General features: G+C 59.5%; 61 protein-coding genes and 2 pseudogenes (1 of these 63 running past the window's edge). 25 read left to right on the top strand and 38 right to left on the bottom strand.

The window, feature by feature from the left end; genetic code table 11:
- Positions 1–1463, bottom strand: partial view of a hypothetical protein gene (locus tag G463_RS0101140; RefSeq protein ID WP_026973736.1) — the 5' portion only. 4 nt of this gene lie to the left of the window's left edge; 1463 of the gene's 1467 nt are visible here — the first part of the coding sequence; the start codon lies at positions 1461–1463; its stop codon lies off the left edge, out of view.
- Positions 1464–1707: 244 nt separating this feature from the next.
- Between G463_RS0101140 and G463_RS0101135 the strand changes: the two genes are divergently transcribed.
- Positions 1708–1905, top strand: a complete 198-nt coding sequence (locus G463_RS0101135) for a cold shock domain-containing protein (RefSeq protein ID WP_026973735.1) — start codon at positions 1708–1710, stop codon at positions 1903–1905.
- A 197-nt stretch (positions 1906–2102) separates the two neighbouring features.
- Here the strand turns inward: G463_RS0101135 and G463_RS0101130 are convergent, their stop codons facing one another.
- From G463_RS0101130 to G463_RS23770, 3 genes are all read right to left on the bottom strand, one after another.
- On the bottom strand, positions 2103–3839 hold the full coding sequence (locus G463_RS0101130; protein WP_245575646.1) for a phospho-sugar mutase: 1737 nt from the start codon (positions 3837–3839) through the stop codon (positions 2103–2105).
- A gap of 104 nt (positions 3840–3943) precedes the next feature.
- Complete coding sequence (locus G463_RS0101125) at positions 3944–6460, bottom strand: hypothetical protein (protein WP_026973733.1); 2517 nt, start codon at positions 6458–6460, stop codon at positions 3944–3946.
- A gap of 325 nt (positions 6461–6785) precedes the next feature.
- Entirely contained in the window at positions 6786–6920 is a 135-nt protein-coding gene (locus G463_RS23770; protein ID WP_281171043.1) for a hypothetical protein, read from the bottom strand.
- Positions 6921–6964: 44 nt separating this feature from the next.
- On the opposite strand from G463_RS23770, the gene G463_RS0101115 reads away from it, so the two are divergent.
- Both G463_RS0101115 and G463_RS0101110 read left to right on the top strand, forming a co-directional pair.
- Complete coding sequence (locus tag G463_RS0101115) at positions 6965–8278, top strand: helix-turn-helix domain-containing protein (protein ID WP_026973732.1); 1314 nt, start codon at positions 6965–6967, stop codon at positions 8276–8278.
- 44 nt (positions 8279–8322) lie between these two features.
- Positions 8323–8844 (top strand): MogA/MoaB family molybdenum cofactor biosynthesis protein, encoded by a 522-nt coding sequence (locus G463_RS0101110; RefSeq protein WP_051321758.1) that lies wholly within the window; start codon positions 8323–8325, stop codon positions 8842–8844.
- Positions 8845–8895: 51 nt separating this feature from the next.
- Here G463_RS0101110 and G463_RS0101105 read toward each other — a convergent pair whose 3' ends face one another.
- The 4 genes from G463_RS0101105 to G463_RS17990 all read right to left on the bottom strand — a co-directional run bounded on the left by G463_RS0101105 (position 8896) and on the right by G463_RS17990 (position 11503).
- Complete coding sequence (locus tag G463_RS0101105) at positions 8896–9657, bottom strand: alpha/beta hydrolase (protein ID WP_026973730.1); 762 nt, start codon at positions 9655–9657, stop codon at positions 8896–8898.
- A gap of 18 nt (positions 9658–9675) precedes the next feature.
- Positions 9676–10377 (bottom strand): SGNH/GDSL hydrolase family protein, encoded by a 702-nt coding sequence (locus G463_RS0101100; protein ID WP_026973729.1) that lies wholly within the window; start codon positions 10375–10377, stop codon positions 9676–9678.
- Positions 10378–10580: 203 nt separating this feature from the next.
- On the bottom strand, positions 10581–10829 hold the full coding sequence (locus G463_RS0101090) for a YkuS family protein (protein WP_026973728.1): 249 nt from the start codon (positions 10827–10829) through the stop codon (positions 10581–10583).
- Positions 10830–10897: 68 nt separating this feature from the next.
- Positions 10898–11503 (bottom strand): biotin transporter BioY, encoded by a 606-nt coding sequence (locus G463_RS17990; RefSeq protein ID WP_035484861.1) that lies wholly within the window; start codon positions 11501–11503, stop codon positions 10898–10900.
- Between the two features lie 102 nt (positions 11504–11605).
- Between G463_RS17990 and G463_RS17985 the strand changes: the two genes are divergently transcribed.
- Both G463_RS17985 and G463_RS21450 read left to right on the top strand, forming a co-directional pair.
- Positions 11606–12427, top strand: coding sequence for an ATP-binding cassette domain-containing protein (locus G463_RS17985; RefSeq protein WP_051321757.1), 822 nt, complete (start codon positions 11606–11608; stop codon positions 12425–12427).
- Positions 12424–14151 (top strand): ATP-binding cassette domain-containing protein, encoded by a 1728-nt coding sequence (locus G463_RS21450; RefSeq protein ID WP_051321756.1) that lies wholly within the window; start codon positions 12424–12426, stop codon positions 14149–14151. Before G463_RS17985 ends, G463_RS21450 begins: the two co-directional genes overlap by 4 nt.
- 50 nt (positions 14152–14201) lie before the next feature.
- Here G463_RS21450 and G463_RS17975 read toward each other — a convergent pair whose 3' ends face one another.
- From G463_RS17975 to G463_RS0101060, 3 genes are all read right to left on the bottom strand, one after another.
- Entirely contained in the window at positions 14202–14510 is a 309-nt protein-coding gene (locus G463_RS17975) for a 4a-hydroxytetrahydrobiopterin dehydratase (RefSeq protein ID WP_026973727.1), read from the bottom strand.
- Positions 14510–15460 (bottom strand): DMT family transporter, encoded by a 951-nt coding sequence (locus G463_RS17970; RefSeq protein ID WP_051321755.1) that lies wholly within the window; start codon positions 15458–15460, stop codon positions 14510–14512. Before G463_RS17970 ends, G463_RS17975 begins: the two co-directional genes overlap by 1 nt.
- A 176-nt stretch (positions 15461–15636) precedes the next feature.
- A complete protein-coding gene (locus tag G463_RS0101060; protein WP_169725398.1) occupies positions 15637–16473 on the bottom strand; it encodes a ZIP family metal transporter in 837 nt (278 codons plus the stop codon).
- Positions 16474–16771: 298 nt separating this feature from the next.
- Between G463_RS0101060 and G463_RS17965 the strand changes: the two genes are divergently transcribed.
- The gene (locus tag G463_RS17965) at positions 16772–17647 is read left to right on the top strand and encodes an NAD-dependent epimerase/dehydratase family protein (RefSeq protein WP_035484859.1); all 876 of its coding nucleotides are present in this window, start codon (positions 16772–16774) and stop codon (positions 17645–17647) included.
- 96 nt (positions 17648–17743) lie between these two features.
- On the top strand, positions 17744–17953 hold the full coding sequence (locus tag G463_RS22670) for a hypothetical protein (protein ID WP_026973725.1): 210 nt from the start codon (positions 17744–17746) through the stop codon (positions 17951–17953).
- 411 nt (positions 17954–18364) lie between these two features.
- Here the strand turns inward: G463_RS22670 and G463_RS0101045 are convergent, their stop codons facing one another.
- A complete protein-coding gene (locus G463_RS0101045; protein ID WP_026973724.1) occupies positions 18365–19072 on the bottom strand; it encodes a transposase in 708 nt (235 codons plus the stop codon).
- A 119-nt stretch (positions 19073–19191) separates the two neighbouring features.
- Positions 19192–19586, bottom strand: a pseudogene (locus G463_RS0101040) (transposase); the annotation flags it as partial.
- 237 nt (positions 19587–19823) lie between these two features.
- Here G463_RS0101040 and G463_RS22665 point away from each other — a divergent pair.
- The 4 genes and pseudogenes from G463_RS22665 (at position 19824) to G463_RS0101030 (ending at position 23308) form a co-directional block, all read left to right on the top strand.
- The gene (locus tag G463_RS22665) at positions 19824–20315 is read left to right on the top strand and encodes a hypothetical protein (RefSeq protein ID WP_156900035.1); all 492 of its coding nucleotides are present in this window, start codon (positions 19824–19826) and stop codon (positions 20313–20315) included.
- Positions 20316–20645, top strand: a complete 330-nt coding sequence (locus G463_RS23955) for a hypothetical protein (protein WP_084171103.1) — start codon at positions 20316–20318, stop codon at positions 20643–20645.
- Positions 20646–20895: 250 nt separating this feature from the next.
- A pseudogene (locus G463_RS17960) lies at positions 20896–22105 on the top strand (transposase).
- A gap of 204 nt (positions 22106–22309) precedes the next feature.
- Positions 22310–23308: an FTR1 family iron permease gene (locus G463_RS0101030; RefSeq protein WP_051321754.1), complete on the top strand. Its 999-nt coding sequence runs from the start codon at positions 22310–22312 to the stop codon at positions 23306–23308.
- Between the two features lie 152 nt (positions 23309–23460).
- On the opposite strand, the gene G463_RS0101025 is transcribed toward G463_RS0101030, so the two are convergent.
- The 8 genes from G463_RS0101025 to G463_RS17950 form a co-directional block, all read right to left on the bottom strand.
- Positions 23461–23928 carry a DinB family protein gene (locus G463_RS0101025; RefSeq protein WP_051321753.1) on the bottom strand — a complete coding sequence of 156 codons (468 nt, stop codon included), beginning with the start codon at positions 23926–23928 and terminating at the stop codon, positions 23461–23463.
- Positions 23929–23959: 31 nt separating this feature from the next.
- Positions 23960–24976 (bottom strand): LLM class flavin-dependent oxidoreductase, encoded by a 1017-nt coding sequence (locus G463_RS0101020; RefSeq protein ID WP_026973720.1) that lies wholly within the window; start codon positions 24974–24976, stop codon positions 23960–23962.
- Positions 24977–25010: 34 nt separating this feature from the next.
- Positions 25011–26345 carry an LLM class flavin-dependent oxidoreductase gene (locus G463_RS0101015; RefSeq protein WP_026973719.1) on the bottom strand — a complete coding sequence of 445 codons (1335 nt, stop codon included), beginning with the start codon at positions 26343–26345 and terminating at the stop codon, positions 25011–25013.
- Between the two features lie 49 nt (positions 26346–26394).
- Positions 26395–27162, bottom strand: coding sequence for an amino acid ABC transporter ATP-binding protein (locus G463_RS17955; protein ID WP_051321752.1), 768 nt, complete (start codon positions 27160–27162; stop codon positions 26395–26397).
- Positions 27159–27869 carry an amino acid ABC transporter permease gene (locus G463_RS0101005; protein ID WP_026973718.1) on the bottom strand — a complete coding sequence of 237 codons (711 nt, stop codon included), beginning with the start codon at positions 27867–27869 and terminating at the stop codon, positions 27159–27161. The genes G463_RS17955 and G463_RS0101005 overlap by 4 nt, the downstream gene beginning before the upstream one ends.
- Complete coding sequence (locus tag G463_RS0101000; protein WP_026973717.1) at positions 27866–28645, bottom strand: amino acid ABC transporter permease; 780 nt, start codon at positions 28643–28645, stop codon at positions 27866–27868. Before G463_RS0101000 ends, G463_RS0101005 begins: the two co-directional genes overlap by 4 nt.
- A gap of 53 nt (positions 28646–28698) precedes the next feature.
- Positions 28699–29541 (bottom strand): transporter substrate-binding domain-containing protein, encoded by an 843-nt coding sequence (locus G463_RS0100995; protein ID WP_051321751.1) that lies wholly within the window; start codon positions 29539–29541, stop codon positions 28699–28701.
- Positions 29542–29617: 76 nt separating this feature from the next.
- On the bottom strand, positions 29618–30112 hold the full coding sequence (locus G463_RS17950; RefSeq protein ID WP_051321750.1) for a GNAT family N-acetyltransferase: 495 nt from the start codon (positions 30110–30112) through the stop codon (positions 29618–29620).
- A gap of 292 nt (positions 30113–30404) precedes the next feature.
- On the opposite strand from G463_RS17950, the gene G463_RS17945 reads away from it, so the two are divergent.
- Positions 30405–30602 carry a YezD family protein gene (locus G463_RS17945; protein ID WP_035484853.1) on the top strand — a complete coding sequence of 66 codons (198 nt, stop codon included), beginning with the start codon at positions 30405–30407 and terminating at the stop codon, positions 30600–30602.
- 120 nt (positions 30603–30722) lie between these two features.
- Here G463_RS17945 and G463_RS0100980 read toward each other — a convergent pair whose 3' ends face one another.
- The gene (locus tag G463_RS0100980; RefSeq protein WP_051321749.1) at positions 30723–32570 is read right to left on the bottom strand and encodes an ABC transporter ATP-binding protein; all 1848 of its coding nucleotides are present in this window, start codon (positions 32568–32570) and stop codon (positions 30723–30725) included.
- Between the two features lie 122 nt (positions 32571–32692).
- Positions 32693–33565 (bottom strand): LysR family transcriptional regulator, encoded by an 873-nt coding sequence (locus G463_RS0100975; RefSeq protein WP_026973714.1) that lies wholly within the window; start codon positions 33563–33565, stop codon positions 32693–32695.
- Positions 33566–33667: 102 nt separating this feature from the next.
- Between G463_RS0100975 and G463_RS0100970 the strand changes: the two genes are divergently transcribed.
- The 4 genes from G463_RS0100970 to G463_RS0100955 all read left to right on the top strand — a co-directional run bounded on the left by G463_RS0100970 (position 33668) and on the right by G463_RS0100955 (position 36264).
- Positions 33668–34330 carry a type 1 glutamine amidotransferase domain-containing protein gene (locus tag G463_RS0100970; RefSeq protein WP_026973713.1) on the top strand — a complete coding sequence of 221 codons (663 nt, stop codon included), beginning with the start codon at positions 33668–33670 and terminating at the stop codon, positions 34328–34330.
- 346 nt (positions 34331–34676) lie between these two features.
- Entirely contained in the window at positions 34677–35366 is a 690-nt protein-coding gene (locus G463_RS17940; protein ID WP_051321748.1) for a YjbE family putative metal transport protein, read from the top strand.
- 72 nt (positions 35367–35438) lie between these two features.
- A complete protein-coding gene (locus G463_RS0100960) occupies positions 35439–35882 on the top strand; it encodes a hypothetical protein (RefSeq protein WP_026973712.1) in 444 nt (147 codons plus the stop codon).
- A gap of 76 nt (positions 35883–35958) precedes the next feature.
- Complete coding sequence (locus G463_RS0100955) at positions 35959–36264, top strand: DUF2653 family protein (protein WP_026973711.1); 306 nt, start codon at positions 35959–35961, stop codon at positions 36262–36264.
- 77 nt (positions 36265–36341) lie between these two features.
- On the opposite strand, the gene G463_RS17935 is transcribed toward G463_RS0100955, so the two are convergent.
- The 3 genes from G463_RS17935 to G463_RS0100940 all read right to left on the bottom strand — a co-directional run bounded on the left by G463_RS17935 (position 36342) and on the right by G463_RS0100940 (position 38853).
- A complete protein-coding gene (locus G463_RS17935) occupies positions 36342–36842 on the bottom strand; it encodes an NUDIX hydrolase (protein ID WP_051321747.1) in 501 nt (166 codons plus the stop codon).
- A gap of 104 nt (positions 36843–36946) precedes the next feature.
- Positions 36947–37867, bottom strand: a complete 921-nt coding sequence (locus tag G463_RS0100945) for a ketopantoate reductase family protein (protein WP_026973710.1) — start codon at positions 37865–37867, stop codon at positions 36947–36949.
- A 26-nt stretch (positions 37868–37893) separates the two neighbouring features.
- Positions 37894–38853: an MBL fold metallo-hydrolase gene (locus G463_RS0100940; protein WP_035484851.1), complete on the bottom strand. Its 960-nt coding sequence runs from the start codon at positions 38851–38853 to the stop codon at positions 37894–37896.
- 142 nt (positions 38854–38995) lie between these two features.
- On the opposite strand from G463_RS0100940, the gene G463_RS0100935 reads away from it, so the two are divergent.
- Positions 38996–39757 carry a TSUP family transporter gene (locus tag G463_RS0100935; RefSeq protein WP_026973708.1) on the top strand — a complete coding sequence of 254 codons (762 nt, stop codon included), beginning with the start codon at positions 38996–38998 and terminating at the stop codon, positions 39755–39757.
- Positions 39758–40076: 319 nt separating this feature from the next.
- Here the strand turns inward: G463_RS0100935 and cheB are convergent, their stop codons facing one another.
- Entirely contained in the window at positions 40077–41150 is a 1074-nt protein-coding gene (gene cheB / locus G463_RS0100925; protein ID WP_026973707.1) for a chemotaxis-specific protein-glutamate methyltransferase CheB, read from the bottom strand.
- Between the two features lie 104 nt (positions 41151–41254).
- Between cheB and G463_RS0100920 the strand changes: the two genes are divergently transcribed.
- On the top strand, positions 41255–42106 hold the full coding sequence (locus tag G463_RS0100920) for an SDR family oxidoreductase (protein WP_026973706.1): 852 nt from the start codon (positions 41255–41257) through the stop codon (positions 42104–42106).
- A gap of 7 nt (positions 42107–42113) precedes the next feature.
- Entirely contained in the window at positions 42114–42659 is a 546-nt protein-coding gene (locus tag G463_RS0100915; protein WP_026973705.1) for a mismatch-specific DNA-glycosylase, read from the top strand.
- Positions 42660–42703: 44 nt separating this feature from the next.
- Here the strand turns inward: G463_RS0100915 and G463_RS0100910 are convergent, their stop codons facing one another.
- Together G463_RS0100910 and G463_RS0100905 are read right to left on the bottom strand one after the other, a co-directional pair.
- The gene (locus tag G463_RS0100910; RefSeq protein WP_051321746.1) at positions 42704–43480 is read right to left on the bottom strand and encodes a Cof-type HAD-IIB family hydrolase; all 777 of its coding nucleotides are present in this window, start codon (positions 43478–43480) and stop codon (positions 42704–42706) included.
- 207 nt (positions 43481–43687) lie between these two features.
- Entirely contained in the window at positions 43688–44143 is a 456-nt protein-coding gene (locus tag G463_RS0100905; protein WP_026973703.1) for a chemotaxis protein CheX, read from the bottom strand.
- A 286-nt stretch (positions 44144–44429) separates the two neighbouring features.
- On the opposite strand from G463_RS0100905, the gene G463_RS22660 reads away from it, so the two are divergent.
- The gene (locus G463_RS22660) at positions 44430–44753 is read left to right on the top strand and encodes a hypothetical protein (protein ID WP_026973702.1); all 324 of its coding nucleotides are present in this window, start codon (positions 44430–44432) and stop codon (positions 44751–44753) included.
- A gap of 51 nt (positions 44754–44804) precedes the next feature.
- On the opposite strand, the gene G463_RS0100895 is transcribed toward G463_RS22660, so the two are convergent.
- Complete coding sequence (locus G463_RS0100895) at positions 44805–45050, bottom strand: multicopper oxidase domain-containing protein (RefSeq protein ID WP_169725396.1); 246 nt, start codon at positions 45048–45050, stop codon at positions 44805–44807.
- A gap of 79 nt (positions 45051–45129) precedes the next feature.
- On the opposite strand from G463_RS0100895, the gene G463_RS0100890 reads away from it, so the two are divergent.
- The gene (locus tag G463_RS0100890; protein WP_026973700.1) at positions 45130–45987 is read left to right on the top strand and encodes an SDR family oxidoreductase; all 858 of its coding nucleotides are present in this window, start codon (positions 45130–45132) and stop codon (positions 45985–45987) included.
- A 7-nt stretch (positions 45988–45994) separates the two neighbouring features.
- On the opposite strand, the gene G463_RS0100885 is transcribed toward G463_RS0100890, so the two are convergent.
- The 3 genes from G463_RS0100885 to G463_RS17920 are packed head-to-tail and all read right to left on the bottom strand — an operon-like array spanning position 45995 to position 48281.
- Entirely contained in the window at positions 45995–46750 is a 756-nt protein-coding gene (locus tag G463_RS0100885) for an ABC transporter permease (protein ID WP_026973699.1), read from the bottom strand.
- Positions 46747–47544, bottom strand: coding sequence for an ABC transporter ATP-binding protein (locus G463_RS17925; protein ID WP_051321745.1), 798 nt, complete (start codon positions 47542–47544; stop codon positions 46747–46749). The genes G463_RS0100885 and G463_RS17925 overlap by 4 nt, the downstream gene beginning before the upstream one ends.
- A complete protein-coding gene (locus G463_RS17920; protein WP_035484844.1) occupies positions 47541–48281 on the bottom strand; it encodes an MBL fold metallo-hydrolase in 741 nt (246 codons plus the stop codon). Before G463_RS17920 ends, G463_RS17925 begins: the two co-directional genes overlap by 4 nt.
- Before the next feature lie 133 nt (positions 48282–48414).
- Between G463_RS17920 and G463_RS0100870 the strand changes: the two genes are divergently transcribed.
- On the top strand, positions 48415–48957 hold the full coding sequence (locus G463_RS0100870; RefSeq protein ID WP_026973698.1) for a hypothetical protein: 543 nt from the start codon (positions 48415–48417) through the stop codon (positions 48955–48957).
- 200 nt (positions 48958–49157) lie between these two features.
- Here G463_RS0100870 and G463_RS0100865 read toward each other — a convergent pair whose 3' ends face one another.
- From G463_RS0100865 to G463_RS0100850, 4 genes are all read right to left on the bottom strand, one after another.
- Positions 49158–50234, bottom strand: coding sequence for a two-component system sensor histidine kinase NtrB (locus tag G463_RS0100865; RefSeq protein ID WP_026973697.1), 1077 nt, complete (start codon positions 50232–50234; stop codon positions 49158–49160).
- A gap of 193 nt (positions 50235–50427) precedes the next feature.
- Positions 50428–51927, bottom strand: coding sequence for an MDR family MFS transporter (locus tag G463_RS0100860; protein WP_026973696.1), 1500 nt, complete (start codon positions 51925–51927; stop codon positions 50428–50430).
- A gap of 180 nt (positions 51928–52107) precedes the next feature.
- Positions 52108–53061: an ATP-dependent DNA ligase gene (locus G463_RS0100855; protein ID WP_026973695.1), complete on the bottom strand. Its 954-nt coding sequence runs from the start codon at positions 53059–53061 to the stop codon at positions 52108–52110.
- A 62-nt stretch (positions 53062–53123) separates the two neighbouring features.
- Entirely contained in the window at positions 53124–53744 is a 621-nt protein-coding gene (locus G463_RS0100850; protein WP_026973694.1) for an SCO family protein, read from the bottom strand.
- 254 nt (positions 53745–53998) lie between these two features.
- On the opposite strand from G463_RS0100850, the gene G463_RS17915 reads away from it, so the two are divergent.
- Positions 53999–54724 carry a TVP38/TMEM64 family protein gene (locus G463_RS17915; protein WP_169725395.1) on the top strand — a complete coding sequence of 242 codons (726 nt, stop codon included), beginning with the start codon at positions 53999–54001 and terminating at the stop codon, positions 54722–54724.
- Positions 54725–54860: 136 nt separating this feature from the next.
- On the opposite strand, the gene G463_RS17910 is transcribed toward G463_RS17915, so the two are convergent.
- Complete coding sequence (locus G463_RS17910) at positions 54861–55145, bottom strand: hypothetical protein (RefSeq protein WP_051321743.1); 285 nt, start codon at positions 55143–55145, stop codon at positions 54861–54863.
- Positions 55146–55342: 197 nt separating this feature from the next.
- Between G463_RS17910 and G463_RS17905 the strand changes: the two genes are divergently transcribed.
- Positions 55343–56812: an MFS transporter gene (locus G463_RS17905; protein WP_051321742.1), complete on the top strand. Its 1470-nt coding sequence runs from the start codon at positions 55343–55345 to the stop codon at positions 56810–56812.
- Positions 56813–56865: 53 nt separating this feature from the next.
- Positions 56866–57522, top strand: a complete 657-nt coding sequence (locus G463_RS0100830; RefSeq protein ID WP_026973693.1) for a TVP38/TMEM64 family protein — start codon at positions 56866–56868, stop codon at positions 57520–57522.
- Positions 57523–57671 lie beyond the last annotated feature (149 nt).

Here is a 57671-nt window from a genome sequence, read left to right as displayed (position 1 = left end):
TCGCCCGCCAATCCCAGCAGCGCGAGCACCGGATTGTTCGTGGCCCGTTCGGTCACCTGATTCACCGTGACGCCAAACAGCGAGGGTGTATCGATGTACTCCGACTTTCCGTTGTCGTACGTCACCCACGCGTTCACAAATCCGTACATCCCGTAGTGGTAATCGATGGCAAATCCGCAGTAGTTCACGTTTTGTTGATGGTACACAAGCGGTGTGTCTGAATTCAGATCAATGTACAGCGTGATATCGTCCGCCGGATTTTTGTCCTGCACCGCTTGATCCACACCCGTGGTCCCAGTCAACTGACCGTCGGCCAGCACGGAAAAACGGTTCAATCCGGGTTTCAGGTCGGTTCCGTGCCAAATGTTTGTGCCGTGTTGCAACACACGGATATCTCCGTGGAACTGTTTGTCAACGGTCAGTTGTACATTGACCCCGTCGTCCGGCTGCCGAGCCGCGTCTTTCAGCAGGTTGGCAAGCGTGCTGTTGAGGGTTTCCTCAGAGATATGAAAGACGTTCTGAAACGCCGCCGCTTCCGAACGACCATTTTTTACTTCACCAAGAAATACGGCAATGGAAGACAGCCCGTCCGTATGGACCAGCCAACTGACAGCCAGCCAATCCTGGAGTTCCAAATCGTACGACGTATTGCCGGACAGAACCTTCGACTCGTCATCCGCCAAGGGCAGCAAGTTCCCTGAATCGGCGGCCTGGATGACACTTTCCGCCATTTGCCGGGCGTATCCGCCGTAAGCCACCGCATCCTGATGCTGCTTTTGCACCAGCATTCCGTTGTACACCGCCAAACCCTCGTTCATCCAACTGGACAGATGATCCACGTTGGCGTTCAGCACGGCATGGGTCAATTCGTGGGCCAGAGTATTGACGAGATCCGGCGTGCCGGTGTTTTGATACATGGGAATGACGATGTCTCTATCCATCGTGAAGCCGCCGGTATCCTGTGAATAGCGCTGGGCATCGGTTACGGAGACGCCGAGGGATTTCAACAGGTTCTTATAATCCGTTGCAGTTTGCGCAAGATAAATATGCACGGTGCCGTTGGTCCCCATCTTCAGGGTTCGGGTGACCGTGTCCACCACGTGTCCCTGATTCAGCAGCTGCTTTACCAATGCCGTGGTCGCGGTGGGGACATCGTGTCCGTAGGCGGTGACCTGCACATCCGTGCTCGCGTTCACAGGACCGCTCGGCTTGGCCGGTTTGTCAGCTGCCGGATTTGTTGGAAGTTCAGTGGTGTGATTGGAAACAGGTGGTGCCGGTGTGCCAGACACGCGATTTTCCGTCGGCTGGACAGGATTCCGCGAGAGTTGCATGAGGGCCCGCAAGACCCGGTGCATCTGCTGCGGATTGTGTTCATACCAGAGCGTGGCCGACGCAAGGAGTGTGAGTGTAAGGCCAATGACGGAAATATTTAAATGAAACCATTTATCCGCCCGGCGGGCCACGGTGAATTCCCCCCATCCGACGCCTCGTCGTGATACAAGTAGTGTAGCCGGATTTGCATACGATTGAAACGCACCACCGGTCAACGTGTAAATTTTTCAAAATGGTATTGACTTTGCAATGGCGAAGATGTTACAGTAACATCGTAGTAAAAAAATTTTCTACGAGTACAATGAACTTGGCAAGAGTACGGAATGGTACAATGGTAGTGCCGGTACATGGTACTTGCAGTAGGAGGCAATTTTAATGCAAGGTACAGTTAAGTGGTTCAACGCGGAGAAGGGCTATGGGTTCATTCAGGTTGAAGGTGGTAACGACGTGTTTGTCCACTACACCGCCATCAACGGCGAAGGTTTCCGTACTCTGGAAGAAGGTCAACGTGTTGAATTCGACATTGTCGAAGGTCAACGCGGTCCGCAGGCGGCAAACGTTACCCGTCTGTAACGCATCCGACGAACAATACAAGCAACACCCCGGTTTTCCGGGGTGTTTTTGTGTTATCCATGCACAGTACGATTTCAGCATGCCCGGCGGCTCTCACAGGGCAAAGCTCCATCCCGGATTATCACAAGTCATCACCGCCGACCATTCGGCGTCAAGGAGAGAGCCTCCCCCTGACGCCTGCGTGCGCAACCCTGATGCTAGCTGCTCAAAATGGCGTTTGCGGCGGTGCTCAGGCGATGCAGCACATCGTCACAGTCCGCGCGGGTTTCTCCGCGCGCGCCCACGTACACTTTCATTTTCGGCTCGGTGCCCGAGGGGCGCACGGCCAACCAACTGCCGTTGGTGAAGATGAACTTGAGAACATCGGCTTTCGGCAGGGACAGCGGTTCCGATGAGGACGCCGCCACGTTCACCCACCGCTTTTCCCGCAGCCAATAATCCTCCACGGCGGCGAGCTGCAGTCCATCCACCCGAATTCCGTCGGCGCGAAGTTGTTGCATCAGCGCGGCCATGCGCGACATACCGTCCGCTCCGGGCAGCGTCTTGCTGAACAGACGCTCTGCGAAGAACCCGACGGTTTTGTAGCGTTGTTCCAACACGTCCAACAGATTTTGTCCCCGTTCCTTGTAGAACGCGGCCATTTCCGCCAACAGAAGGCAGATCTGCACGGCGTCCTTGTCGCGGACGAGAGGCGCCGCCAAATATCCATAACTCTCTTCGTACCCGAACAGAAACGTTTTTTCCCCGGTCCGCTCATATTCGGACGCCTTCGCGCCAATGTATTTGAATCCAGTCAGGGTATCTTCCACGTCCACCCTGTGGCGACGCGCCAACTGCGCTCCGAATTCGGACGTAACAATCGTTTTGAAGACGACGCCTCGATGCGGAAGACGCCTCTCCGCCGCCAGCTGTTCCAGCCAGAAATCGACCAACAGGGCTCCCGTCTGGTTGCCGGTGAGCAGCGTGTACTCGCCGTCGGCCTTGCGAACGGCCACTCCGACCCTGTCCGCGTCCGGATCCGTCGCAAACACCACATCCGCCGCCCATTGCTGCGCAACCGTGAGGGATTGGCTGAACGCTTCCGGTTCTTCCGGATTGGGACTGGCCACCGTGGGAAACTCCGGATGCGGCTCCGCCTGACTCTGCACCGTGTGCACCTGCGTGTAGCCGGCCGCTTCGAGCACGGCCAGAACGGGGCGATTGCCCGTACCGTGCAGCGCGGAATAGACAATGCGGAGGTTGCGACGGGCATCCGCCGACACGGTTGGGCGTTGCAACGCCTGCACCACGCGCTCAACGTACCGATGCTCCAACGACTCCGAAACCCAGCGGAGCAGGCCGGCGGCTTCCGCCTCTTCACGGTGCATGCGAGGAATGGAGAACCAGTCCTCCACCTGCTCAATCTGCGCCGTGATGGCCGAGGCCTCGTCGTCCAGAATCTGTCCCCCCGTCTTGTTGTACACCTTATACCCGTTGTACTCCGGTGGGTTGTGGCTGGCGGTGATCATAATCCCGCCGCTGGCACCGAATTCCCGAACGGCGAAGGACAATTCCGGCGTTGGACAGAGTTCCTGAAACACAAACGCCGTCACCCCCGCCGCTGCCATCACCAATCCGGCTTCCAGCGCAAACTCCGCCGATTGCCGTCGCCCGTCGTAGCCAATGACCACCGATGGCTCGCCTTCGCTCGTGGCGCGGAGGTATTGCGCGAACCCGTAGGTGGCCCGACGCACGGTGTAAATGTTCATGCGGTTGGTCCCCGGTCCGAGCACCCCTCGCATCCCACCTGTTCCAAAGCTGAGACTGCGGTAAAAGCTGTCGAACAGGGTATCCGGCTGCTCTCGAAGCCCTTCCAACTGTTCTTTCAGCGACGCCGGATGATCCGGCCACGCCAGCCACTGTTGGTATTGTTCTTCCGCGTTGTACGTTCGCACCATGCCATCCCCCCAAATGGAAACGCCTGCCGACGAACAGACGTGCAAAGCTTAGGATCCTATACAATCCCACACTGAATACTTGCCAACCATCTGGCCCTGCGTCAGCCGGTGAGCCCGGTCAGCTGCACCCCGTCCGGCACGGCCGTGGCCGGATACGCGTGTTCCAAACTCCCGTCAGATCCGTACAACAGTGCCTGTACCAAAAACGGCCGACCGTATTCATACGCCACTTCAAACTCCTGGCGCGGCAGGGAGCCACCCATGCCGGCCCCCACGTACCAATCGCCACCGTAGACAATGGGCAGACTCGTTCCCGGAGCCACGGACAATCCGGTCGGAGCGGTGACAGTGCCATCGCTGTGGCATTGGAGCGTATACGACTGACCCGGCTTCAATCCCGTGATGGTCACCGTTTTGCCGAACGGATTGATCACGTAAATCTGACTGGGCCCATTCGGCAGCACCCGAATCCGCATGGAGAATGTGGTGTTGGCTTGACTCGCCAACGCCTGCAGTTTGGCCGTCACCGACTGAGAGAATTGATCAAACGTTTCCCCAAAGGTCTGGGCAAACGCGTTGGGATTCGTGTCGATGGCCTTCACGTACTGCATGAACTTGTCCATGCCAAACTGATCAATCAGCTGCTGCACAGCGAAATAGTCTTGGTCTTCCACATTGTAGTCGCCACTGAGCGGATCGGCCCCGCCGAGCGGCAGCAAATCCCCCTGCTGCTGGTGGGCCACGATGTCCACCCACTCGTACCATTGCAAACCTTGTTGGAGCACCTCGTCGGGACTGCCATCCAACTCGCCGGCGATCCCGTCGGTCCACGCAACGCCTTCGTTCGCCCAGCTTTGAATCTGGTTGGACACTGTCGCAATGAGGGCGTGCGTGAACTCGTGCGCGAGGATGTTGAGCCCATCCGTCAAATCGTACGACGGCAGGAGCACGCTGATGGTGTTGGTGCCTTCCTCTGTCGCGATGGATTGATCGGCGATTTGTTGCGCTTCGTCGGACGAGTAACCTTCCTGAATAAAGTGCTGCTTATAGTCGTCCGCCGTCCCGTACAGGACGATGTTCATCTTTTGGCTGGGTGCCAATCCGGTCCGGTTTACATCCAACGGATAGATGTGCTCGAACAGGTTGGCGACGGATTGCAGATCTCCTGCCGTCACCTCACTATCCGCTGCGGACACCACAGCGTGCGCGGTCTGCACGGACTTGGCCTTCGGCAGTGCCGGAACGGACACGCTGAGCTGCGTTATGTCGCCCGTGGTCACGAACGGCTGCAGCAAGTACAGAACGTCCTGACTGCCGCTCGGCACGACCGCATAGACTTCGTACGCCCCCGCAGGCACCGTCAGTTGAAACGTATGATTGGCGGTCGGCGTGGCGTAATAGTGGGCGTGGGTGATCACGTTGCGCACCGACACCTGGGAAATGCCGTACGGCGTTCCCGAGAACTGGAGCGTCCCCTGAATTTGACTCATCCGCTGCACGGTGGTGGCGGTCAGCGGACTCCCACCGGCGAGCGCCAGCGCCTGACTGACCCAGCCATCGTTGGCTGTTTCAGCGCCAATCAGATACCCTCCACCCGACAGTTGGGTCACAAACTGGCCGCTGGCGTCCGTATCCACCACGTGCACCAGGCCCAGGGCGTCCTCGATGGCGACCTTCCCCGCGACGGGCTGATTGTTCGCATCCAAAATCTCCCCTTGAACGGTGGATGCGGTGGGCGTGGGCAGCGTCGCCGTCACACTCTGGGTGCCGTTGGTGACAACGGTCATCCCCGCCGCCTGCAACGCGGACACCGGCGCATACCATGCGTTCGCCCACTGAATCAGCGACGTGCTTGCCGCGCGACCGGCCAGCGTCAGTTTCGCGCCGCTCACAATCTGGGGGAATTGTTGAATGCTCAAGGAGACTCCGTTCCACGAAGCTTGAATGCCGTGCTGCGATAAAAATTGCTGGAGATACCAGACACCGAAAAACGTGGTGCCGTCTCGGCGCAGAATCGGCACCGACTTCCAGAGGGTGCCGGCCTCCCGAACATAGCCTGTTGACATCGATACGGCGCTGGATGCCGGACGCGTCGTGCTGAGTCGAGGCGCCGACGCACTCGACGCGTTCCCTGATGGAGAAATGCGCACCACGGGTGCAACGTCGTTCTGCGAAGTCGGCCAATTCACGGCCAGCGTGTTTGTGCTCGAGCTGTACTGCAGCTGGCCGCTGCCCGCTGCGGCCAGGGTCGAGACGTCGACATAGGTCGCCCCATTCCAGGTCAAGATGGAACTGCTCTTTTGCTGTCCCCCAACGGTATACGTTGCGGTGCCTTGAATGCGAGGCACCCCTTGGATAGACAGGGTTCGGCCATCCCATTGAGACGCAATGCCATAGGATGAAAGAAGCTGCTGAAGATACCAAATGCCAAAGAAGGTGGTGTTGTTCGCCACCACGTAAGGAACATTTTTCCACATATGTCCGTTGATATAAACCGGGCCCGACCTCATGGTCGACGTGGCGGCCAGGGCGGACGTTGCCATCCCGAACTCGCCCGCCACACTCCATGCGCCAACCAGCCCCACGGCCAATGCCACTCGCGTCGTCCAATGCTTCATCTGCTTCCTCCAGGTGATGTCCACATGCGCGGATGATGTCGAATCGGATACAAACAAATTCCACGCTGGACAACCAAAGTCCTACGGCGGCAGATGAGAATATGATGAAAAAATCGGGCCATCGGCCTGTCGAAGCAACGATCCTTCTGTCGATTGACGGCGGTCGGCAGGAACCGATGCATGCACCGAGAATGGATCCCCAAACGTGGACGACTCACCGGCTGCAGGGTCTACCCTTTGCACGGGTTCCCCCACAGCCCCGGACGCCCGTACAAATCAACTGCACCCCCAGCGGCGCGGAGGTGCAGTCAGCGCGATGGCTTGCTCACACCGTTTGATGGACCGTCATCGGAGTTGGCGGAAGCGGCCCGAAAGAAAAGTTCCCCGTTATCACCAGCGGAGTGGACAACAGAGCGAGACACGCGCAGACGCCGACGATGTGTTTGATCCGTTGCAGCATGACGACCATCCTTTCAACATCGTGAACTGGAGGCGACACCATCCATGGCGTTTGAGACGGAGCGCGAGTTGTTTGCACTCATCATCGGCTACCGCGTTCGCGCGGCCCGCATGCGGAAGCACCTGTCCCAGAGCGAAGTGGGTCACGGACTCGGCAGCCAATCCATGATCAGCCTGATAGAAAGCGGCAAACAACTTCCTCCGGCCGACGTGCTGGCGAAGTTGGCAGAGCGTCTCGATGAACCCGTGCTGGCGGAATATGTCCCGTTACTGGAGTCAGGCCAACCCACGGTGGCCGATCTATCCGCCAGCAACCACGCGATTCTGCTCGAAATGCTGCGGACGCGCCGCGCACGGTGGCAGAAGATTCACGGCCAGGTGGCAATTCACCTCTGTTACCACTACTATATGAATCATCAATTCGAAATAGTCTTGGAGTTGGCGGGCCTCATTCACGCCCACCTCGCGAACATCCCCGCCCTCCACGCGGAAGCCTGCTACCTCCTCGGCAGCTGCCATCTGCATCTGGGAGCGTACGCGGAGGCGGAAACCTTTCTGCGCAGCGCAGAACGTCAGTCGGACGCGTTGTCCGACGAGGTTCGCGGACGATTGATGTACAACCTGGGCTATCTGTATACCGAAACGCACGAGCAGGGACTGGCGATGTACTACGCGAAGATGGCCATGGACATCTTCCATCGCATTCTCGATTTTCCGCGCTACGCAAAGGCGTTGGGGCTGCTCGGCACCATTCAAGTCCGGGTCGACCAGTTGTCCGATGCGCGGGACACATTGCTTCGGTGCTATGAGATGGCGGAAAAGTGGGGAATGTCGGATGTGGACAAAGGACGCATCGAGGCGACATTGGCCATCCTCCACGCACGACTGAAGGATCACGACGAGGCGCAGATTTGGGTCCAGCGCACCGAGCAATCCCTGGAACTCGCGTACGACGAGCGCAACGACTGCGCGCTCAACATCGCGCGGCACGAACTGCACATTCAGGATGGAAACATGGCATTGGCCCGGCAGGACGCGCACCGCGCCATGACCGCAGCGGAGCGCACCAACGACGCCCAGGTGGTCGCGCAGACGCGCCTGATGGTGGCCGTGCACGAGGAGGACCCGGAGGTGCAGTTGCAGTACGCGCAGAAGGCGTATGAAGGCACCTTGAACACATCAAGAAACCTGGAGCGGGCCATCGCGGCCGAGTTGCTCGCCATTTTATATCGCCGCATGCAATACACAGGAGAAGCGGCGCACTACCAACGGGCGGCGCTTCAAGCATATCGCGAAGTCATGACCACCAAGTCGGTGTACAGGAAATTCCTGCAGGTCCTCGCCCAATTGGAGGAGTGAGCGTGCGCGGCCCTCACCGACGAATGAGAAGGAGAGAGACAGACATGACATCCAGCGCATCCACCCATCGCCCCGGCGCAGTCACAGTCATCACCATCAGCGACAGTGCACACCTCGGCACCCGACGCGTGGACGAAAGCGGAGACGTCCTCGAAGCCAGGCTCCGCGAAGCCGGCTTTGAGGTGGCGCCGCGGCTCGTGGTCCCCGACGAACGGCTGGTCATCGCTGCAGCGCTGCGGCGGCTGTGCACCAACCCGAACGTCGCCGCCGTCTTCACCACCGGGGGCACCGGCATCGGTCCGCGAGACGTCACGCCGGAAGCCACCCTCGATGTTGTGGAACAGGTGCTGCCCGGAATGGCCGAAGCGATGCGCTCGGCCAGCCTTCAACACACCCCGCACGCGATGCTGTCGAGACAGGTGGCCGGTATCCGAAATCACACGCTGATTGTCAATCTGCCCGGCAGTCCGAAGGCAGTCAAGGAATGCCTTGAGGTGGTGCTGCCCGTGCTGCCGCACACACTACAGCTTTTGTCCGGGCGCGCGGTGCACCAAGACGTACCCTGACCACCAACCGAGCAACCAGATGGTGTGGCCGGTGCCATACGGGTGCCGGCCTCACGCCCGCGCCAGAAATGACGTCACCGCCTGAATCAGTTCCTGCTCCCACTCGTACCGGTTGAACGTGTGATCCGCCCCGTCAATGAGGTGCAGTTCCGCCTGATCCCCGTACACCTCCGCGCGGTATCGCCCGGAGACCGTACAGGGAATCGTTTCATCGGCGGTGCCGTGCACCAACAGCACCGGCCCCGGGTAGCCTTTGGCCTGCTCAAACGGTTCCACCGTCATGATGTCCTCGGCAAACGCGAGACCCACGAGGTTCCCGCCGTGATCAAATACACCGCGCGAGACATCCACCCCCGGAGAAGCAGCCATTTGGCGGACGAACTCCGGCATGCTGCCAGCGGGTGCCAACAACACCAAGCGGGCGATGTCCTGCGGACGGCGGGCGGAGACGAGGGTGGCGACCAGCCCACCCATGCTGAGGCCAATCAGGCTGACCGAGCGCGGGTTGACCTGCGGATGGGCGAGCACGTAATCCAGAATGGCGTTCGCTTCGGCGACTTCGCCCGAGAGCGTCATCTGCTCGAAGTCGCCATCGCTCTCCCCGCTCCCTGAGAAATCAAAGCGAAAACTCGCAATGCCCCGCTGCTCCAGAGCCCGCGAAATCTTCAGAAACATACGGTGCGGTTCCAGTTTGGTGCCGGTGAACCCGTGAAACAGAATGGCCGCCGGGACCGGTGTTGACGCGCCGTCCGGAATGTGTTCCATTCCACGCAGGGTGAGTCCCTGATGGACCAGGGCGATGGCCTGCTGCATGCAAGTCACTCCTTTGCTTCAGTGTGCCCTAGACAGTGCGCCGGGCGCTTGGGACAACTGTTGCAGCGCGGCGTGCACTGCGCGACTGAGCACGGTGTAGCCGATCTCGGTGGGATGAATACCGTCGTCACTGAGCAGTTCGTCCAGCGGCCCGCTGCGCTTGAACGCGGATCGGACATTGACCCAGCGAACCTCCAGTGCTTCAGCCAGTTCCTGCAGTGCTCGGTTGTATTGACTGTGCCAATAGTGAATTCCGCCGCACCGCGCAATCCAATGCGCGATGGCAGTCCCGTGCTTCTCGGAGATGGTGTGGTAGTAACGAACGGGTTGCAGGGGAATGAGGTTGAGCAACAGCGGGACGATTCCGCGAGTGCGCAAGGTGGTGAGCATGTTCGTCAGGTGTTTCAGGTATTCGGCCAACGGCACGACGGGTTCATGGTCGGCGTCGGGGCGTTCGGCGACTTCCGCCCAGCGAAAATCACAGTCGTTGCCGCCCACGCCGATGACCACGCAGTCGGGCTGATGCGACAGCACATCCGCCTCCATGCGCGCCGCCATCTTGCGGGAATTGTCATTGAACACTCCCGCGTTGACGACGGTTGCCCGCTCACCGAGCAGAGCCTGCAATTGCGCCGGATAGTGGTTGCGCAGGATGCGCAGCCGTCCGTTGGCACAGGATACCCCACGAGTCACGCTATCGCCGAAGCAGACAATTTTCACGGCTCGGACTCCTTCCGTGATGGCTCTGCCCTCAGTGTACCACGACCGGTTGCGGAATGACGTCATTTCCCTTTCGTCCGGTCGCCGAATTGCACCGCATCGTCCCGTCGTGGCCGGCCGCGCTCTCACGAAAAGAACCGGTGGATCCGCTCGTCCACCGGCTCATGTCGGGACCGCCAGGTGGTGCCGACGTCCGCCTGCGGTCACTGAATGTAGTTCTTCACCCGTTGATACACTTGCTCCGGAGACAGGCCGTCGCAGTTCACCACGGGGATGTCGGCGATGACGTCCTCCATGCCCATGACGTCTTTGTCTCCCCCCGTTATGCACATGCAAGCGGCCTGTTGCGCGACGGCGCTGCCGTCGTTGACCACATCCACCACATGGCATCCCTGCTGTTGCAGGTATTGTCTCACCGGTTCCAGTCCGCGCTCCACAGCGACAGGTTTCACGTTGTCGACCTCCCTGGAAAAATCCGAGTTCGACAATCAATGTCTCCGAAACCCGGCGCGCTTATGCGTCAGGACGTGGCCTCGGACCCCTTGTCCAGCGCGACAATACGCTGGCGGGCCGGCGCTACGACGCCTTCCGGATAGACCCGACGCACGGCCACGGTGATGATGGTGGCGACCAACGCCTTCAGGGTATCGCCAAACAGGTAGGGATAGCAGCCCAGCACCATGGCTTTGCCAAGGCTCATATGCGTCTTCGCTGCCAACCAGGGAACGCCGAGGAGATAACAGGCGAGCCCGCCAAACACCTCAATCACCACGAAGGTGAGTACCGAGCGCAGCACCATCCGCTCCGTCTTCACCGCCTTGAGCACCCACCCCGTCAACAACGCATTGAACGGCCAGGCCCAGATGTAGCCGCCGGTCGGCCCGAACAAGTGACCGACGCCGCCTTGCCCGTCAATCATGGGAACGCCGAGCAGGGTCAGAACGATGACCAGGACGATGCTGAGAAAGCCATAGCCGGGGCCGAGCAGGGCGCCGGCCAACATGGGTACAATGTTCTCGAGCACCACGGGCACCGGACTGCCGGGAACGGGAATTTGAATGAGACTAAAGACCGCCAACAGGGCGGCAAAGAGTGCACTGAACACGATGCCTCGCGTGAATTTCATTGCGTATTCGCCTCTCTTTTTGTTAACTTGTAATTGAATTCTGGTTAACAATTTCGAAGATAGCATACCGTGACGCGTTTGCAAAGATGGCCGGGAGGATGCATGGATATTCATATGGAGGGAAAACAACTGACGGTCGCGTATCGTCAGGGCGAACAACTGGTGTACGCACTGCGCGATGTGGACCTCACCGTGCCGCGCGGTCAATGGCTGGCCGTGGTGGGACAGAACGGCAGCGGCAAGTCGACCCTGGCGCGGGTGCTGGCGGGGCTCTGCCCGCTCTCGCGCGGCCAGTTGCGGATTGCCCCTCGCCGCGTGGGCATGGTCTTTCAAGATCCCAATGCCCAGTTGGTGGGCCAGACGGTCTGCGAAGACATCGCGTTTGGTCTGGAAAACATCGGCGTACCGTGGTCGGACTTCCCGCGCCGCGCACAGGCGGCGCTGCGGCGCGTGGGCCTGGACGTACCGCTGCATACCCCGGTGGAGGTGTTGTCAGGCGGCCAGAAACAGCTCTTGTGCGTGGCTTCGACGCTCGCCATGGAGCCCGCTGCCGTGGTGTTCGATGAAGTGACGGCGATGCAGAGCCCGCGCCTGCGCGAACACCTGTTGCAGTTGGCGGACGCCCTTCGCCGAAGCGGCGTCACCATTATCTGGGTCACGCAGTTTCTCGAAGAGCTGATTCCCGCCGATGCGGTGCTCGCCCTGGCCACGGGACGGGTGGCGTACCACGGCGAGGTGCGGGCATTTTTCCGCCGGCAGACGGAAGTCCCCGAAGACTCAAAAGCCCAAAGTCCCTGTGAACGGTTGGGCCTCATCCCGCCGTTCATCGTTCAGACCGCCCATCATCTGCAGGATGCCGGACTGCCGTTGGACCCCCTCCCCCTGACTGCGGAAGAACTGGCGGAGGCGGTGGCCAACGCATGAGTATTTCCCTGGTGAACCTGTGCGTCGATGCGGATGGGGGGCAGCGTATCCTCACCGATATCACCGTCGATTTTCCGACAGGAGCCATCACTCTCGTCATCGGCGCGCCGGGCAGCGGAAAATCCACTCTTCTTCAGACGCTGGCCGGTCTGCTGCCCGTCGCGTCGGGACGCATCGAGGTCGATGGAACGCCGCTCTGGAATGGACGATCCCCGAACAAAGCCGCGCTGCTGCAGCTCGGCATGGTCTTTCAGCATCCGGAGGATCAGCTGTTCTGCGCCACGGTTGAAAAGGAGCTGCGGTACTCGCTCCGCCCGTACCACCTGCCCGACACAGCCGCGAGCGCTGCCATCCGGAACAGCCTGGCGGCGGTCGACCTGCCGGACGAGATGCTCCATCGCTTCCCGCTCACCCTCAGTGGTGGACAGAAGCGGAGGGTGGCCCTGGCTTGCACGTGGGCGCCAGAGCCCCGATGGCTGCTTTTGGATGAGCCGACCGCCGGGATCGATCCGCGCGCGTCCGCCCACCTGCTGCAGGTTCTCGCAGAACGACGCCGAGGCCGCGCCGATGGGGGCGCTGTGATTGCCACACACGACCTGAATCCGCTGCTGCCGTTGGCAGATTGGGTGTTGGTGCTGTATGAAGGACGCCTCATCTTCGCCGGAACGCCGGAAACACTGGTGGAACGGCCGGAGGTACTCGAGTTGGCCGAGGTCGGATTGCCGACGGCGTTGACGGTGGCGCAGGCCCTGCAGGCACGGGGTATCACCCTGGGTAGCACGCCCTTGACCCCCAGGGCCGTTGCGGCAGAATTGATGCGCGCGCGAAACCAGGCGCGCTCCCCCGCCACGCAGCCGCCGGCCGCTGCAAGCCGTCCCACGGCTGACGTCGCCACTCACCTTCCGGCGCCCATCCCGCCGGCCGCCGAAAATATTCCCTCGCAGGAATCTCGGGCGGCGGCGTGGTTGACAGCGTTGGACATGCGGGCCAAGTGGTTGAGCTACCTGGTGCTGTCGATGACCCTTCTGACACTGCACACCGTTGCCGGCCTGGTGGCGGGTTATGTGATCACGCTCGGGATTTTGTGGCGAGCGCGGGTTCCAGGGCGACACTTCGGGATTCTGCGGCCGGTTCTGGTGCTGCTCGGTTTGACCGTCATCCTGAGTGGTTTGCGCTGGACCGGCGGCAACGCACTCCACCTCGGTTATTCCGCTGCCAACGGATGGCGCACGGCGCTGTCTTTGGCACCGGTGTTGCCGGTGGTCGCACTCGGCATCCCGCTCGCCCAAACCTCATCCGCACTGGATGTAAAGCGCGGATTGGAGCGGCTGTGGATTTGGAAGCGGCGGCCGCCGCTGGTGGAATCACTGCTGCTCGGTGCTGCACTGACGCTGCGGTTCATTCCGTTGATGTGGGAGCAGTGGCGAAGATTTGCGAAGATGGTGCAGGCCCGCGGAAAGTCTGCGACACGTCCGGGACGGATGCGGATGCGGGATGTTCCGGCGGTGGCGATTCCGCTGATTTTGTCCATCCTGCATCTGGGAGATACGCTGGCGACCGCGCTGGAGGCGCGGGGATACCGGGATGACAACCCCATTCGGACGAGACCTCCGAAGGCCCGCTGGACTCGGCGGGAATGGTCGGTGGTGGGCGGATGTCTGGCGGTTTGTTGCGCGCTTTGGTGGTTCGGCCATGCGGAGGCCTTCTCCTCCGCTGTGGGATGATTGCGCGACCGCGGGCGGTACGGAGCCGCCCGGCGTGCCGTCCTCGCCGCTCAGAGCGTTTCGTCCGCGGCGCTCAGTTGGTTGAATAGGGCGTCGCACCGGTTTGCCGCCGTAAAGTCGGCCGCGGTCAGTCCCCCGGCGTGCCAACTGGTGTAGCGAAGCGTGACCACTTTGTAATCGATGGCGATGAACGGATGGTGCTGCATGGCTTCGGCCATCTCCGCAACCCCGTTGGCGAAGGCCATTGCCTGACGGAAAGAGGGAAAGCGAAATCGCCGCACAATCATTTTCTCCTCCAGTTTCCAGTCCGGTACGGTGGACAACGCCTCTCTCACCTGCTCGGACGTGTACTTCTCCATCACAAATCCTCCCTCGCCTCTGGACACCGTTCCGTCCCCGCCGATGCCGCGTTCGACGGCAATCGGGCGCCCGCAGCCTCTGCGGCAGACGGTTTACCGCGCACATTGACCAACACAACGCCCGCGATGGCCACCGCGCCGCCAACGAGCGACATCCAGGTGGGCACTTCGCCGAGCCACAACCAACTGATAAAGATGGCGAGAATCGGATTGATGTACAGGGCACTGGCGACCCCCGCAGCGCGTCCGCCGGACAACGCCACCGCCCAGGCCACGTAGGCAACCGCAGCCGGGAACACCCCTATGTAAACGCCCGACCAGGTGGCGGTCGCCGTGGCGTGAATGAGATCATGCCAGAACCCGGGGAGAAACACGAGCATTGGAACAGTCCCCACCCAGGTGAAGTAGGCCGTGAGGTCGATGGCGGAATAGCGCGCGAACAGCGGCTTCTGAAATACGAAAAAAATCGATGTGAACAGCGCGGACAGCAAAATCAGTAGCGCGCCGCGCGTGAATCCTTGCTCTCCCCCCTGCCCGAAGGTGATGAGCGCAATCCCCGCAAATCCGAGCAGCATGCCGAGCCAGCCCAGTCTTGACAGCCGTTCGCCCAACACCACGCTGGCAATCAACGCAGTGATGGCCGGCGCCGCGGCAATCAACAGGCTGGCTGTCCCCGCGGGAACCGTCAATTCACCAAACGTGAGGGCGATGTGGTACACCGTGATACCGCACAACCCCATCGCGATGATTCTCGGCCAATCGCGCAGCGTCGGCCACCGCATGCGACGCACGAGCGCGTACAGCACAAACACCATCGACGCGCTCAGAAATCTCAGCAACACCAGATGTCCCGGCGAATACCCGCCCATCAAGCCGGCTCGAATTCCGGCAAAAGCGGACGACCAAAAGAGCAAGGTCACCGCCACCGCTACCCACGTTTTCCACTGCACGTTTCAGCACCCCCAAGAAGCTGACTCTATCATAGCGCGAGTGAGCGGCGTTGTGGGAATATTTTGTCGCCGGCCATCGGTGGGGGCTCCGCCTGCCCGGACATTCTTGTGGCACGACGGCAACGTCAGGCGTCTCCGCGCTCTGACCTCGATGATATGCGCGGCGATGCGGCGAATTACTGCAATCCCAGGTGATGAACGAGTTGCAGCGACAGAAAGAACAGGAGGACACCAACGATGAGCACGTAGAGGAGCCGCGGATGCTCGCGCAGATGAAGCGACGGAATCAGGCCCGTTGTCGATATGAAGATGAACGTGCCGGTGGCGAGCGCGGTAATGATATGCACCAACGGCAGGTCGAATTGCCCGGCCCAGAGCGTGAGCACCGCGCCCACCAGGGTCGACAACGCCAACCCAGACGCACTCGCAAACGCCGTTCTACGCGATTCTCCCGCCGCCAAACTCAACGTGGCCATCGTGAACCCCTCGGGAATTTTGTGCAGCGTGATGGCGATGAACATCAGGACGCCCGCGCCCGTATTGGTGGCAAACGCGCCCGCGATAATCACCCCGTCCATGAACGTGTGCACCACCATGCCGAAAAACGTGACCAAAGCCGACTGGCGCGTGAGCACGGACGCCCCGGATGTTGGTTGGTCTGGGGCCGGTGCGGCGCCCAACCCGCTGGAATTCGCCATCGCGCCGCCCTCGGCCGCCAGAACCGGTTCCGCATGACCGTGTGGGTGCGGATGATGTCCGCCCATCTGCTGCAACAGGAGCATACCCAAGTAGCCCAGCACCACCAATGCCGGTGCCAGGTTTGGCAATCCCGACAACGCATCGGGCAATCTATCCATGAATGTGGCGCCAATCAGGAACCCCGCCCCAAGCGCCGTCAGCCAGGCAATCTGGCGAGCGGAGAACCGCCGCACGACGGTGATGACACCACCCAGCACATCGGCAAACGCTGCCGCTACACACAACAACACAGCTAATAATCCAGATGAAACCACGCACAGGTCCTCCTCGGACGTTCCGCCACAAGCCATCGACAGGATAGGGATTGGCCAGGGCATATCTTTGTAGAAAATAATTTTCTACAAAGAATCTACTGGGCGGGAGCCGGACTGTCAACCCCCCCTCCCGCACCGGTGTCCATCCGGACTTGTGTTCCACACCGGCGTGGAGACGTGTGAGATCTTGCGAAACACCGACTGGTTCGCCGAGAGGAATTGCCCCGTCGTTCGCGAACTACACCTGCAATGTCGGTCGTGAAACGGCATACGTCGTCGCGATGGGGGTTTAGTGAGAATGAACGTGTTTGTCACAGGGGGAACCGGTTACATCGGGCAGCCCCTGGTCCGTGCACTGATTCGCAGAGGACACCACGTGGTCGCGTGGCAGCGCACAGGCAGTCCGCGCCCGCTTGCGATACCGGGGGTGCGAGTGGTCGAAGGAGATCTGTTCAACGTCTCCGCGCTCACACAGGGCATGCGCGACTGTGAGGCGGTGGTGCACTTGGTCGGCATTCTGCGCGAAATGCCTCGCAAAGGCGCAACGATGCAGCGAATCCACGTGGACGCCACCGAGGCGGTGCTGACAGCGGCCGCGGCGTCCGGGATCACCGCATTCAGTCATATGAGCGCACTCGGCGCTCGCCCGACGGCAGTATCCACGTACCACCGGAGCAAATGGGCCGCAGAGGAATTGGTTCGGCAAAGCGGGATCCCCTACACCATATTTCGCCCGTCCGTGGTGTTTGGCAACGGCGGACCCGGTCCCAACTTCGTGAACCAACTCGCTCAACTAATTCGAACATTTCCGTGGGTTCCCGTGATTGGCGACGGCCGATACATGCTGCAGCCGGTGGCCATGGACACCGTGGTCGACGCGTTCCTTCAATCCGTACAGACCCCGCGCCTTCGAACCTATGACCTCGGAGGCCTGGAGGTGTTGAGCTACCTGGACATTCTTCATCGAATTGCGGATCACCTCGGCAAGCGCTTGCGGACCATGACCGTTCCGACGCGGCTGATGACGGCACTCATCCCGATGCTGCAACACATCCCCGGCTTTCCGCTGACAGAAGATCAGTTGATCATGCTTCTCGAAGGCAACATCTGCGCCGATGCCACAGCGGTGTACCGCGACTTTCGCCTCGAGGCACGTCCATTCCGCGTGGAATGATGAAGGAAGCGAGACGGTCAGGCGCAACACTGCGATATCATGTATCAATATTCACCGCATTTCATGTTTTGAAATATCCAAATTGGGGGTCAGATCATGCGCACAGGGAATTTTCTGTTTGTCACCGGTGTTTTGATCATCATTGTTGAAGTCATTGGCGCTTTCGTCAATCTAATTTATGCCAGTTCAACTCACCAAGTAGCGATTGCAGGTAGTGCATGGATATCCAATTTAGCGAGCCCTTTCTTTCAGGGAGGTACTTTAATGGGGCTGGGTAAAATCATTGAATTGCTTTGTAGACGATAAGTCTTTGATGAGTGTTTGATATACATGTTCCATCTTTACTCTCCCTCGCTGCAGGACGCTGCAGCGATTATCGCACCATCCACGATGACAAATCGCGATACCATGGCGATGGCTACCACAGCAGTGTCAAGAATGACCGTGAACAAGAGGTAGCGTGTCAACTGATACCCCGATGCACGAATTTATCCCGTGCCCGGTGGACAGTCCGCGATCATGGCCAGGCTGCCCCCCGCGTAGTGATAGGTTGTGAGGTAGTGATGCACTGTCGGTTCATTCCTTTACAAACCGATTGAACGCCCTTCGTGTCTTTTCAATTGGCTCTTTTCGCAAAGATTGCTGCTTTAAAGTGCGTGTCCGAAAAGCCTTCCGAATGAGTTATGAGGGCGTAAAACACAGCAATTCACTTTCCTCTTATGGGTATTCATTCCTTGGAAACCAGGTGGAGTGGTCGGTATCCACAAGCGGTAACGATAGACAGCTTAGGATAGACATTAGTGCAATAGGTCCCTGCGAGGTGGAGACTGCCACCGAGTGCTTGCGGTAGCCGACGAAAAAACGATTCTGGTTCACCTTGTTTCGCTGAGCTGCATAGGCGGCATCTGGGTCGGAAAAGGTCTTCTCACAACTACAGGTGGATTTGTCTTCACAATGGCAGCGTTTCTTCTTGTAGCCGTTCACATTGGCGTAGATGGGGCGTGAATCCATGGCGGCCAAGGCATCCTGAATAAATCCCTCAATTTGCACGGACTGGCGGACGAACTCGTCCCGGATTTTCTCAAAGAGCTCCGGTCCGACCTTATTACGAAAGTCGCTCAGGCTTTGGTGAGATGGTACTTTGGCCGGATTGTGTACACCAATGAAGTTGCGCCAGGCTTGGTTCTTCGGGTCCCGCAATTGTTTACACAACTGGCGGAACGACGTGATCTCGGGTCTGGTGAAGTACAGGTAGTGCATCCGGAAATAGGCCACTGGGGATGTGGGCTTGCGGCCGGTCTTCTCATACAGAGGACCCATCAGATGCTCCAGGAACGAATCATCCATGTGGACCACGTAATCAATCCGTGCAGGATCGAAGCCGAGCATGTTATACTCGGCATATGGAAGCAGGTCCAACTGCAATTCTATGGAAAACGCACCTTCAGAACCGGTAAATTATTTGTTTTGGTCAACTACAATTTTACCAATTCTACGGTTAGGTGCGTTTTGCTATTCACCCCAAATCAACGGCTTTTCGGACACGCTCTGAAAAGCTCCTCCCCGTACAGCTCCTCCGTGATGGTGGCGATTTTCCTTGTAGATACGCCGTTGATAACCATCTCTACCGGCGCCAGCAACAGGGCTTGCTCACTGCGTTGATACGAGCAAGCAGCTCTGTAGAGAACTTCCCGTTGCGCAGCCGTGGGTCCCGCAATACCAGGGGACCGACACGGGGCGTAATGCGGTGGGGGCGAGTACCGTTCCGATAGCCCTGACGATCCTCGGAGCGCTCGTAAGGCTCCGCATTCAACTGTTCTGTGACCTGGGCCTGGAGGACCTGGTTCAGCACCTGCTCCAATAACCCAGCCGCCCCCTGATCCCGAGAAAATAGGCCTTTCAGAACCTCATCGGACAGGGTAATGTTATATTGTGCCATCTCGCCTACCTCACAGTAGATTGGTTATCTGCAAACGCATTCTACCAGAGAGGGGGTGGCACTTCGCATTATATCACCCAGCCTGCCGGATGATTTTACACCAAATTATATGGGCTCAACTCATGACACACGCTGAGCAGAGGCACGTCGAATCTAACAGTTGTCGTTGATTAAAACTGAGCATAAGTTTAAAATGATTGAAAGGTTTGGAAATCAACACAAGGGAGGGTTAATCCTGTGAAGAAAAATGCCTTACTGGCAACAGCATTTGTTGCAGGTGCGTTGTTTGTCTCACCGGTGACGTCAGCCTATGCTGCAAGCGCGCCGAGTGCCCCGATTAGTTCGTTAAACACCCCTGTTCCAGTACACTCTCAAACTAACGTATCTGGCATGAATCCAAATGCAACAACACCACCCACACAATGGTGGAATCTGAATGCAAGTCCAGGTGTCCGAACAGGAATATATACCAATTATTTCTTTACCCCTCCTTCGTCTGGAACATTGTATCTTAATCAAACGGTTAATGGTACTGCAGGACAGGAGTTTGTCGTAGAACTTCTGGACTATACAGAAGGTGGAGCTATCGTATACTCAAACGTAGTTGCAGACAATACATCAACTACGATCACCTGGCCATACCTAAACACTGCACATCATTACGAGGTTTGGTGGGCTCCGGAGAATAGTAATTACCCCATTTCTGGTAGTTTCGAGGTTTATGAGTAAATGAAAACGGAAATGGCAAATAACATGACAGTGCGACACAACAAATCGAGACTAGTGTGGTTGGCAATTGGTGCATGCTGTCTATTGGTTATGTGCATCCTGCTAGTTTCAAAGGTGCTTTCTGGATATCAGTATACAAACCTCATAAGTACCAACAGTGTTGAAGAGCGTTCCGAAATCGAGAAGGCCTTAAAAGATGCACATATACCTTGGAAAGTAAATGGGTCATTCATAGAAGTACCCTCACACTATAAGGATAAGGCAAATCTTGTTGTAGCAATGTCAGGACATACAAAACAGGGTCAAATACAAACAAACACAAAACGTTGAAATCCATGTGACAACGGACGCCCGACGGACTCACCCCCGAAGGGCGTTCTTCGTACGAAGTTGCACCGTAGAACAGTGCGATAGTCAGCGTCTATCAAACTTGGTATAAATCATGCGAGATTCCAATTAGGGACTGCTGAACGATTGAAAATCCCTTGTAGGACAAGGGTTCTGCGCGTCTGATGTCGAAATCAGGTGCATGGATTTTCGGTGATACCCCTCAAAAATCGTGCACATGAGGTGGAAGGTTTTGTATCGTTCGTCTGAGCGTCAAATCCTGTTGCCGGATGATTTCTTCTTGCCGTTTGGTGGGAAGTTGAATAAAGAGAATCGTTGGGTCAAGCTTGCGCAGATGATTCCATGGTAATTAATGGATCATCGCCAAACAGGATCAACAAGGCGATTCAAATGATACAGACGACGATCAGAACTCTCCTTCAGAGAAAGAAGCTTCACCCAGTACGCCAGAATCTGCAGAGCGTCCGACCAACCATGGCAAGCTTCTGTTGGATGCTACATGTGCACCGGCGGACATTGCCTATCCAACGGATCTCTCCTTGCTTAACGAGGCACGCGAGAAGCTCGAACAGATGATCGATGTGATGCATTCCGTGCGGGAATCTGACAAACAAAAACCGCGCACATACCGAGAGAAGGCACGCAAGGCATACCTGACGGTGGCGAAGCAGCGACGTGTGAGCCCACGTGTACTTCGCAAGGCCATTGGCAAGCAGCTACGCTTTGTGGCACGAGACCTTCGCATCATCGCCATGCTGCGTGACGAGGTTGGTTTGCAAGCGTTGAATCGCCGACAACATCGTGACTTGTTGGTGATTCACGAGCTGTATCGTCAGCAGGAAGAAATGTACCGCAAACGAACACACCGCATCGAAGATCGAATCGTGAGTATCTCGCAGCCCCACGTGCGACCCATGGTGCGTGGCAGGGCACGGGCGAATGTCGAGTTTGGCGCGAAAGCGGCCATCAGCCTCGTGGGCGGATACGCACGGATTGAGCATGTGAGTTGGGATGGGTTCCATGAGGGCCTCACATTGAAAGATGCGGTGGAGGCCTACTATGAACGCCACGGCTGCTATCCAGAGGCCGTGCTAGCGGATAAGGCGTATCGAAACCGAGAGAACTTGCGTTACTGCAAGGAACGCGGGATTCGCTTGAGCGGTCCACCACTGGGTCGTCCCTCGAAGGCAGAACGCGCGGAACAAGTCAAACTGGAAAGACAGGACGCGGCGGAACGCAATGCAATTGAAGGAAAGTTCGGCGAAGGCAAGCGCCTGTATGGGCTTGGCTTGATTCGAACACGTCTTAAATCAACAAGCGAAACGATCATCGCGATGCCGTTGCTGGTGATGAACCTGGAGCGGCGGCTCCGCTTCCTTATGTGCGTGTTTCTTGGATGGCTGTTGCAAAACGATTCGGCTGTCGCTTTGGACGGTGTGTGAACCGTTCAGCAGTCCCTCATTATGGATATTTATTTAGACGGCTCAAGAGCAACAAGCTATACGAAAAGAACCTTTCAATTAGACCCCACTAACTATTGACCAACACTTTAACTAACTGCTAAGATGGTATCGCATTGAAAGTTGACTTTAGAAGTCAACTTTTAGTTCGTGACCAACCGTGGTCGGTAACAAGGAGGTCCCCTCGTGAAACATCGCGCGCTGAAGACCGGTCTCGTGTGTTTGGGCGGCGCACTGCTCATTGCCGTATTGGTCTGGCAGGCCATCACCGCCGCTGGTAGCCCCGACCCCACCGCCAGTGGCGTATCGCCAGTGGCAGGCATGATTGATACTGCCGTCCTCGTGTACCGCGAAGGACTGGAGTGCATTCTGGTGCTGTCGGCGATTGTGGCGGGTCTCGTGCGTACGCAGCAGGCGTATTGGCGCCCCATCTCCCAAGGTGCCGGTATCGGTTTTGGTGCGACGCTTGTCACCTGGTTCATCCTGGTCGGCATTCTGAACCTGGCGGCGAGCACCACGTCCGAGGCCAACATCCAGGCTGCGACGGGCTTGCTGGCAATTATCGTATTGCTGATTGTGATGAATTGGTTTTTCCACCGTATTTATTGGACAGGATGGATCTCGTTTCACAATCGCAAAAAGAAGGAACTCATCCAGTCTGTGGAATCGGCTGACGACGGTCAGTTGGAGACGGTCAAGTCCATGGCCTACAAGGGCCTCATCCTGCTTGGCTTCGCCTCCGTGTATCGGGAAGGGTTTGAGGTGGATCTGTTTCTGCAGAGCATTCGGCTGCAGGTCGGTACCTGGGTTGTGGTCCTGGGCACTGCATTCGCACTGATTTTGGTGGCCATCACCGGTTATTTCACATTCATCGCGCATCAAAAATTGCCGTATAAGAGAATGCTGGTCTTCACCGGCATCATGCTCGGCGTGGTCTTCGAGATCATGGTGGGCGAACAGGTCAACGAAATGCAGGCAGCGGGATGGATTCCCACCCACACGTTCCCGGTCAACATCCCGGCCTGGGCGGGGACCTGGTTCTCCGTATTCAACAACTGGGAGACTGTGATTGCGCAGATTGCCGCCGCCGTCTTTGTGATTGGGTCGTTCTACGCGGCGCAAATGGAGCGATTCAAGCCGCGGCGGAAAGCCGTTCGGCCGAACAGCGCGCGGGTGACCGAATAGTCCTGCGCATCCTCGTGAGACCATCCACCTCGCACCCGAGTCCGGGGCAGGTTCGATGGTCCTTCTTTTAGTCTGTGGCGGTGTCCCACCGAAACCGGGGCGTTGACGGCTTGCCCGTGCCACGCCCCGGTTTCCAAGGTTGGGTCGCTTGCTTACGGCGCCTTGCTTGCCAATTCCCGGATTTGCTGCAGGTGATGGTGCACGTGGTTGACGAACCCCTGCACCACATCCGTCAGCGTCACCGGATTGCCATTCGGATGGATGCCCGTCTTCTGCCAGTCCGCTGCATCCACTCGCCTGAGCACCACCGCGTTGCTGTACAAAACGGCCCGAATGGTGCTGAGAATATCGGCCACCTGGCCTTGGTTGGCCTTCAGGCACTCCACCCAGGCATCCTGATTCACGGAGGGAAGCTCTGCCCCTGGTTCTGAGATCAACTTGCGAATGCGGAATGCCTGCGCCAATGTGTGATCTTCCAAGTGCGACAAGATTTCCAGTATGCTCCATTTGCCAGGCGCCGGCTTCCAGCGCAATTGGGTGTCCGCCAACCCTGCCACCGCTGCGGACGCCTCGTCCGCCAGGCGCTCATACGCCCGCGTATCCACGTACTGCTGCGTCATCCAACTCATCCTTTCAATATCTGACCATCCGTCAAGAGATGTGGGCGAAGTCCAGGGCTTCGCGCAACAATTCATAAGAATGAACCCGCTGCCGGAAATTCTGAATCACATTCACCACAATGAACTCTTCAATCTGGGTGCGCCGCTGAATGTCCAACAATCGCTGCTGAACAGTGGCCTTCGAACCATGGATGATGTGGGCGTCCCTGACTTCAATCGTGTAATCCTCCTCTGCTTGACGCCCAAACTCGTTCGCCTGTTCGATGGATCCCACCGTCACCGACCGCCCACTGGCCAACCGCACCTTGATGTTCTTGACATCTCCGGCCAGGGCCGCCGCCTCCGCGTCCGTGTCCGCGACGATGGCGGAGAGCGCCAGCAGGAAGGACGGGGGCTGTGGCGATATCGCCTCCAGCGCGGAGCGGTACGCGGCCAACGCCGCCTCCAGTTCGCGTTCGTCACCATTGATGAACAGCGCGAACACGTAGGGAAGGCCGAGATTCGCCGCGAGCTTGGCGCTGCCGGCGCTGGCGCCGAGCAGGTACATCTCCGGAGGGGTGGGGGGCTGTGGCGTCACTTTTACACCGTGCCAGGGATGGTGCGGATCTAGTTCTGCGTACAGGAACTGCTGGAGTTGCACCAGCTTGTCTTCCAGCGGTGTGGCCTCATCCACCACGTCCTGCTGCAGGGCTCTGGTGGATTTCGGCAACCCGCCCGGCGCCCGGCCAATGCCAAGATCCACCCGCCCCGGCGCCAGCGCGGCCAGCACGCTGAACGTTTCCGCCACCTTGTACGGGCTGTAGTGCTGTAGCATCACCCCGCCGGAACCCACGCGAATGGTCTCTGTTTTTGCCAACAGATGGGCAATGAGCACCTCCGGCGCGGAACCGGCCAGTCTGTCCGAATCGTGGTGCTCCGCCACCCAAAATCGGTGATACCCGAGCGCCTCCGCCACCTGAGCCAGTTCAATGGTGTGCTGAAACGCTGTGACAGCGTCTTCGCCCTCGAATATGGGACTTTGGTCAAGAATGCTCAATCGCAGTGTCACACAGTTCCCTCCCCGAGTGTGGTCTCTCCCTTGGTTAGACACGGGCTTGCGCGGTGGCGCGCGTGTATCGGTTCTCTGGAAACGGCAGCCCCAAATTCCCTCGCAGGGTGTCGCTGTCGTATTCCGTGCGGAACAGGCCGCGGGCCTGGAGGATGGGGATGACCTCGTCCACGAATTGTTCCAATCCATTGGGCACGGCCGCGCTCACCATGAACCCGTCCGCCGCTCCTGCCTCGAACCACAACTGCATCCGATCCGCAATCTGCACGGGCGTCCCAATGAACGCGGTCCGGGGCGTCGCCACCTGCAGCGCCACCTGGCGCAGCGTCAGCCCCTTTTCCCGAGCCTGCTGCTTGATCCAGTCGGTCGTCCCCTGGAAGCTGTTGCGTCCCAGTTCGCCGATATCAGGGAAGGGTTCGTCCAGGGCATACTGGGAGAAATCGTGATGCTCGAAAAAGCGCCCCAGGTAATCCAGCGCGTTCTCAATGGTCACGAGATTGGCCACCTGCTCGTACTTCTGCTCCGCCTCCTCCACCGTTTTCCCCAAAATCGGCGCGATGCCCGGAAAAATCAGCACGTTATCTGGATTTCTCCCGAATTCGGATGCCCGCCGCTTCACGTCCCGGTAAAACGCCATCGCGTCTTCCAGACGCTCGTGCCCCGTGAACACCGCGTCCGCTTGTTGTGCCGCAAAGTTTCTGCCGACCTCTGACGAACCTGCCTGGAAAATGACGGGCTGGCCCTGCTTGGAGCGCGCGATGTTGAGCGGCCCCTTGACTGAGAAGAAACGTCCCTCGTGATTCAGGGGATGCATCTTGGCCGGATGGAAGAACACCCCGGACGCCTTGTCGCGCACGAAGGCGTCGTCCTCCCAGGAATCCCAGAGCCCGCGCGTCACCTCCAAGAACTCTTCAGCAATCTCATAGCGCAGGTCGTGGTCCGGATGCGCCTTTCGGCCATAGTTCAGAGCGGAGCCCTCGAGTGGGGAGGTCACCACGTTCCATCCCGCCCGTCCGCCGCTGATCATGTCCAGAGAACCAAACTGCCGGGCCACCGTGAACGGTTCGCTGTAGGTGGTGGATACCGTCCCGACCAAGCCAATGTGCTGGCTGACGGCTGCCAAAGCGCTGAGAATGGTGATGGGTTCAAAGCGGTTGAGGAAATGCGGGAGGGATTTCTCGGTGATGTACAGCCCGTCCGCGATAAAGACGAGATCCATCTTGCCCGCTTCCGCTTTGCGAACCCACTTCTTATAAAGTTCAAAGTTCACGCTGGCGTCGGGAATGGCGTCCGGGTGCCGCCACAAAGACGTGCTGCTGCCGACGCCGTGCAGCATGGCGCCAAGTTTCAACTGTCTGCCGTTGGTCATCTTGAATCGCTCCTTTTGCGCTGGTTTCCTCCGTCGGGCCTGCGCCTGCTCAGCGCCCGGCACCGGTCCATGCGTCCGCCATCCCGTAGGTGAGGCGTTGGAGAAATTGCCGCGTCCGCTCTTCCCGCGGATTGGTAAACAACTGACCGGGCGCTCCCTCCTCCACAATGACCCCTTCATCCATGAACACCACGCGCTGGGCCACCTCGCGGGCAAAGCCCATTTCATGGGTCACAATGAGCATGGTGATGCCCTGCTCGGCGATGGCGCGAATCACCGCCAACACCTCGCCCACCAACTCCGGGTCCAGCGCGGACGTCGGCTCGTCAAACAGGATGATCTCGGGGTTCAGCGCCAGCGCCCGGGCGATGCCCACCCGCTGCTGCTGTCCCCCCGACAGCCGGCTCGGATAGGCGTCCAGCTTGTCGCCCAGCCCCACCAGCTCAAGCAGTTCCACGCTGCGCTGGCGCGCCTCCGCCTTCGGCCACTTCTTGACCACAACGAGACCCTCCATGACGTTTTCCAGCGCGGTTTTGTGCCGGAACAGGTTGTAGTGTTGAAACACCATCGCCGTCTTTTGCCGCAGTTGGTGAATCTCGCGCTTGCTCGCGCGCCGGCAGTCCACCGTGTCCGCGCCGATGGTGATGCTGCCCGCGTCCGGATGTTCCAAATAGTTGATGCAGCGCAGCAGCGTAGTCTTGCCCGATCCGCTCGGGCCGAGAATGACAACCACCTCGCCGGAGTGCACCATCAGGTCAATGCCCTTGAGCACCGCATGCCGGCCGAATGACTTTGTAATCCCAGACAACTGAATCACGCGACCCCACCTCGGTTGTACAGATTCACCCGCCGTTCGAGCAGCCCGGCGGATGTTTCAATGAGCACGGTGATCCCCCAGAAGATCACTGCCGCCGCAAGATATGACTCTAGAAATTTCCAATTGGTGGAGGCCACGATTTGGGCCTTTGCCATGACTTCCACCACGGGCACCGTGAACGCCAAGGTCGATCCGTGGAGCATGCCAATCACTGTATTCGAGAAATTCGGAATACTGGCCGCGAGCGCTTGGGGAAGCACCACCCGGCGCAACGCCTGCGGTTTGGTCATGCCAATGGACAATGCGGCCTCCATCTGCCCCCGGTCAATGGCCAACAGGCCAGAACGGATGACTTCGGACAGATATGCGCTCGCCGTGATGGAAAACGACAGGCATACGAAATCAATCACCGGAATGGCAGCCGACTTGAATCCCCACCCCAGCCGGTGGGACAGCCCGTCTATCAACAAGGGCAGACCGTTGTAAATCAGCAGCAGATGCACCAGCATGGGCGTGCCGCGAATGAACGTGACGTACCAGATGGCGATGGAACTGAGCACAGGCACGGAGAAAATCCGCACCAGCGCGATGGCCATCCCAATCACAAAACCGCAGAGGACGGAGACGCCGGTGATGAGCAACGTTGTCGGAACGGAGAACAGCAGTTGGACGAACGCATTCAGAATGAAGGACACGTCGATGCTCATACGCCCGTACCTGCTTTCTCCAGTCCCAAGCCAGCGCGCAGTTTGCGGTAGGCCGCCTTTCGCCCGAGGAAGCCCACCGGCAGTGGCGCGTCCGACCGCTCGTCATGCGAGAGCCGACGTTCCCAGAGGGTGAACAGTTTCTCCAGCGTCAAACTGATGGCCAGATAAATGAACGCGAGAGAGATGTACGCCTCAGTGAAATGTTGCGTAATCGTCCCCAGGGATTGCGCCTTGCCCGTCAGTTCCATCACGCCCAGAGAAAAAGCGAGGGAGGTGTCCTTCAACAGAGCAATCACCAGATTCGCGAAAACAGGCACAGCAATGGTCAAAGCCTGTGGCAGGACAATGCGCGAAAACGCCTGGTATCCCGTCATGCCAATGGCGTGCGCCGCCTCCACCTGGCCCCTGTCCACCGCCGTCACCGAGGCCCGGATGGCCTCGGAAAAGAAGGCGCCGCTGTTGAGGCCGTACGTGACAATGACAAAATCGAGCACCGGGTACCTGGAGATGTCCACCCCAAATGAACGCACCAGTTCAGGCAAACCGTAGTAGAACAAGAATAGTTGAATCAGAATCGGCGTGCCCCGGACAAAGGAGATGTACAGTTGCGAGAGCCGCTGCAGCACGGGCACTTGGTACAAGCGGGGCAAAGCAACCACCAGCCCCACCACCAGTCCCAGGCCGATGGAGCCAGCCACAATCAGCAAAGTCACGCCGAGCGTGGACAACAATTTCGGAAAGAACGAGAACACGTAGGTGATATCAAACGGCGCCATGGGACAATCTCACCTTTCTGATGAACTCCGCTCAACCTCGACCGCGTTCCCCATCAACTGTGCTGCGGAATATTTTTTGTGAAGTCGGATCCCAGCCACTGAATGCTCAGCTTGGACAGGGTGCCGTTGGCGATGAGCTTCTGCAGGGCCTGATCCACTTCATTCGCCAACTTCTGTTCAGCGGGGTCATTCTTGCGAAACACGAAATCTACTGGAGACACCGCCAACGCAGCCCCCGTGCTCGTGAGTTTGTGCTCTGGGTCTATCAACGGCAGAGAAAAGTCGGCCCCGAGCGAGGCGACCACCCGCCCCGACGTGATTTCGCTGACCGTATCGTTGGCATTGCCGTTCTCGTACACAATGTCAATCTTCTTGCTGTGGGTTTGATTGTAGTTCTGCAGGATGTCGGCCTCCGCCGTGGTGGCGGTGGTCAGAACCTTCTTGCCCACGAGGTCGTCGAGCGAATGGATGCTGTTGTTTCCCTTGGCGACAATGATTTTCGTCTGCCAGTAGGCGTACGGCACTTTGTTGAAGAGGTACTTCTGCTGCCGCTCCGGATTGATCTCCATCTCGTTGGCAATCATGTCAATCTTGTGCGTCTGCAGACTCAGCAGCAGGTTTGCGAAATCCATCGTCTGAAACTTGAATTGATAATCGGGCAACAGCTGGTCGATGTCGCGCACCAACTCAATGTCAAAGCCCGTCAGCTTTCCGTTTTCGTCATAGTACGTGACTTTCGGGAAATTCGGACTCGTGCCCACAACCACCGTCTGCACGGCGGCGGCTTTGCCCTCCTGTCCACCGGACTGGGACGCCGTGTTTCCAGCGGCCGTTCCGCAACCGGCCACGGTCAGGGCCAACAGGCCCGCGGCCATCCATGTGTGCATCGTTTTCATCGAATTCACTCTCCACAGCGTTGATATGGGCGGGAAATGGAGCCACAGACCGCGCGCAGTGCGCTGTGTATTGCCTCTATCTGTCCTGACCTGGTGCCGCCGGCAGATCTTTTTGATACGCCAACACCTCGTCCCAGTCTCCGCTGAACCGTTCCGTCCGCCGGTAACCCACGCGCTCGTACAGCGCCGCCGCCTCCGGCTGCTTCGGACCGGTTTGCAGTTTGATCCGGGTGTACCGAAACGCAAGCGCCAGCCGATCCATCTCCGCCAAGATGGCCTTGGCCACCCCTTTGCGACGAAACGCTGGCCGCGTGTACATCCGCTTCACTTCGACGGTGGTTTCATCCAGCGGTCGCAGCGCACCGCAGCCGACCGGATATCCGTCAATCCTTGCAACAATGAACGCGGAACGCGGCACTTCGACATCCTCCGGTCGAAATCCGGCTGAACCGTCCGTCTCCTCGTACAACGCGGCCAATTCCAGAGTGAGTTCGCGGATCAATTGCTGTGCGTCCTCCGTGCGCACATCTTCCACCGCCGCAATCACCGTTCCATCCATCGTCTTTGCCATACTCGCTTCCCCCCGGCCTGTTTTATAAAAAAAAGACACAAACGTGAGCGCTAGTACGCGACTCAGGCTTGTGTCTCCGGTTTTCCGGTCGACGACTATTTATATAGGATTTATAGGGATTGAGCAAAGGTTACTACGGAATGTTGTCTGTGTCAACTGGATCCAGCCCCGACATGACATCATGATAAATGCAAATTAAATATATCTATTTACTCTGATTAGAAGCGGTTTTCACACTGGACGGAGTACACTATGCCTATCGAACCACCGGCATGAGATAGGAGGTTGACCCATGACGTCCCATCGAGATTCCCGGGAATTTGTGATTGAGCAGATTCTGCACGCACTGAACGGTTTGGAGTACGGCTCGGTCAACATTGTGGTGCACGACGGGCAGATTGTGCAGATAGACCGCCTGGAGAAGCGCAGATTCGGCGCCGCCACAACTGCAAAACCGGTGCGGCCAGCCCAAAAGGCGCTGGGCAAGTAATCGCCCGACAGGGGACAACGCCGCGCGCCCATCCGTCGGAGCACTGCGGAAAGGTCAACACCACCCCTTTTCCCGCGCAATGCGGATGGCGTCCGCGCGGCCTCATCACCACTGCGTGCGCTAGGTTGCCTGTCCAGCGAACTGGGCTTCGTACAACTCGCGGTACAGCGGACTGGTTTCCAGCAGTTCCCCGTGCCGTCCCTGGGCCACCACGCGGCCCTGATGGAGCAGTACAATGTTGTCGGCCGTGAGAATGGTGGACAGCCGGTGGGCGATGACAATGGCCGTGCGCCCCTCCATCAACACTTGCAGAGCCTCCTGAATCTGTCGCTCAACGAGTGTATCCAGCGCACTGGTGGCCTCGTCCAGCAGCACGATGCGCGGTGCACGCAGCAACACGCGCGCGATGGCCAACCGCTGCCGTTCGCCGCCGGATAGTCGATAACCGCGTTCTCCCACCACGGTGTCGTAGCCATCGGGCAGTCCAACAATCATGTCATGGATCTGCGCCGCCCGGCAGGCCGCCTCCATCTCTTCGCGGGTTGCGTCCGGCTTGGCGAAGCGCAGGTTGTTTGAAATGGTGTCGTGAAAGAAAAACGGATCCTGCGGCACGAGCCCCATCTGACTGCGCAGCGAAGCCAGCGTCAGCGATTTGCTGTCATGGCCGTCAACGAGGATGCGGCCAGCGAGCGGATCGGAAAAGCGCGGAATTAAGTGAAGCAGCGTGGTTTTGCCCGCACCGCTCGGCCCAACCAAGGCCACCATCTGACCGGGTTCAATGCGCAGATTGACGTCGCAAAGCACGAGACGAGGATCCGCGGGCGAAGTGGACGGATAGGCGAAGGACACGTCCTCCAACTGAATCCGCCCAGAGACGCTGCCCGCCGCGAGGACGACGGGGCCGTCCTGAACTTCCGGCTCGATGTCGAGCAGCGCGAAGATGCGGCGAAACAGGGCGATGGAGGAAAGCAGGTTCACCTGTAGCTGCGCCAATTGGCTGAGCGGTCCGTAGAGCCGGCCGAGCAGGCCGGTGAAAGCCACAATGGTGCCCAGGTGCATCTCGCGGTGGATGACCAACCAGCCACCGTAGCCCCAGAGCAGCGCGGGACCGATGGACGAGAACATGCCCAGCCACATGAACAGCCAGCGCCCCACCAACGACTGCCTCACCTGCAGGTTGCGCAGTTCCCGGTTGACCTCGGAAAACTTCTCAATTTCTGTTCGTTCGCGGTTGAAGATGCGCGTCAACAGCGCACCGCTTACACCAAACTGTTCACTTAAGTGAACCGTCAAGGTCGATAATTTCTGTTGAATCTGGCTCTGCAGCCGCTGCCGAATGCCGCCGGCGCGCTGCGTCGGCAACACGAAGGCTGGAACCACCAGCAGCGAGAGAATCGCCATCTTCCAATTCATTTCAAACATCAGAGCGAGGGTTGTGAGAATCACCAAGACATTGCTGGCAAACCCCATCAGGGTGGACGTGATCACGTTCTGGATGGCTGACACATCGTTCATGACGCGTGAGACGAGATCCCCCGCCTGCCTCGTGGTGAAAAAACTCACGGTCTGACGTTGAATATGACGGAACAAGGCCAGTCGAAAATCGGCCATCACGTCCTGGGCCACGGAGTTGCTGAGCCAGGTCTGAACCACGCCGAGCAGGCCGGTCACCAGCGCCACCGCGATGAGCGTGGCCGTCAGCCAGACCACGATGTCAGCACGCCCTTTCAGGATGCCGTCGTCAATGATGTGCTGCGTCAACCAGGCGGGCAGCGTCCCTCCGGCGGATGTGGCCAACAGCAGCACGGAGACCATCAACGCCCTCCGCCAATAGGGGATGAACGCGGTGGATGCCCGCCGGATAATGGCCCAATCCAGATGCTCCTGTTTGGCCAGCTCGCGCAGCTCCCAGCGGCTGACGCCGCGGTGTCCGCCACCATGGCCACCGCCAAAACCCATTCCCGTCATCATTGTCTCCTCACCACCGCCTCCAAGTATACCGCACCGCCCGCGAACGCAGGTGAAGGTGAGGAGCAACGACGCGCAACGCGCGGACGGCATGGAGACGGATGGTCAGCCCGCCGATACGGTCATTCATGGGCAGTGGCCAGCAATACATCGACCGCCGAGCGGATGAACTCGTCATGGACTTCCTTCCTCCGGCAAACGACCCACAATTGGTTGCTCACAATCCGGTCGGAGATCTGAAGGGCTTGAATTCTCTTCGCGTCCTCTGCGGATCTGCACAGGTAGGTGGGGAGAACGCTGACCCCAGCGCCTTGTTCAACCAACTGCAGAATGCATCGCAAGTCGGGAACAATGGCTTTCGGCCGTATCCCCGGACGTTTCCCAAAGATGCATTGCCAATAGCGGCGGATGATGGGCAATTCCGAGCCGTATGCAATCCAGGGTAATGTCACGAGCCAGTCGTGGATGCGACGCAAATCTGATGTCTGTGGAATCGTCCACGTCGGACTCAGATACAAAGCAAACTGTTCTTCGTACAACGGAATATACTGAACGCCTTCATCGCTCAGCCGCTGTGTGGCAATGACGATATCCAATTCGCCGTTTTTCAAACTGGCCAGCAGATCTTTTGTCAACCCAAAGTCGATCCGCACCCTCCAGGGCGCTCCGGCAACCCCGCGAATGCACCGTTCATGAAAATACGTGTACGGCGCGCCGAGCCGCAACGTGGGCCCATGCTCTGGATGATGGCGCTTGCTCGTGCGCTCCAGCCTGTCCACAGCTTCCGCGATGGACACGTACAATTCCTTACCGGCTTCGGTCGGAACCACTTTTCTCGGACTGCGGATGAACAAAGATGCCCCCAGTTCCCTTTCGAGTGCCTGCATCTGCTGAGAGACTGCAGGTTGGGTCAACTGCCGTTCTTGGGCAGCGGCCGACATGGATTCCGTGCGATACACCGCCACGAAGGTTCGATACCATTCAAAGTTTATCATAAATGAATTTATGACACCTCTTCGATTATATAATTTGAATGATAAACAGGAGCGTGATAAAGTGTCAACCGTAGACCACCCACAAGGAAAGGGGAAGTTGGCATGACGCAAAAGGCTGTTCTCATGGTTGTGACGAGCGCAGACAAAATAGATGACACACTCCGGACAGGGCTGTGGCTGTCTGAATTTGCTGAGCCGTACACGGAGTTCGTGGCCCAGGGTTACCGGGTCACAGTGGCAAGCATCAAGGGCGGTTCGGCCCCTATTGATCCCCGGAGCCTCGACAATGAAACCGAAAAACGGTGGCCAGACGCCATTGCTGTGTTGAAGGACACGGTCCCCATCACCCAAGTCCGGGCTGAAGATTTCGACGCCATCTTCCTCCCGGGCGGGCATGGTACGATGTTTGATCTGCCCACGAATCCCGAACTTCAAAGCCTCATTCGCCAATTCGCGGAAACCGGCAAAGTCATCGCCGCTGTCTGCCATGGCCCGGCCGGCCTGGTCGGGGTCACGTTGACCAACGGAGAGCCGCTGGTGAAGGGAAAGCGGGTAACGAGCTTCACGAACGACGAGGAGCGGGCCGTCCAGCTCGATGACAAAGTGCCATTTCTATTGGAAGATCGTTTGAGAGAACTGGGCGCAGCGTTCATCGGGCAACCGCTTTGGTCCGATCACGTAGTGCAAGATGGAAACCTGATCACAGGTCAAAACCCGCAATCCGGAATCAGCACGGCCAAAGCGGTCATCAAAGCCCTGTCGTAACGTTCACGCAATGTGGATGAGCACAAAATCCGGTGGGTCAGAGATACTCCGACATGGACCATCGCAACCGCAAACCGTACGGCGCGGGAATCCACGGTCTTGTGGACCCTCTTGCAAAAATCTCCCCTATGAAGTATAGTGATAGCAACGTAAGGGAGTAGCTGCCGTGAAGGGGTTTCCCGACACGGATGAAGTACGCCGTCAGTACGGCAGGTGTGCCCGGCGTCTTACATGGTACCGACAGTGCGTCGGTTCTGTGAGCGAGACTTACAGTCCTATTTCCATTGGGCTGGGGTCTCGCTTTTTGTGTTGCTCCCCTTGCCCGAATCCGTCGGAGGTGCACAGATTGCATTGGTTTCTGCTGCTATGCAACATCACACTGGTTAACCTGATCCTGTCGGGCGACAATGCCCTCGCCATCTCGATGGCGGCGAGCCAAGTGCCCGAGGCCCACCGAAGGACCGCCATTGTCGTGGGCAGCGCTGTCGCGATTCTGCTGTTGATTGGGTTTCTCGCGGCGGGATCGTACCTGATTGACCTGCCGCTGCTCAAGAGTGTGGCCGGGCTGGCGCTGCTCTGGATTGCGGTGCGGTTGGCGATGGATAGAATCCGCCCGTCGACCGTGGCGGCTGCCGCCGAATCGCAGCGATGGACGTCGTTGCGGCGCGCGATTGGCGTGATTGTGGCGGCCGATTTGACCATGGAATTGGACAACGCCATGGCGATGCTCGGCGTGGCCGGGGGGCGCATCGGATTGCTGATGGCGAGCCTGCTCATCACCATCCCGTTCCTCATCTTTGGCAGCCACGTCATCGCGGCGGTTCTGCATCGGGTGGGCTGGTTGGTGTTCATCGCGGCGGCGTATATCACGTGGATTGCGGGAAATCTGATTGCGGACGATCCGCTCTATCACTCAACACCCTGGGCGGATACGCTTCAGTGGCTCGCTCCCGCCCTGTGCCTCGCCGCGTACGCGCTGATGCTGATGACGGCGCTGCGGAAAATGCGGACGGCCTCCCACTCGCCGGGTCGTTGAACCGCGCGCAGCGTATGAATGGGCGAGGAGAAATACGACGAATTGCGAAAAAACCATTGGAGGGAATGAACCATGAAGAAACTGTTGGCCATGATGACGGCGTTGATTCTCTGGCTGACACCGGCGGCGGCGCTGGCCGCCCCCACCACCGCTGCTTCGTCGTCCACGACGGTGGCGACACAGCACACGAATGCGGCGACGCAGGTCGTGTACGCGCGGTCGTACTCGTCCGGATTGCGCGCGCCGTCCTCGCGCGTGAGTGGGTATCGCTCACAGTACAGCGGCAGCACCAGCTCGTTTTCGAGCACCGCGCGCAGCGGGTTCGGCAGCTTCGGAAGCCACCTGTTCTCGTTCGGATCGGGCATGCTGTTGGGAGGCATGCTGAGCAGCATGTTCCATCCGTTCGGCGGCTATTACGGGTACGGCTACCACGGGTTTTCCCTGTTCGGGTTCATTGTGGACCTGATCCTGTTGTACATCGCGTACCGCATCGTTCGACGCTTGTTCTTCCGGTGATGAAGTGAACCATACGGGGTGGGTGGGCCACCGCCCGCCCCACATCAGGATGATTCATGGGGAAGGATGAATTGATTTGCAACTGCACTTTTCGGAACAGGATGTCATTGACGCATGCTGTGTCTATGTGGCAAACCATCACGGCGGTCGTCCGGAGGACGCGCGCGTGGAACTCTGGTACGATGACGGCCGCGGCTTTGGCGCCTACGCGCAAGCCGGGTGGCGCCGGGTTCAACTCACGGAACAGCAAATTGTCGACGCCGTCGCCGAGTACCTGGCTCAGTACCACAACTTCAATCCGTATGAATTGGACATTCACCTGCAATTCCCGGATGAATCGCGCATTGAGGCGTACATCGTCCGGCGCGATCCGGTCGTATAAATTTTGGGGGAGGGCGCGGGTGCACCCTCCCCTGTTCCCGACGTTCGAGCGGGGCCGACCCAGCGCCCCGCTGTACTTCAGATGCCCGATATCGGCCGGTCGTACACGGCCCATTCGGGGCGCAGGGGTTTCATTTCGTAGTCCACCACGTCACCGTACTCTTCGCCGGCGCGTGTAAACGTGAACGCGTGTTCGACCGGCGGATTGCTGCCGAGCGCCTCCGGCAGGAAATAGGGCAGCGTGCTGGTGGCTTCCGGGGAGGTGAGGATCCACAACAGCGGCTTCCAATCCAGTTCTCCCTCTGCGGATGCGACCACATCCCCCGACCATCGCTCCGCGGTGAAGACGTACATGCCGCTCTCGCCATTGAACGTGACCACGCCGCGAAACTCCGGTTGGCGCAAGCGTAAGCCGGTTTCCTCGCGAACCTCCCGAATGCAGGCGGCCAACGGCGACTCTCCCGCTTCAATCTTGCCGCCCACGCCGTTCCACTTCCCTTGATTCGGCTGCTTTCTCCGATGAATCAATAAAATTTCGTGATGCTGTTGTATGAAGCAGATGGTGTATGGCAGTCTCATGTTCTCCTCCGCTCGTCCGCAGACCCACCACAATACTAGCAAATCCATCAAAGGAATTGCGATGTTGACAGCGCGAGCGCGCGCAGACCAGCGCCAGGGGGACGTTAGTTCCGGGCGCCCTCCGCGTGCGGCAGGAGAACGCCGTACAGCGCCTCCACCGTGGGAACCCGGATGCCCGCCTGCCTGGCCAGTCGAACGGCCGCGCCCTGCAGGCTGTCGACTTCGAGCGGCAGCCGCTTGCGGAAGTCCTGGTGCATGGAGGAGGTTGAATCTGGCTGCATGGCCCGCACCACCTGCTCCTGCTGACGCACGAACGTCTCCGGCAGGGGACAGCCGTGGGCTTTCGCCAATTGCGCCATTTCCTCCAACGCCGCCGTGAAGACTGCCGCCGTCGGCGGGCTCGCCAGAATCTCGCCGATGGTGCAGCGGCTGGCCGTGGTCACTCCCGAAAAGGCCGTGATGAACGCGTACTTCTTCCACATATCCACGCGCACGTCATCGCTCAGAATCAATTGCAAATTGGCCGATCCGGCCTCCTTCAAAAACTGCTCACAGAACGGCTTCTGTTCCTCGGACAGTGGTCCAAATGTGATGTGATGGACGCGGTTGGTGTGCAACACCTGGCCGTCGGCGTCCAGTGTGCTGACGATGTGGACCAGTCCTCCGAGCACCCTGTCAGCACCGCACGCGTCAGCCAGCACGTCGAGATGCTCCATGCCGTTCAACAGAGGCAACACGTATGCCCCGCGCTGCGCGAGCGTCGCAATGGTCGGCAGGATGTCGGGCAAATGGTAGTTCTTCACGGCCAACAACACCACGTCGCATGCGCCCACCTCGTCCGCGCCGAGGGCGAGCTTCGGCACCACGTGTGCATCCCCCAACGGACTTTGCACGCGAAGCCCGCGCTGTTCCAACTGTGCTTTGCGCCTCGGCCGCACCAGGAAGGTGACATCGTGCCCCGCCTCCTGCCAACGCGCACCAAAATAACCTCCGACCGCCCCCGCGCCCGCAATCACCATCCGCATCCTTCATCTTCCCCTTTCCTAAATCCTTACGTCGTGGGTACCGGTACGTACGATGGCTGCACCGTGAACACATCGCCGTGCGCACGCACCACAACTTTGTCCACCTGTTCCCCCGCAGCCGCCAACAGGCGACGAAGCGGTTCATCCACCGGTTCCTGGGACAGCACGAACGTATCCCAATGCATGGGCACCAAAAACGTGCCTCCCGTATCGACGAACATTTGCCAAGCCTGTTCCGGCGTACAGTGAGCCGACTGGAACGACGCCGGCGCATACGCGCCGATGGGCATGCACACCACGTCGATGGCGCCGTGCGCGCGCAAGTGGGTGAAGCTTGGGACATGCGCGGTATCTCCGGCAAAAAACAGCCGCTGACCTGCGTGTTCCAACAGATACCCCGTCCAGCCGTACCGCTTGTTCCAGGGATAGCGGGCCCCCCAGTGGCGCACGGGCACCGCTGTCACGCGGATCCCGCACTCCGTCGTCACCGACGCCTCCCCGTGCAGTTCCCGCACGCGTCTGAACCGCAGGTGCCGCAGCAGACGAGACGTCCCCGCAGCGGTGATCACCTCAATGCGTGCATTGGCCAATGCGCGCAAGGTCGGCATGTCGAAATGATCCATGTGCGCGTGGGAGAGGAGAATCAGGTCGACATGCGGCGCCACGTCGGCCAAGGTCATGGCGGGCGCGGTGTGCCGGCGCGGACCAACGGCCACGGGCCCCAGGTGCAGGCCAACCCGTTCGGAGAAGACCGGATCGGTCAAAATCCCCAGGCCATTCCAGCGAATGAACAACGTGGAGTGGCCGATCCAGCAGACGGTCAATCCGTCCTCCGGCAGATCCGCCACGCGGACCCGGCGCGCCGGCTGTTTGTACGGAGGGCGCGGCGCGGATTGCCGATAGCGGCGGTACTGCAGGACCATGCCGCCCGCCAGCGCCACCACAATAACGGCCAACACGCCAATGCCCCAGAGAAACACATGCACGGTGGTTTCGGCTCCTTTCCGGTTTCCTACATCCATTGTAGCAGACGGCACGTATTGATCCCGCCCATACCCTGCCGTAGGATGAGGTCATCGAGACGTCGGCGAACCATGCCGTCACATCTTTGGTAGAGGAGTCCTGCACATGCATCATCTGACTGTCGGCATGTTGTCGTTTCTCTTCATCTCCGGATTTATCGCATCGTTTGTCGACTCGACCGTCGGTGGCGGCGGCCTCATCTCGTTGCCGGCGCTGTTGTTCAGCGGGCTGCCGCCGGCGTTAGCGCTGGGTACGAACAAACTGGCGAGTACCTGCTCATCGCTGACCAGTACGCTGTCCTACTTCAGGTCGGGCAAGGTGGACATGCGGCTCGTCCGTTACCTGTTGCCCATGTCCCTGCTGGGCTCCATCGGCGGAGCGGAACTGGTTCGCCATATTCCGAGCGGATTTCTGCGGCCGATGGTGGTGGTGATGCTGATGGTCGTCACCGTGTACACGGTGGTCAAACGGGACATCGGCAAGACGTCCACCTATCGAGGGCTGACACGCGGCATGGTGGCCGCCGCGGCAGGGGTGGCGTTCGCCATCGGCTTTTATGATGGTTTTTTCGGTCCGGGAACGGGGAGTTTCCTCATTTTCGCATTCGTGCTGATTGGTTTTGACTATGTTCAGGCCTCCGGCAACGCGAAGGCGCTCAACTTCGCCAGCAACGTGGGGGGACTGGCGACCTTTGCGGTGTTGCACGCGATTCAGTGGGAATACGGGGTGCTGATGGGCGCGGGCATGGTGGCGGGAGCCATTGCAGGCAGCGCCGTCGCAATTCGCAACGGCGCCGCGTACGTGAAGCCGATTTTCATTTGCGTCACCCTGCTGCTGATTGGCAAACAGTTGTGGACGATGCTCTGATTCAACCGGCCTTCTCTGCATGGACCTGTTGCAACCGACAGTTGGCGCACACGCCGAGGGGAACATCGTAGCCGCCAATGCGGCGAAATCCAGTCGCAAAAATGCGATGCATGGCATGATGATCCTGCATGGTCTCGCAGCGTACGCAGAAGCACTGCATCCACTTCACCCCCGGCTGGGTCAGTTCGCGCGGCCTGCCTCATCAGGTCGTTCCGATGCCGCTGACAGACCACAGCGGCCATAGGTTCTCCTTTAGAATCATTCGACAGGGATGACGCCCATCTGGGGGTGCTCATTGAAAAAATTTTCGGGAACGGATTCACCGCCCAGCGGAGACGAAGTTCAAAATGCCATCGGCAATCCGGGGCAGCGGCAGCTGCGCGTCCGCCAAACCAGCCTCCACCACGGCTCTCGGCATGCCGTACACGGCGCACGTCTCCGGCGCCTCGGCCATCACCCGTCCGCCGACCGCTTTCAACTGTTGGCACCCGCGCAGGCCATCGTTGCCCATTCCGGTCATGATGACGGCCAGCACATGCGGACGAATGGTCGGTGGGAGAGACAGCAGCGTCACGTCCACCGACGGCCGATAGCGCGTCTCCACGGAGGCCTCGGCGCGCACCGCCAGGCGCAGGCTGTCCGTGTCCGCCTCCACATACGTTTGCTGCCCGGCCTGGGCGATATAAATATGCCCGTCTCTCAACCGCTCTCCGCCCTCCACGTGATGCACCGGGAGTCTGCATTGCTTGCCCAACCGTTCCGCCAGGGGCTTCGTAAACCCGGCCGGCATGTGCTGCAGCACCAGAATGGGCGCGGAGAAATCCGCCGGCAGCTGCGGCAGCACCGCGCTCAGTGCGGGAGGGCCCCCGGTTGAACAACCGATGACCACCAACCGGATGGGCCCGCCAGTTTCCGCCTGCCCACCGCCGGTGGGCTCCATGCCGATAGGCCCCGCCTGCAACGTGCGGCCGCGAGGGTGGGACGGCTGATCCCGCCTCGCCACCGAAAGCAGGGTCTGGTGGAAGTGGCTCACCAGTTCCTCTGGTGCATCCTGACGCAGCAATTCAGTCTTCAAGAAACACTCCACCGCGCCGGCGGTCAGCGCTTCCAACGTGACCGCCGTCCCCGCCTCGGTGCGCGCGCTGAGCATGACAATCGGCCGCCAGCGTTGCGCCAGCAGCGCACGAACGGCCGCGATGCCGTCCAGCTTCGGCATGTCGACATCCATCGTGATGACATCCGGATTGAGCCGCTTCGCCTTCTCTACGGCATCCACGCCATCCCGCGCGGTGCCCACGACCTTCAGGTTCGGACAGCGCTCTATCAAATGTGTGATGGTCAGACGCATGAATGCGGAATCGTCCACCACCAACACGTTCACCGGCTGTTCCATTGATGATCCATCCTCCAAGCTGTGAATCTGCCCAGTTAAAAAGTCATCACATGATAAGATAGAACTACGTTCTCGTCAATTCCAAATGAAGGGGTGTCGCCCGCGTGTTTCAACCCAATCTCCTCAAAGACAAAATCGTGCTCGTCACCGGCGGCGGAACCGGCCTCGGCCGGGCCATGTGTGAACGATTTTTGAGTCTTGGCGCAAAGGTCGCCATCGCCAGCCGTCGTCAGGAAGTCCTGGAAGCCGCAGCAAACGAGATGTCCGCTGCAAGCGCTTACCCCGTCCTCCCAGTGGCCTGTGATGTACGCCATCCGGAACAGGTATCGACCATGCTGGATACGGTCATGCAGCACTTCGGGCGCATTGACGTGCTCGTCAACAATGCGGCGGGAAACTTCATCAGTCCCACCGAGCGGCTGTCGCATCGAGCGTTTGACGCAGTGCTCGGCATTGTCCTGCACGGAACGGTCTATTGCACGTTGGAGCTCGGCAAGCGGTGGATTGCCGCCGGTCAACCCGGAACCGTGCTGAACATCGTGACCACCTACGCGTGGACCGGATCGGGCTATGTGGTCCCATCCGCCGCGGCAAAAGCGGGTGTTCTGGCACTGACGCGTTCACTCGCCGTGGAATGGGCAAAATACGGTATCCGACACGTGGCCATCGCACCGGGGCCGTTTCCGACGGAAGGTGCCTGGTCTCGCCTCGCGCCGACGCCAGACCTCCATGAAAAGCTGGTGGCCCGCGTGCCGATGGGGCGGGTTGGAGACAAGTCGGAACTGGCGAATCTCGCATCCTACCTGATTTCCGACTACGCCGCCTACATCAACGGAGAAGTCATCACCATAGACGGCGGAGAGTGGTTGAAAGGCGCGGGCGAATTCAACGAGTTGGAAGCCGTCCCGACGGAGGCGTGGGACCGGCTTGCAGAGATGACGAAAAAGGGGAAGTGATGCTGCGTTGCCCATCACCGAACGGTTGCAGCGCGGATTGACGGTGCTGTTCATCGGGTTCAACCCTTCGCCCGCCTCGTACCAACGCGGATTCAATTATGCAGGCCGCAACAACCGGTTCTACCGCGTCCTGTACGGCAGCGGCCTGACGCCGCGGCTGTACGCACCGGAGGAAAGTCCACAATTGCTGGACGAATTCGGGTACGGCTTCACCAATCTGGTCGACCGACCGACGCGGACGGCGGCGGAGATCACAAGCGCCGAATACGCGGAAGGGCGCGCACGACTGCTTGAGAAGATGCGGCTGTACCAGCCAAAGTTCGCATGTTACGTCGGCAAAGGGGTCTACGAACACACGGCGCAACCGAAGCGAAGCGTCCCTTGGGGAATTCAGGAGGTTGGGCTGATTCCGGGGATCACGGACTTTGTGGCGCCGTCCACGAGCGGATTGGTGCGGATGACGCTGGACGAGCAGATTCACATTTACCGCGAGCTGGCCGTGGCCGCCCGCGCCGCAGTGGAGGCGTGGATGAAACGGGTGTGCCGACGGTGACGCATGCGGTTCTTCCGCTGTGTCACCGCCCGCGCGAGGAGACCTTAGGGTTGGTGCAACAAACGTTCAATCGCCCGTGCGACGCCCTCTTCGTCGCACCGGGCGGTGACCCAGTCCGCCTCGGCCTTCACCGCCTCCTGCGCATTTCCCATGGCAATGCCGAGACCAGCCCAGCGCAGCATCGGGATGTCATTGTAGCTGTCGCCAATGGCCGCGACCTCCTCCGCCGACCAGCCGAGGAAGTCCACCACCGTCTGCAGTCCGCTGGCCTTGGTCACGCCCTTGGGATTCACCTCAATGTTGAGGGGATGGGAGTTGGTCAACTCAAATCCTCCGTGCGCGCCCAACACCTGCCACAGCTCCGCGACAACGGCTTCGTCCTCCGCGAAGAATCCGACTTTCAGCCACGCCCGCTCCGCGTACGTCTTCGCGAATTCATCCCAATCGGCCAGGCCGCCCGTGTACGCGGACCAGAACCCAATCCGCTCACCATAGGTCCGCGCCAATTCGTGCAACCAGGCGACATCCTCCGTCGGCAGCGTGTGCCGTTCAATCAGTTGACCGTCCGGAGTCCACACCTCACCGCCGTTCATGGTGACGATGGGCACCCGTACACCGAGTGCCGCAGCGTACGTTGACGGGAGTCCGCGGATGTGTCGACCCGTTGCAAAGGTGAACTCAATGCCGCATTCCCGCGCCCGGAACAACCACCAGCGCGTTTCATCCGAGATTTCTTCGTGATTTTGCAACGTGGTTCCATCCATGTCGAGCGCCAACAGACGCACACGATGCTGAGCCAGTTTTGATTCCCCGCTTTCCATTCTCTCGTTTCACCATATCCGAATCCCCCATGCGCCGCAAGACCGCGTGGAGTCCTCCGGGGTATGCCCGTCATCACGACATGCCTGGATGCCATCCGGTGAACACACCAAATGGCGTGCCCATGGATCACGGCATCGGCACGCCATTCTTGGTCCGTCGCTTATCCTCGTTCATCCGCATATTGCATCCACGGACGTACGTCCGCATCAGGGCATTTCTTCAACAATCAACACCAGTTGCAAAATTCCCTTCGTCTCCAGCTCCACTGGAACGGACAGCGCGTGCCGGAATCCGGACAGTTTGATATCTCCCACAAACACGGTCGGCGGCGTGATGTCCAACAGCACTCCGTCCTGAGAAACATTGGTACACATGGTGCCGCCAATCATGTTTCCGAGTTCCCCGACAAACGATTCCAGCATTTCCCCTTCAATCCGCATGCCGAACATGGCCTCTGCCACGTTCCCGAAAACCGCCGGCTCTCCCGCCAACAGGAAACGCCCCCGGATCTGACCGGCCAATCCAATCAGGACGCCCATCTCCACATTCATAATCGGCGCGTCCACCAACAACGGTTTCTCGTTGCGCGCAGGGATTGGGATCACCGTCGAGACGGCGCTCAGCATTCCGTTCAACAAACCAGTCACGTATGTCGTGGACATCTCGTTCCTCGCCTTCCCCATCCTGTTGAACTTGTTGTGCGTTGCGTGCTCCGCCAACCCGGTAGCGGACAATCCCTCAGACCACATCGGGGAAGGTGCACGTTTGCCTATGTGCACAAATACTATCACGTTTCACCAGAGTTCGACAATTGGCGATTTGGACTATCTTCTGTGCCGTCGGCGGCACGGCGCCGACCGGCGCACCATACCCTTCCGTCCGCTCTGCCAGCGCCCGACGCACCATGTGGTACAATGGCCGCAAAGTCAACGAAGGGCGGTGTCGGACATGACCACATTTGCGAAGTCCGCGTACGATGAGGCGGTGGCGTTCCTGAAGGACGCAGGATTCGAGCAGCAGCATCCGCTGATGTACCACCGCGTCCAAGAAATCGGAAACTACTGGTATATTGTGACCGTGGGCCTGGAGGATGTCGATGAACAGTCCCTGCAGGCGACCATTCACGTTTTGCAGCGACCGCTGCCTAGGCGAAACCTCGGGTACGGCAACGGCGCGCTGCCGATTCGGCACGTATCGCCGACACAGGCGCCCCAGGTCATTCAATCCTTGGTGGAACGCCTGCAGCAATGGTTCGCCAAGCGCTCGCCATGACATACGGCGGACGGCGCGAGCTTGCCCATTGCGCTCAGATCCACTCGTTCTCTATTCCGCCCTCTCGACGTCCACTGCATCCACTGAGTCCACATACCGAAGTGCGGCGACCATTCCGCCGAGCGCCCGGCCGTCGCCCGCGACACAATGCGGGTTCGCACTGTGCAAACACCAATGGCCTGGATTGTCTGCGGTGAATTGAATGTCCACCGTTTGCAACGGCGCCACGGCCACCGTCGTCCGGGAAATGGGCGTGGGCAGCGCCTGCCCGCCGCGCCTTCGGGATGGCGAATCCACCGGAAACGTGAACATAAATCGGCAGAGATTGGCACACTAGGGACGATACTGAAGGAAAGGACTGATCCCGATGGCACCCATGACTTACCCCACTTCGTTGCCCGCACAGCACCAATCGCGTCAGCCGGGACTGGAATCCCAGATGAATCCGCTGCCCATTCACGAGGATGCGCCGCACGCAGGATCTCCCCGTTTGGCCGGCAAGGTTGCTCTCATCACCGGCGGCGACAGCGGCATTGGCAAGTCGGTCGCGCTGGCGTTCGCTCGTGAGGGGGCCGACGTAGCCCTCGTCTACTTGAACGAACACGGCGATGCGGAGGGGACTCGACAACGCGTCCAACAGCTGGGACGGCGCTGCCTGACGATAGCCGCCGATGTTCGCGATGAAACGCAATGTCAACAGGCGGTCAAACAGGTGGTGGATGCGTTTGGGAGATTGGATGTTCTCGTAAATAATGCGGCGGAGCAGCATCCCCAGGCGAGCATTGCGGACATTACACGAGATCAATTGGAACGAACGTTTCAGACGAACATTTTCTCCTGCTTCTACATGACGAAGGCCGCCCTCCCCCACCTGACGCCGGGCAGCGCCATCATCAACACGGCGTCTGTCACTGCCTACGAGGGCAATCCACAACTGGTGGACTACGCGTCGACCAAAGGGGCGATGGTGGCGTTCACCCGGTCGCTCGCCAAGCAGCTGGTCGACCGCGGAATCCGCGTCAACGCCGTGGCGCCGGGGCCCATCTGGACACCGCTGATACCGAGCACCTTCACGGCGGACCAAGTCGCCAAATTCGGCCAGGACACGCCGATGAAGCGGGCCGGCCAACCGGTGGAAGTGGCCCCGAGCTACGTGTTTCTCGCCTCCGAAGACGCGTCGTACATGACCGGCCAGGTGCTGCACCCCAATGGGGGTACGGCCGTCAATGGATAGCCCCGCGTCACTCGACCGGATCGCGGAGCTGTTGATGCGCGTTGAAGAGGGTCGGTGAGACGAGCACGCCCAGGATGATGCTGGTCAGCGCAGCCGCCGCCAGCAGGGCGAAGAGGATGAGCAATTGATAGCGGACGGCCTGGACCGGATCGGCCCCGGCGATGATCTGGCCGGTCATCATCCCGGGAAGCTGGACCAGGCCGGTGGTCTTCATCCCGTCGATGGTCGGGATCATGCTGGCTTTCACGCAGTCCTTGAGGATGGAGCGAATTGCCTGTCGAGGGGTTGCGCCGAGCGACAGCAACAACAGGACTTCCGGACGGCGCGCGGCGATCTCGCTGCGCAGCCGATTGAGAAACAGGCTCGCGATGACCATGGCGTTGCCCACAATCATCCCGCTCACGGGAATCACGTACTGCGGACGGTCGGGCAAAATGGACAAGGCCAGCAGAAACGCCATGGTCAATGCTTCGGTCACGGCGATGGCGGCGAACACGTAGCCGAACACCGCCTGCCAGCGCTTGGCCCGGCGCCCCGCGTTGTACGCTGCCACCGCCACCATGGCAGCCACCATCAGGAAGGTAAACCAGGGGGTATCGAGGGAGAAGATGAACTTCAACACGTACCCCACAGCCAGCAGTTGCAGCGTTGCACGAACCGATGCCACCACCAGGTCCTTCTCCAATCCCAGCCGCTGGCGCAGCGACAGGGCGATGGCAAAGGCGACAAACGCCAAGGTGAACGACAACGACAACAGACTCACGGCTGCAACGCCCCTCCCGCCTCGGCGGACTGCAGAAACGACCGCGCCGCCTCGGATTGCGGCGCACGGAAAAATTGTTCGGTGGGAGCCGCCTCGACGAGGCGCCCATCGACCATCAGCCAGGTTTCATCCCCCATGCGCCGCGCCTGATGAAGGTGATGGGTCACCCACAACACCGTGCAACCGGTCCGCTGCTGCAACGCGCGAACGGCGGACTCCACCTGCTGTGTCGCCGTCGCGTCAAGCGCCGACGTGACTTCGTCGAGGAGCAGCACACGCGGACGATTCAACACCGTGCGCACAAACGACAGCCGCTGCTTCTCGCCGCCCGACAGGTCCGCCGCCGACTTATCCAACAGGGCCACATCCAGTCCCACTCGGGTCAGCCATGCCTCCGCGTCGTCGGACGTGCCTCCATGCAGCGACGGTCCGAGCAGCAGGTTGTGGCGAACACTGCCGGGCAGCATGACGGGCGATTGAAACACCATGCCCACCTGTCTGCGCAATTCCGGGATATCCCAATCGCGCACCTCCACGCCAAACACGCGCACTCGCCCCTGGGTCGGTGTCCGCAACAGATTGCAGAGCGATAGCAGCGTGCTCTTGCCCGCGCCGGAAGGACCGACAATCGTCACGGTGGTGCCGGGGCGCACCTGGGCCGTGACGTCATGCAGTCCAGACACCCGCTCGCCCTCCTTAGCGCTGTAGCGGACGGATACGGCTTCAAACGACACAGCCCATTCGGCACTGGCTGTCTCCCGCCGCGCGCCTTGGCTTGCCTGCTGCTCACTCATACAGTCAACACATCGAGCGTGTGCAATCGCTGCACCGGTTGTCCGAAGGCCTCCGTCGCTTGCGCCACCAGGCGCTCCAGATCCCCTTCATGGGGATAATGCGTCAAGGCCAACCTCCGGGCGCCGGCCTCCCGAGCCAATTGTCCCGCTTGACCGGCGGTCATGTGGCCTGCACGCTTGGCGACCGTCTCTTCCCCGTCGTACATGCTCGCTTCGCAAAGGAACAAATCGGCCCCATGTGCCAACGTCCGCAAAGGTTGGCAGACACTTGAATCCGCCGAAAACACGAACACCTTTCCTTGGTGTTCAAACCGAACCGCCAGACACTTGACGGGATGCACCGTCGGGGCAAAGGTCAGCGTCAATTCGCCAATGTGCACGGTGTCCGTGGCATCAATGCGACGGACGTCGGCCAGCGGCTCCGTTCGCAGATCCCGCATCAATCCGGCTGGCCCCTCCAGCATGTACATGGGCAGCGGCGTCGTCCGCGTTTGATTCACCCGCGCTTTCAACAGGGCATAGCTCAAAACGCCGAGGTCGGCTGTGTGGTCGTAATGGTGATGGGTCACCACCACGGCGCTCAGCGATTCCACGCCGCAAAGTTTAAACAACTGCGCCAACACACCTGAACCACAGTCCAACAGCACTTTTTCGCCGTCCGTCTCGACCAAGAAGCCGGTGGTGGCTTCTCCCGGGGCCGGGTACGTGCCCCAATAGCCCAACACATGAATCTTCACCCTGCGTTCTCCTTTCCATTCGGTCATGCCAAGCGGCATTCACGCACACAGTTCGGCGTTCGCCCATATAACTGCATTGTTTCCATCACCGGAGCCCCCGCGCACGGATGGGGCTCGGAGGAGGTCATGCCTGGTGAGCGACATGTCGGCATTGCTGCCCGCCCTGTCCTGCGTGCTGGGGCATCTGGAAGCCAGTATCTATGCGGAACAAGTCTTTTGCTCAGTGGTCACGGAAATGGAGACCTTGCCGATGTTTCAAGATCAACCGCTGGTGGCCAGCATTCATCGCGAAAACTATGAAACCAGCTATCATCGCAATACCGCCGCCGGACACCTGCAGCGTTCGTTGGCCAACAGCGGTGTGAATATCCACCAGCTCATGGTGCTTACCGTGGAATGCCTGTACGAAACGCGAGCGCACGATCTGAAAGCCGAAACATACCTTCGACAGTTGGATCAAATCAACCATGAAGACGCGGCAGGCTGGATGGCGGCCGCCGTCAAATGGCACAGACGCCGCAAGCGTCAGCTGAACTTGGCGGCCCGCACGCTGCACAGTGTCCTCCCGTCGCCGCTGTGGGCAGAGGGTGCCAGGCGGGCCAGCGGACATCACTCGGGAAGCGGGAAGTCGATGGCGCGTAACTCGAGTGGCTCGAAGGGCCTTCCCTCCGCCTGACGCTCACGCAAAAATTGCAGCAGGTACTTCTTTGCGTCCTGGACCGCGTGCTCCTTGTTCTGCCGGAGGATTCGGCAGTGGGGGACCTCCGCGCAGGACGCCACGTACATGCCGTCCGGCATTTGATACAGTCCAATGTGCAACCGCACCGTCTTTGCCATGCTCACGGCCCCTTTCACGCCAGTCGCTCGAAATTCTATTCATATCCTATCCCATTGGCCAGCGGCCGGCAAACGAATGCGCACGCAGGTTCCGCGGTGCAGCTGAGTCCGAATCTGCATGGTGCCCCCGTACAGTTGAACCATGTGGAAACTGACGAGCAAGCCAAAACCGCGGGGTTGATCCGTTGCGTTTAACCACGGTACCCCCATCTCTGACGTCTCCCCCTCGGCCGCATCACCACACGGTGAAGCGCTGTCGCCGCCGGGTCCGCTGTCGCTGACCTCCACCAGTGCAAACCCGTCTGCCGAAGCAGCCGCAGACACCGCAATCCTTCCGCCCTCGGGCAGGGCATCGAGGGCATTGTGCAGCACATTCAGAATCACCTGGTGCAAATGCGCCCAATTGCCGTCGACCGCCACCGGCTGCGCCGGAGAGGTCAGCTGGACAGCCACCTGCTGCCGCGCTGCGACCGGCTGCACATCTGCCACCGCGGCCGCCGCAACCTCCGCGATGTCGACCACTTCCGCCCAATGGGGAACTGCCGCCGCCAACGCCAACAACTCCGAGACCGTGTGATTAATCTTGTCGGATTCGTCCAGCATCAGTCGATAGTAGCGGGCATACTGCGGATTGATTTCATGCAGGTACTGCGCGAAACCTCGGACCGCCGTCAACGGATTGCGAATTTCATGGGCAATCCCGGCGGCAATCTCCGCAACCATGACGGACGCGTCCCTTCGATGCAACAGCAAGTCCGCCGCGACTGGCCGAGACACATCGCGAAGGATGAGACACACAGCAGGCTGTCGCTGAAAGCGCATGATGGTTCCTGCCAGTTCGACTTCGGCCACCGTCCCATCCTGTCGTACGATCCGCACGGCGCCCAGTTGCACAGCGCCCTCCCCGGCACGCAGGGCGCACACCTGTTGAAGCATCTTCCGCAGGTCGCGCGGTTGGACCCACCGACGGATGGATGCTCCCACCAACTCCGCAGGCTTGCGGGCCCCGAGCATCCGGGCCGCTGCGGAATTTACGAACACCAACCGTCGCCCGCGAACCACCGCAATCCCGTGCGGTGCCAGGTCCATCGGGCGGTGATACCGCTGCTCCGTCAACCAACCCACTCCCATGAGTGCTGTTCAAGACACAATCTGAAGAATACCACAGCCGAAGATCAAAATTTGTCGCAAAATGTCGATCTGATCATACTTTTCTGAACAACGCTGGTCTGCAGTACCTGAGAGGGGCGCCCGCGCAGGCTCGCCACCTGGAGGTGCCCCCCATGATAGCAATCCCCATGATAGCCATCTACTCCTGCACCTGCTGTTTCATGATGGTCCGATGCAGCGGCATGAACGCCACGGCCACCACCGATAGAATGGCGCCCACCAGCATGGCCACGAACACCGTGTGCAGACCATGCGCCAGCACCTGATGCAAGAGGTTCTGGACGTTCTGCGGAAGTCTCTGCACCGCCGCCGGCTGCAGCACAGTGCTCACGTCTCCCTGTGGAATGCCATTCTGGTGCTGCAGGTGTGCTTTCGCGTAGCTGGCCAGCGACTGGTTGAACATTGTTCCAAGGATGGCGATGCCGACCGTCTGACCCAGCGACCGTACGAACGTACTCGACGCAGTGGCCGCCCCGCGCAGATTCCATCCCACGGCCGATTGAATCAGGACAGTGATGGGCGTCGTCGCATAGCCCATGCCGAGGCCCGACAACACCATCACCGCCACGAACATCCACGCGGGACTGACCAGTGTGATGCACGCAAGCCAAATGGCACCGGCGGTGATTAACAGCGTGCCGGCCACGGCGGTCAATTTCGATCCGACGCGATACATGTAACGCCCCGCCAACGTCGCGCCAATCGGCCACGCGATGGACAGCGGCATCAGTGTGAGGCCGGAACTGGTCGCGCTGAACCCGATGATGTCCTGAATCCAGTACGGCAAATACGCGGTCAAGCCAATCAAAACACAGCTGGTCAAAAATCCAACCAAATTCGACATCAGAATCACGCGATGCTTGAACAGGAACAAGGGTAGCATCGGTTCCTGCACACGCGCTTCAATCCACACGAACAGCGCCAGCGCCAGCACGGCCAGGACAAACAGGCCAATGATGGCAGCGGAGTCCCAAGCGTATTTCTGCCCCCCGTTGAGCAGTGCGTAGAGCAGCGCCGATACGCCGATGGTGAACGTCAACGCGCCCCCTACGTCAATGTGCCGCCGCGCCTTCTTTTCAAACTTCTCGTGCAGGGCAACCCACACGAGGACGAGGGAAACAATACCGACGGGAATGTTGATGTAAAATATCCATTGCCACGTCACGTTGTCGACGAAAAAGCCGCCCACCAACGGCCCGAGCAAGCCGGCAATCCCCCAGATGGAGCTGAACAGGCCCTGCATGCGCGCCCGCTGTTCCCCGGGAAACAGATCTCCAATGATGGTGAAGGTCAATGGCATCACCGCGCCCGCACCAATCCCCTGCAGGCCGCGGAACCAGATCAACTGCGACATGGAATGGGACAATCCGGACAACGCGGAGCCAATGAGGAAGAGTATGACGCCCACGGTGAAAATCACTTTCCGTCCGTACAGATCCGCCAGCTTCCCGTAAATCGGAGTGGTCACCGACGTCGTGAGCGTGTAAATGGCAAACACCCAGCTGAATGACTCCAGCCCACCGAGATCCGCGACAATTTTCGGCATGGCGGTCCCTACCACCGTCACATCGATGGCGACCAACAGTATGGCAACCAGCATGCCCAGCGTCACCAGGCGCCGGTTTGTCGTTCTTTCCACAAGTATCCCCCTCATCCGTCACATCTTCGTCCATGCTGGAAGAGTGCGAAAACCAGCACCATTATATTGATTTGTGACAGGGAAACCAACCACCGCCGGATGGATTCACAAATTAGACAAAGTCTATTTACAAAATGTGCACCGTTGTTCTCTGGACCATCGCGGACGGTTCTCCGTGATTCAGGGGGCTTCCGATTCCTCAAACCGGCATTCGCGCACATCCATCGGGACAAACGCCTGAATGCTCGGTTGCCGGAGTGTACGGCCGTCCGTCCAATCCGCGAACTGCACTTTGACCGCGAGCGTCGGTTTCAGCCAAACCGCGCCCGCACTGCGCGGCGGTTTGACGACAAACGGCATGTCCATTTGGCGAAGCGGTGCAATGCCTTCGGTGAGTCGAAGCCAATCCTGGTGGCTCAGTTTGCCCGTTCCCACATGTCCGACGTACCACAGGCGGCCCTCGGTGTCATAGAGCCCGAGCAGCAGGGCGTTGACCACCCCATCCCGCAAGGTGACACCGCCCACCGCAGCCACCACATCGCGGTACACCTTCTTTTTCCGCCAACGTCCATCTCTGCCATTCAGTGGATACGTGCTGGCGAGATCTTTCACGACAATCCCCTCGAGCCCCTGTTGCCGGACGGCGTTGTAGAGCCCCTCCGCATCGTCGAAATTTTGCACCAGCTGAATCCGGTCGGTGGGCCGAGTCACCTCCGCCAGCAGCGCCTGCCTCTTCTGCAGCGGAAGAGAGGTCAGCCACTCTCCGTCGAGGTACAGAATGTCGAAAATCATGTAGGTGACGGGTACCTGCTGAACCACGGACCGAATGGCGCTCTGCCTGCGCACCGCATCCCGCTTCATCACTTCAAAAAAAGACGGCTTCCCCCGCCGCCAAGCAATCACTTCTCCGTCGTAGATGACCGATTTCGCCGTGGAATACGCAGAGACATCGACCAGTTCCGGGTAATGCAGCGTCCGATTGTTGCGTCGACGATTGAACAGGTGAACCTCTCGTCCGTCGGAATACGTCAGGATGCGCACCCCGTCCCACTTCACCTGAGCCACCCATCCCGGACCAGCCGGGAGGTCGTCCACGCGAATCGGTTCAAATGGAATGATGGGCTGAAGCTCGATAGGTCAGTCAGTCCTTTCCCGGTTCACGCAGTGAGTGCGGCCCGTCAGAATACGCTTTCGAGTCATTGGTGAATCAGCCGCTCAATATCCGAGGCGATATTCTTATCATCGGTCACCTTGAGATTGCCGTATTCCTGCCGAATGTTCCCTGCGCCGTCCAACAACAGCGTGAGCGACGGATGGCCAATCTGCCCGTCCACCTGCTGCACCGTTTCCACCTTGTACATCCGCAACACCTGAAACACCTGTTTCGGTGGGCCCGTGAGGAATTCCCATCCGGACAGATCCGCATGGTACTCCGCCGCGTACTTGGCGAGGACCTGCGGCGTGTCGTGCGCCGGATCGATGGTCACCGAGATGAACTCCACCTTGTTCGGGAAGACGCCGCTCGCCTGCAGGCGACGCTGCACCTCGGCCATGGTGTACGTGGTAATGGGACATACGCTGCCGCATCGCGTGTAAATGAACGTGAGCAGCCGCACCTTACCGTTGGTCGTCGACAGGGTCACGCTGCGTCCAGCTGTGTTAATAAGGGTAAAATCCTGCGCCTGCCCGAGAACCGGAAAGCGCGAACTGCCGAATGCGTACATGTATCCAATCCCGCCGAGAACCGTCGCCAACAGCGCGCCAATCAATGCGTAGAACCATTGCCTGCGAAGAAAGCGTCCGACCGCCACCAGCATCTTCTCTCGCTCCTTTCTCGCCCGCTCCAATCCTATTCAGAGGATTCCGAGTAATTTCATTGTATCACCGGCCGGTGGCCAGGATGATGTTTTCCGAAGAATGATCAACAAATGGCGGGCATGTACAGGAGAAAGCGGTCGGTTTCCGTCGAATGAATGATACAATCAGGACGTTCCAAGCAATCCATGACACGACATTCCGCGACAACGTCGCGGACGTGTACCGCCACGACAGTTCAGGACGGAGGTATGACGTGTCGAGCAACCGCGGGTTTCGCGTTCCGGAGGCATTCGCTGAACAGGAAACGGACACAGCCGCTGCACCGCGACTCAGCAAGGGTGTGAGCGCGCTGTGGAGCGCTGTCATTCTTGTGGTGGGCGTGGCTCTGATGATTGTGTTTTTTCATTTGGATCGACATGATCAGATTTCAAATATGATCCGCGCCTCGGGCGGGCTGGGCATTGTCCTGTCCATCTTGCTCATGGCGCTGTTCTGCGTCATCCCGGTGCCCTCCGAGTTCTTGATGATTATGAACATGAAGGTGTTTGGCGTCTGGTGGGGCATTTTCTACACTTGGGTGGGGGCGATGCTCGGCGCGCTCTTGGTATTCTGGTTCGCGCGCACCGTGGGGCGTCACCTGCTGGAAGCCTTCGTTTCGCCCGAACGGCTGCGGCAGGTCAATCGATGGATCACCCATCGCGGACCGCTCGGCCTGCTGTTGGTGCGCTTGGTTCCGTTGCCGTTCATCGTGGTCAATTATGCGGCCGGTGTGCTGAAGTCGGTGCGTGTGCTCGATTATATCTGGACCACCGGCATTGGCCTGCTCCCTTACGACCTGGGTGCGGCGCTCGTCTTCCTCGGCGTGTCCACGCGCTTCCATCACTATCTGGTCCTCGGTGGAATTGTGGTGAGCGCCGTTTGGGTGGGCGGCTACCTGTACAACCGGTACGTGAACAAAGCGCAGCGCTGGGCCCACTGATGGCCGCAGCGTCCAGAGCAGCCGGTGGGCCCCACGGGACAGCCGGCTGCTCTGCTGTCCACCCGTTATGGCATGCGCGCGGCTGCCCCCTGATTCAACCGAGAGCAACCCGGCATGTTCCTCTCCAATACAGACCTTACCACCACCACGCCCACGGCAATAACCAGGCCAGTGCCAGGAAGGGGAAAAAGAAAAACGGCCACCACGCTTGCTCCGCGTCCACCTGCTGACCGGCAGCGGGCAACATCTCGACATCCGGCTGCGCTGCCCCGGCGGCCAGACGCGTTGTGCTGCCGGATACCGGGCGAATGTGAATCCCGTTCGCTGTGACGGAATGCAGGATGCCGTGGTGAATGCCGTCCCGTGTGGCGAAGACCACGTGTTGTCCAACGAATCGCATGCAATGGGTACGGTGAATCATCGTACTCCCCCTTTCGCGCCTCGTCATGCGGAAGCTTCCCTCCTCCACAGTAAATTCGCTGTCACAGGACGAAGCACAGTGCACGTGTCCCGAACCATTCGTCCATTTCGCGCGCGTGCTGAATACAGCAGCTTGCGGTATACTTTTGTTTCGTCAATAGAAATATTCGCTTCGGTCACGAAGTGGGGGGATGATGGATGCACACTGCGACAATCCCAAAATCATCGCGACCATCGGCGGTAAATCCGTGGCTGGTCCTCTGCATCACCAGCCTCGGTGTCATACTCGTCATGATCAACCTGGGCGCGCTCAACGTGGCGTTGCCCGCCATTGCACGGCACTTTCACACCACGGCCACCTTGGCCAACTGGGTGCTCCTGTCCTTCATGCTGGTGAACACGGTGCTCATCCTGGTGTTTGCGCAGTTCTCCGATTCCTATGGACGCAAACGCCTGTACCTGTTGGGCATGTTCATTTTCACCCTGGCCAGCCTGATCATCGGCTGGATGCCGAACATCTGGTGGTTTCTCGCCGTTCGCGTGCTGCAGGCGGCCGGCGGTGCACTCATCATCGCCAACAACACAGCCCTGATCACCGACGCCTTCCCGGAAGAAAAGCTCGGCACCGGGCTTGGCCTGAATGTCCTCGTCAGCTCTGCGGCACAGCTGGCGGGGCCGGTGATCGGAGGGGTGATTGCGTCCCAATTTGGATGGCAGTGGGTATTTTGGTCGGGAGTTCCGGTTGGCATCCTCGGCCTGGGGCTCGGCATCATCATCCTGCGAAAGTTCCGCTCCGCCGGAAGCGGACGTCCCATTGACGGAGTCGGCGGATTCCTGACGTTTGTGGCCATCGGTGGGCTGGTCCTGGCCCTGTCAGAGGCAAGCACGCTTGGCTGGGGGCATCCCGTGGTGCTCGCGGGACTTGCGATGTTCGTCATCGCCGCGCCGCTTCTGTGTTGGCTGGAGCCCCGCAGGGCTTCACCCATGTTCGACTTCACGCTGTTTCGCCACCGGACCTACGCCATGGCCAATCTCGCCGCGTTCCTCAACGCGTTCGCCCGAGTGTCTGTGGTGTTGCTGAGCAGTCTGTACCTGCAGTCGGTTGTCGGCACCAGCGCGTTCGACGCAGGTCTTGCTGTCCTTCCCGTCACCTTAGGTGTGCTGGTGGCCTCGCCCATGGCGGGTGCGCTCACCGGTCGATGGTCGGCGCGCGTGCTCTCCACCACAGGCCTTGGCATCAGTGCCGCAGGATTGGTCATCCTGCTGGCAGCACTGCAGCCGAAGCCGGTCTACGTGTGGGATGCGCTCGGCATGCTGCTGGTTGGGTTCGGCAGCGGATTGTTCCTGACACCCAACACGCGATCCATCATGACCGGCGTTCCCTATGATCGCCGCGGCTTCGCCAATGGGCTGCGGTCGATGCTGCAGAATATGGGACAGGTGCTCAGCACAGCCATCTCGTTGACTCTCGTCACCGCCGTGCTGCCCGCGCGGCTGCAGGACGTCGTGTACCAAGGCACCGCCAAGCCGCTGGCACTTCCCGATGTGGAGCAAATCACAAACGGCTACCGGTTGGCGTATCTGGTGCTGTTGGCCGCCACCATGGCCGGCATCGCGGTATCGGCGTTGCGCGAATCGCTGTCCGCGAAGCCGTCCGAGCATGCGTGACCCGCTTCACTTCCCGTCTATGTCGCCAGCGGTCGAAGCGGTATAATCCAACCATGCAAACCATGAAACGTCCTCCGCTGCGCCGCTGGTGGCTTGGCGCGCTGATCATCGCCATCTGTGCAGTCCTCATCCTGCACATGTCAACCGTTCACCGCTTGGTCTCCTCGATTCAGGACCTGCAGCAATGGATCCGGCAGAGCGGCCCCTTCGGTCCGCTCCTGACCATTGGTTTGCTCGCCCTGCATGGCATTGTGTGGATCCCGTCCGAGTTGGTGATGGTGTCCAACCTGGCACTGTTCGGTCCCTGGATGGGCACGTTGTATTCGTGGATTGGCGGTATGATGTGCGCCCACCTGTCATTCTGGATGGCCCGAACATGGGCCCGGCCCTTGGCCATTCGCTGGGTGCCCCGCGCAGCCATGGACAAGCTGGATCACATCACCTCGCGGTACGGTGTCACGGGACTGCTGCTGATGCGGCTGATTCCGTTTGTGGCGTACAGCGCGGTCAATTACGGCGCCGGATTGACCAACATCCCGCTGCGCCACTTCACCTGGACCACCGCCGTCGGCTTGCTGCCGTTTGAAGTCATCCTGGCTCTCGCCTACACAGGGATCTCACACCGCCACAGCTCACTGTGGTTTTGGGTCTTTGCCGTCGGGGCCACCATCGGCGTCACCTGGATGGTCCGGCGCAGGCACCGTCGTTAGCCCATCCAACTGCAATGGCCCACAGCGTTTATGATTCATATACAAATCGGCAGGTACGTTCCTCCACCAGTCGAAATGTATGATACGCAGCCGAGACTGCGTTCAACGGTCATCGCTCGACCCTGTGCCTCCCTTTCGGCTGTAGGGCC

The sequence above is a fragment of the Alicyclobacillus contaminans DSM 17975 genome, from assembly GCF_000429525.1.
Lineage (GTDB): Bacteria > Bacillota > Bacilli > Alicyclobacillales > Alicyclobacillaceae > Alicyclobacillus_A > Alicyclobacillus_A contaminans.
The sequence above is the reverse complement of the archived record's forward strand: the minus strand, read 5'-3'. Positions and strand labels throughout refer to the sequence as shown.

Coding starts and splice junctions, on each gene's coding strand:
- G463_RS22670 (WP_026973725.1), top strand. CDS start 17,744: ATGCGCACAGGGAATTTTCTGTTTGTCACCGGTGTTTTGATCATCATT.
- G463_RS0101125 (WP_026973733.1), bottom strand. CDS start 6,460: ATGAAGCATTGGACGACGCGAGTGGCATTGGCCGTGGGGCTGGTTGGC.
- G463_RS21450 (WP_051321756.1), top strand. CDS start 12,424: ATGAGTATTTCCCTGGTGAACCTGTGCGTCGATGCGGATGGGGGGCAG.
- G463_RS17935 (WP_051321747.1), bottom strand. CDS start 36,842: ATGAGACTGCCATACACCATCTGCTTCATACAACAGCATCACGAAATT.
- G463_RS17990 (WP_035484861.1), bottom strand. CDS start 11,503: ATGAAATTCACGCGAGGCATCGTGTTCAGTGCACTCTTTGCCGCCCTG.
- G463_RS17945 (WP_035484853.1), top strand. CDS start 30,405: ATGACGTCCCATCGAGATTCCCGGGAATTTGTGATTGAGCAGATTCTG.
- G463_RS17910 (WP_051321743.1), bottom strand. CDS start 55,145: ATGATTCACCGTACCCATTGCATGCGATTCGTTGGACAACACGTGGTC.
- G463_RS23955 (WP_084171103.1), top strand. CDS start 20,316: ATGAAAACGGAAATGGCAAATAACATGACAGTGCGACACAACAAATCG.
- G463_RS22660 (WP_026973702.1), top strand. CDS start 44,430: ATGACCACATTTGCGAAGTCCGCGTACGATGAGGCGGTGGCGTTCCTG.
- G463_RS0101135 (WP_026973735.1), top strand. CDS start 1,708: ATGCAAGGTACAGTTAAGTGGTTCAACGCGGAGAAGGGCTATGGGTTC.
- G463_RS0101005 (WP_026973718.1), bottom strand. CDS start 27,869: ATGAGCATCGACGTGTCCTTCATTCTGAATGCGTTCGTCCAACTGCTG.
- G463_RS17975 (WP_026973727.1), bottom strand. CDS start 14,510: ATGGAGAAGTACACGTCCGAGCAGGTGAGAGAGGCGTTGTCCACCGTA.
- G463_RS0100830 (WP_026973693.1), top strand. CDS start 56,866: ATGCAAACCATGAAACGTCCTCCGCTGCGCCGCTGGTGGCTTGGCGCG.
- G463_RS17950 (WP_051321750.1), bottom strand. CDS start 30,112: ATGGCAAAGACGATGGATGGAACGGTGATTGCGGCGGTGGAAGATGTG.
- G463_RS0101000 (WP_026973717.1), bottom strand. CDS start 28,645: ATGGCGCCGTTTGATATCACCTACGTGTTCTCGTTCTTTCCGAAATTG.
- G463_RS0100945 (WP_026973710.1), bottom strand. CDS start 37,867: ATGCGGATGGTGATTGCGGGCGCGGGGGCGGTCGGAGGTTATTTTGGT.
- G463_RS0100980 (WP_051321749.1), bottom strand. CDS start 32,570: ATGACGGGAATGGGTTTTGGCGGTGGCCATGGTGGCGGACACCGCGGC.
- cheB (WP_026973707.1), bottom strand. CDS start 41,150: ATGGAACAGCCGGTGAACGTGTTGGTGGTGGACGATTCCGCATTCATG.
- G463_RS0100910 (WP_051321746.1), bottom strand. CDS start 43,480: ATGGAAAGCGGGGAATCAAAACTGGCTCAGCATCGTGTGCGTCTGTTG.
- G463_RS0101110 (WP_051321758.1), top strand. CDS start 8,323: ATGACATCCAGCGCATCCACCCATCGCCCCGGCGCAGTCACAGTCATC.
- G463_RS17965 (WP_035484859.1), top strand. CDS start 16,772: ATGAACGTGTTTGTCACAGGGGGAACCGGTTACATCGGGCAGCCCCTG.
- G463_RS0100960 (WP_026973712.1), top strand. CDS start 35,439: ATGAAGAAACTGTTGGCCATGATGACGGCGTTGATTCTCTGGCTGACA.
- G463_RS0100995 (WP_051321751.1), bottom strand. CDS start 29,541: ATGAAAACGATGCACACATGGATGGCCGCGGGCCTGTTGGCCCTGACC.
- G463_RS17905 (WP_051321742.1), top strand. CDS start 55,343: ATGCACACTGCGACAATCCCAAAATCATCGCGACCATCGGCGGTAAAT.
- G463_RS0100975 (WP_026973714.1), bottom strand. CDS start 33,565: ATGATAAACTTTGAATGGTATCGAACCTTCGTGGCGGTGTATCGCACG.
- G463_RS0100850 (WP_026973694.1), bottom strand. CDS start 53,744: ATGCTGGTGGCGGTCGGACGCTTTCTTCGCAGGCAATGGTTCTACGCA.
- G463_RS0100890 (WP_026973700.1), top strand. CDS start 45,130: ATGACTTACCCCACTTCGTTGCCCGCACAGCACCAATCGCGTCAGCCG.
- G463_RS0100905 (WP_026973703.1), bottom strand. CDS start 44,143: ATGTCCACGACATACGTGACTGGTTTGTTGAACGGAATGCTGAGCGCC.
- G463_RS0100970 (WP_026973713.1), top strand. CDS start 33,668: ATGACGCAAAAGGCTGTTCTCATGGTTGTGACGAGCGCAGACAAAATA.
- G463_RS17985 (WP_051321757.1), top strand. CDS start 11,606: ATGGATATTCATATGGAGGGAAAACAACTGACGGTCGCGTATCGTCAG.
- G463_RS0101015 (WP_026973719.1), bottom strand. CDS start 26,345: ATGACCAACGGCAGACAGTTGAAACTTGGCGCCATGCTGCACGGCGTC.
- G463_RS0100935 (WP_026973708.1), top strand. CDS start 38,996: ATGCATCATCTGACTGTCGGCATGTTGTCGTTTCTCTTCATCTCCGGA.
- G463_RS0101105 (WP_026973730.1), bottom strand. CDS start 9,657: ATGCAGCAGGCCATCGCCCTGGTCCATCAGGGACTCACCCTGCGTGGA.
- G463_RS0101115 (WP_026973732.1), top strand. CDS start 6,965: ATGGCGTTTGAGACGGAGCGCGAGTTGTTTGCACTCATCATCGGCTAC.
- G463_RS0101025 (WP_051321753.1), bottom strand. CDS start 23,928: ATGACGCAGCAGTACGTGGATACGCGGGCGTATGAGCGCCTGGCGGAC.
- G463_RS17925 (WP_051321745.1), bottom strand. CDS start 47,544: ATGAGTGAGCAGCAGGCAAGCCAAGGCGCGCGGCGGGAGACAGCCAGT.
- G463_RS23770 (WP_281171043.1), bottom strand. CDS start 6,920: ATGCTGCAACGGATCAAACACATCGTCGGCGTCTGCGCGTGTCTCGCT.